This is a genomic window from Paenibacillus sp. FSL R7-0345 (assembly GCF_038595055.1).
In the GTDB taxonomy this organism is placed as follows: domain Bacteria; phylum Bacillota; class Bacilli; order Paenibacillales; family Paenibacillaceae; genus Paenibacillus_AQ.
Map to the genome: position 1 here is coordinate 4,429,113 of NZ_CP152002.1, position 57,671 is coordinate 4,486,783.

The 57,671-nt window shown below is 51.7% G+C and carries 47 protein-coding genes (2 of these 47 cut by a window edge); 5 read left to right on the forward strand and 42 right to left on the reverse strand.

The annotated features are described in order from the left end of the window. From NST84_RS19075 to leuC, 22 genes are all read right to left on the reverse strand, one after another. Positions 1-1,818, reverse strand: partial view of an ATP-binding cassette domain-containing protein gene (locus tag NST84_RS19075; protein WP_342561744.1) — the 5' portion only. 1,752 nt of this gene lie to the left of the window's left edge; 1,818 of the gene's 3,570 nt are visible here — the first part of the coding sequence; its start codon is at positions 1,816-1,818; its stop codon lies off the left edge, out of view. Positions 1,819-1,906: 88 nt separating this feature from the next. After that, positions 1,907-3,349 carry a radical SAM protein gene (locus NST84_RS19080; protein ID WP_342561745.1) on the reverse strand — a complete coding sequence of 481 codons (1,443 nt, stop codon included), beginning with the start codon at positions 3,347-3,349 and terminating at the stop codon, positions 1,907-1,909. Positions 3,350-4,204: 855 nt separating this feature from the next. Then, positions 4,205-5,212: a galactose/methyl galactoside ABC transporter permease MglC gene (mglC, locus tag NST84_RS19085; RefSeq protein ID WP_042178067.1), complete on the reverse strand. Its 1,008-nt coding sequence runs from the start codon at positions 5,210-5,212 to the stop codon at positions 4,205-4,207. A 107-nt stretch (positions 5,213-5,319) separates the two neighbouring features. Further along, positions 5,320-6,831: a sugar ABC transporter ATP-binding protein gene (locus NST84_RS19090; protein WP_342561746.1), complete on the reverse strand. Its 1,512-nt coding sequence runs from the start codon at positions 6,829-6,831 to the stop codon at positions 5,320-5,322. A gap of 145 nt (positions 6,832-6,976) precedes the next feature. Further along, on the reverse strand, positions 6,977-8,062 hold the full coding sequence (locus tag NST84_RS19095; RefSeq protein WP_342561747.1) for a galactose ABC transporter substrate-binding protein: 1,086 nt from the start codon (positions 8,060-8,062) through the stop codon (positions 6,977-6,979). A 140-nt stretch (positions 8,063-8,202) separates the two neighbouring features. Then, positions 8,203-9,225, reverse strand: coding sequence for a substrate-binding domain-containing protein (locus NST84_RS19100; RefSeq protein WP_342561748.1), 1,023 nt, complete (start codon positions 9,223-9,225; stop codon positions 8,203-8,205). Continuing rightward, positions 9,222-11,048: a sensor histidine kinase gene (locus NST84_RS19105; RefSeq protein WP_342561749.1), complete on the reverse strand. Its 1,827-nt coding sequence runs from the start codon at positions 11,046-11,048 to the stop codon at positions 9,222-9,224. Before NST84_RS19105 ends, NST84_RS19100 begins: the two co-directional genes overlap by 4 nt. A 3-nt stretch (positions 11,049-11,051) precedes the next feature. Further along, positions 11,052-12,698, reverse strand: a complete 1,647-nt coding sequence (locus tag NST84_RS19110) for a response regulator (protein ID WP_342561750.1) — start codon at positions 12,696-12,698, stop codon at positions 11,052-11,054. A gap of 339 nt (positions 12,699-13,037) precedes the next feature. Then, entirely contained in the window at positions 13,038-13,502 is a 465-nt protein-coding gene (locus NST84_RS19115) for a GNAT family N-acetyltransferase (RefSeq protein ID WP_342561751.1), read from the reverse strand. After that, positions 13,492-14,682, reverse strand: coding sequence for a formate-dependent phosphoribosylglycinamide formyltransferase (purT, locus tag NST84_RS19120; protein WP_342566474.1), 1,191 nt, complete (start codon positions 14,680-14,682; stop codon positions 13,492-13,494). Before purT ends, NST84_RS19115 begins: the two co-directional genes overlap by 11 nt. A 149-nt stretch (positions 14,683-14,831) precedes the next feature. After that, positions 14,832-16,712 (reverse strand): dynamin family protein, encoded by a 1,881-nt coding sequence (locus NST84_RS19125; protein WP_342561752.1) that lies wholly within the window; start codon positions 16,710-16,712, stop codon positions 14,832-14,834. A 149-nt stretch (positions 16,713-16,861) separates the two neighbouring features. After that, positions 16,862-18,508, reverse strand: a complete 1,647-nt coding sequence (locus tag NST84_RS19130; protein WP_342561753.1) for a dynamin family protein — start codon at positions 18,506-18,508, stop codon at positions 16,862-16,864. Between the two features lie 755 nt (positions 18,509-19,263). Then, a complete protein-coding gene (locus NST84_RS19135; protein WP_342561754.1) occupies positions 19,264-19,647 on the reverse strand; it encodes a hypothetical protein in 384 nt (127 codons plus the stop codon). A 78-nt stretch (positions 19,648-19,725) separates the two neighbouring features. Next, positions 19,726-19,992, reverse strand: a complete 267-nt coding sequence (locus NST84_RS19140) for a hypothetical protein (protein WP_042178089.1) — start codon at positions 19,990-19,992, stop codon at positions 19,726-19,728. Between the two features lie 2 nt (positions 19,993-19,994). Then, the gene (gene nth / locus NST84_RS19145; RefSeq protein ID WP_342561755.1) at positions 19,995-20,705 is read right to left on the reverse strand and encodes an endonuclease III; all 711 of its coding nucleotides are present in this window, start codon (positions 20,703-20,705) and stop codon (positions 19,995-19,997) included. Positions 20,706-20,894: 189 nt separating this feature from the next. Beyond that, positions 20,895-23,651, reverse strand: a complete 2,757-nt coding sequence (locus NST84_RS19150) for an S-layer homology domain-containing protein (RefSeq protein WP_342561756.1) — start codon at positions 23,649-23,651, stop codon at positions 20,895-20,897. A gap of 80 nt (positions 23,652-23,731) precedes the next feature. Further along, complete coding sequence (locus NST84_RS19155) at positions 23,732-24,403, reverse strand: GerMN domain-containing protein (RefSeq protein ID WP_342561757.1); 672 nt, start codon at positions 24,401-24,403, stop codon at positions 23,732-23,734. A 110-nt stretch (positions 24,404-24,513) separates the two neighbouring features. Further along, entirely contained in the window at positions 24,514-25,956 is a 1,443-nt protein-coding gene (locus NST84_RS19160) for an N-acetylmuramoyl-L-alanine amidase family protein (RefSeq protein WP_342561758.1), read from the reverse strand. Between the two features lie 162 nt (positions 25,957-26,118). Then, positions 26,119-27,714: an N-acetylmuramoyl-L-alanine amidase gene (locus tag NST84_RS19165; RefSeq protein ID WP_342561759.1), complete on the reverse strand. Its 1,596-nt coding sequence runs from the start codon at positions 27,712-27,714 to the stop codon at positions 26,119-26,121. Between the two features lie 187 nt (positions 27,715-27,901). Then, positions 27,902-29,302: a group II intron reverse transcriptase/maturase gene (gene ltrA, locus NST84_RS19170; RefSeq protein ID WP_342561760.1), complete on the reverse strand. Its 1,401-nt coding sequence runs from the start codon at positions 29,300-29,302 to the stop codon at positions 27,902-27,904. A gap of 512 nt (positions 29,303-29,814) precedes the next feature. Then, positions 29,815-30,420, reverse strand: coding sequence for a 3-isopropylmalate dehydratase small subunit (leuD, locus tag NST84_RS19175; RefSeq protein WP_342561761.1), 606 nt, complete (start codon positions 30,418-30,420; stop codon positions 29,815-29,817). Between the two features lie 33 nt (positions 30,421-30,453). Beyond that, positions 30,454-31,878, reverse strand: coding sequence for a 3-isopropylmalate dehydratase large subunit (gene leuC, locus NST84_RS19180; RefSeq protein WP_342561762.1), 1,425 nt, complete (start codon positions 31,876-31,878; stop codon positions 30,454-30,456). A gap of 221 nt (positions 31,879-32,099) precedes the next feature. On the opposite strand from leuC, the gene NST84_RS19185 reads away from it, so the two are divergent. Together NST84_RS19185 and NST84_RS19190 are read left to right on the forward strand one after the other, a co-directional pair. Further along, a complete protein-coding gene (locus tag NST84_RS19185; RefSeq protein WP_342561763.1) occupies positions 32,100-32,669 on the forward strand; it encodes a hypothetical protein in 570 nt (189 codons plus the stop codon). 98 nt (positions 32,670-32,767) lie between these two features. Next, positions 32,768-33,679, forward strand: a complete 912-nt coding sequence (locus tag NST84_RS19190; RefSeq protein ID WP_342561764.1) for a LysR family transcriptional regulator — start codon at positions 32,768-32,770, stop codon at positions 33,677-33,679. A gap of 138 nt (positions 33,680-33,817) precedes the next feature. Here the strand turns inward: NST84_RS19190 and NST84_RS19195 are convergent, their stop codons facing one another. Beyond that, the gene (locus NST84_RS19195) at positions 33,818-34,015 is read right to left on the reverse strand and encodes a hypothetical protein (protein WP_342561765.1); all 198 of its coding nucleotides are present in this window, start codon (positions 34,013-34,015) and stop codon (positions 33,818-33,820) included. A 138-nt stretch (positions 34,016-34,153) separates the two neighbouring features. Continuing rightward, on the reverse strand, positions 34,154-34,372 hold the full coding sequence (locus NST84_RS19200) for a hypothetical protein (protein WP_342561766.1): 219 nt from the start codon (positions 34,370-34,372) through the stop codon (positions 34,154-34,156). 85 nt (positions 34,373-34,457) lie between these two features. Between NST84_RS19200 and proB the strand changes: the two genes are divergently transcribed. The 3 genes from proB (at position 34,458) to proC (ending at position 37,943) form a co-directional block, all read left to right on the forward strand. After that, positions 34,458-35,561, forward strand: coding sequence for a glutamate 5-kinase (gene proB / locus NST84_RS19205; protein ID WP_342561767.1), 1,104 nt, complete (start codon positions 34,458-34,460; stop codon positions 35,559-35,561). A 42-nt stretch (positions 35,562-35,603) separates the two neighbouring features. Beyond that, the gene (locus NST84_RS19210; protein WP_342561768.1) at positions 35,604-36,851 is read left to right on the forward strand and encodes a glutamate-5-semialdehyde dehydrogenase; all 1,248 of its coding nucleotides are present in this window, start codon (positions 35,604-35,606) and stop codon (positions 36,849-36,851) included. Between the two features lie 216 nt (positions 36,852-37,067). After that, positions 37,068-37,943 carry a pyrroline-5-carboxylate reductase gene (proC, locus tag NST84_RS19215; RefSeq protein ID WP_342561769.1) on the forward strand — a complete coding sequence of 292 codons (876 nt, stop codon included), beginning with the start codon at positions 37,068-37,070 and terminating at the stop codon, positions 37,941-37,943. Positions 37,944-38,411: 468 nt separating this feature from the next. On the opposite strand, the gene NST84_RS19220 is transcribed toward proC, so the two are convergent. From NST84_RS19220 to bshA, 18 genes are all read right to left on the reverse strand, one after another. Further along, positions 38,412-38,930 carry a hypothetical protein gene (locus NST84_RS19220; protein WP_342561770.1) on the reverse strand — a complete coding sequence of 173 codons (519 nt, stop codon included), beginning with the start codon at positions 38,928-38,930 and terminating at the stop codon, positions 38,412-38,414. Positions 38,931-39,147: 217 nt separating this feature from the next. Further along, complete coding sequence (locus NST84_RS19225; protein ID WP_342561771.1) at positions 39,148-39,879, reverse strand: DnaD domain-containing protein; 732 nt, start codon at positions 39,877-39,879, stop codon at positions 39,148-39,150. Positions 39,880-39,901: 22 nt separating this feature from the next. Continuing rightward, positions 39,902-41,197, reverse strand: a complete 1,296-nt coding sequence (gene asnS, locus NST84_RS19230) for an asparagine--tRNA ligase (protein ID WP_342561772.1) — start codon at positions 41,195-41,197, stop codon at positions 39,902-39,904. Positions 41,198-41,218: 21 nt separating this feature from the next. Next, positions 41,219-42,427, reverse strand: coding sequence for an acetate kinase (locus NST84_RS19235; protein WP_342561773.1), 1,209 nt, complete (start codon positions 42,425-42,427; stop codon positions 41,219-41,221). After that, positions 42,424-43,296, reverse strand: coding sequence for a 3-hydroxyacyl-CoA dehydrogenase NAD-binding domain-containing protein (locus NST84_RS19240; protein WP_342561774.1), 873 nt, complete (start codon positions 43,294-43,296; stop codon positions 42,424-42,426). Before NST84_RS19240 ends, NST84_RS19235 begins: the two co-directional genes overlap by 4 nt. A gap of 133 nt (positions 43,297-43,429) precedes the next feature. After that, complete coding sequence (locus NST84_RS19245; RefSeq protein ID WP_342561775.1) at positions 43,430-44,932, reverse strand: AAA family ATPase; 1,503 nt, start codon at positions 44,930-44,932, stop codon at positions 43,430-43,432. After that, complete coding sequence (locus NST84_RS19250; RefSeq protein WP_342561776.1) at positions 44,925-45,467, reverse strand: hypothetical protein; 543 nt, start codon at positions 45,465-45,467, stop codon at positions 44,925-44,927. The genes NST84_RS19245 and NST84_RS19250 overlap by 8 nt, the downstream gene beginning before the upstream one ends. Before the next feature lie 414 nt (positions 45,468-45,881). Continuing rightward, positions 45,882-46,400 (reverse strand): DUF5590 domain-containing protein, encoded by a 519-nt coding sequence (locus tag NST84_RS19255; protein WP_342561777.1) that lies wholly within the window; start codon positions 46,398-46,400, stop codon positions 45,882-45,884. A gap of 48 nt (positions 46,401-46,448) precedes the next feature. After that, the gene (locus NST84_RS19260) at positions 46,449-47,750 is read right to left on the reverse strand and encodes an amidohydrolase (RefSeq protein ID WP_342561778.1); all 1,302 of its coding nucleotides are present in this window, start codon (positions 47,748-47,750) and stop codon (positions 46,449-46,451) included. Then, entirely contained in the window at positions 47,737-48,390 is a 654-nt protein-coding gene (locus tag NST84_RS19265) for a redox-sensing transcriptional repressor Rex (RefSeq protein ID WP_342561779.1), read from the reverse strand. Before NST84_RS19265 ends, NST84_RS19260 begins: the two co-directional genes overlap by 14 nt. A gap of 113 nt (positions 48,391-48,503) precedes the next feature. After that, entirely contained in the window at positions 48,504-51,362 is a 2,859-nt protein-coding gene (gene dinG, locus NST84_RS19270) for an ATP-dependent DNA helicase DinG (RefSeq protein WP_342561780.1), read from the reverse strand. Between the two features lie 115 nt (positions 51,363-51,477). Next, on the reverse strand, positions 51,478-52,119 hold the full coding sequence (locus NST84_RS19275) for a tetratricopeptide repeat protein (protein WP_342561781.1): 642 nt from the start codon (positions 52,117-52,119) through the stop codon (positions 51,478-51,480). Between the two features lie 114 nt (positions 52,120-52,233). After that, complete coding sequence (panD, locus tag NST84_RS19280) at positions 52,234-52,617, reverse strand: aspartate 1-decarboxylase (protein ID WP_342561782.1); 384 nt, start codon at positions 52,615-52,617, stop codon at positions 52,234-52,236. Continuing rightward, positions 52,610-53,500 carry a pantoate--beta-alanine ligase gene (gene panC, locus NST84_RS19285; protein WP_342561783.1) on the reverse strand — a complete coding sequence of 297 codons (891 nt, stop codon included), beginning with the start codon at positions 53,498-53,500 and terminating at the stop codon, positions 52,610-52,612. Before panC ends, panD begins: the two co-directional genes overlap by 8 nt. 1 nt (position 53,501) lies before the next feature. Next, positions 53,502-54,368 (reverse strand): 3-methyl-2-oxobutanoate hydroxymethyltransferase, encoded by an 867-nt coding sequence (gene panB / locus NST84_RS19290; protein WP_342561784.1) that lies wholly within the window; start codon positions 54,366-54,368, stop codon positions 53,502-53,504. A 325-nt stretch (positions 54,369-54,693) separates the two neighbouring features. Beyond that, positions 54,694-55,494: a biotin--[acetyl-CoA-carboxylase] ligase gene (locus NST84_RS19295; protein ID WP_342561785.1), complete on the reverse strand. Its 801-nt coding sequence runs from the start codon at positions 55,492-55,494 to the stop codon at positions 54,694-54,696. Then, positions 55,484-56,965 (reverse strand): CCA tRNA nucleotidyltransferase, encoded by a 1,482-nt coding sequence (locus tag NST84_RS19300; RefSeq protein WP_342561786.1) that lies wholly within the window; start codon positions 56,963-56,965, stop codon positions 55,484-55,486. Before NST84_RS19300 ends, NST84_RS19295 begins: the two co-directional genes overlap by 11 nt. Further along, positions 56,925-57,671, reverse strand: partial view of an N-acetyl-alpha-D-glucosaminyl L-malate synthase BshA gene (bshA, locus tag NST84_RS19305; protein WP_342561787.1) — the 3' portion only. The gene runs 411 nt beyond the window's last position; the window shows 747 of its 1,158 coding nt (coding positions 412-1,158); its start codon lies off the right edge, out of view; the stop codon is at positions 56,925-56,927. The genes NST84_RS19300 and bshA overlap by 41 nt, the downstream gene beginning before the upstream one ends.

The following is a 57,671-nucleotide window of genomic DNA, read 5'->3' on the forward strand; positions in this document are numbered from 1 at the left end:
ATGATTCTTCTGGAAGGTATTCTGAATGCGCCCGCGGTTCATCACGATAACCTGATCAGCCTGCTCAAATAATTCATAATCTAAAGTCGCAGCCACCATAATTCTCGTTGAATCTTTCCAATATTCCAGAATAAGCTGTTTAAGCACATTTTTTCTGACTCTTAGATCCAGAGAATTTAAGACTTGATCAAGCAATACGACTGGCGCGTTCTGGTATGCGGCCCGGGCCAGCAAAATTCTTTTTTTCTGTCCTCCTGATAAATTGACCATATCCGTATTAATAACAGTAGAATCACCATCATCCCATTGTTCCAAATCCTTGCCCAGTTGACATAAATCTATAACTTTCTGATAATGCGCCTCTTCGTAAGGCTTACTCAATATAATATTATTCCTAACGCTCACCGGAAACAACGGGGTATCATCCAGTACCTCTTCACAATGCTGAACATGGCGCATCTCCCCTTTTATACATTCTAAATCACCTGAGATTGAACGCAGTAGAGCAGTTTTCCCGGAACCCGTTTCTCCGACTATAATAACCAATTGTCCTGGCGTAACATTTAAACTTATGTCATTAAGTAAAATCCGGCTACCCTCTGTGAAAGTACGGAATGACGCTTTCTCCATTAAGACCCTTTCAGGTTCTACGGTAACATAACCGCTTTCTTCCACCCCCAGTTCATCCAGACTTGTATACTCCTGTACTAGCGAAGCTGCTTTAAGACCTTGTCTGGCTGTATTAAGGCTAACCAGAAAATCATTTATACAACGGTCCAGCAGGCCAAATACAATAAAGGATGCCATCGTTTTCTCGATACTGAGGGGATATCCAATTAACGAGGAAAAACTGATGCAGATCATGGCAATCAGTGGTATCAAAGAATAATTCATTAGTGTTAATATAATTTGCAGCTTACTTTTTTTATGTAGAATTTCCGATTGGCGCAACCGCTCTTTCTTAATTCTGGAAATCAGGTAAGTTGTAAAATTCATTTGTTTGGCTTCTCTATACTTAATGAGAAAATCATTGATATTATAAAGCCTTTTACTATTTATTTGGCTTAACTCCGTATCCACCTGATTCAGCTTGCCGAGCAGCCGGGTAAACATCGGAGCAGCGCATAGCAGTATACATCCCATGAATCCGCCCGCTCCCAAATACCAAACCAATAGAGTGACCCCGCATAACACCCCGATTGCATTACTCAGGCCGTCTATAACCCAGACTATACCTCTAAACCAGCTAATCTGATTTCCGTACAAATCAATCAGCTGTCCTGAATGCCTGCCTGAATCCTTTTTCCGCAAGATATTATTAAAAAGAATATTCCGGTAGCCAAACTCGATTGAAGTTATTAACTTCCAGCGAAAATGCAAAAATTGAGAATTGGAGATTACCTTCAACATCTGAAGCACCACAAACAGGATAATTCCTCCCCATGCTTTTCCGTGCGCCTCCGAACTATTGTCAATAATCGAGCGAAGGATGCCGGGAAAAAAATAGGGAACAGAGAACTGTAGAGCCAGCGTAAGTAGCGCAAGCAGCCCGTAAGCCAGAAAGGAGAACTTCAGCTGTCGTATGATATGAATTATCAAGGGCTTTACACTTTTTTGTTTCCGGACAAATCCGGATTCTTCTTTAAACTTACTTGTCCCGTAGGTCGAGGGAATAACCAAGCACGCTTCACGTATAGCACTCATCGGCTGCTTTTCACTTATTGCCTTTTTTATAAAAGGACGTGTCCAATTGAAAAATATTTTTTGAATAGGATTTGATTTCTCCTCCAGGGAGCAGCTATGATCCAAATTAGTCAATCTATTCATCCCTTCAATATATAACGGAATTGGTTAGCATAATCAAGCAAAGCCCCATCCGGTAAAGATGGAGCCTGGATGTATGTTTTTAGGTTGTTATGTAATCTGTCCTGTTTTCAGCCTCAGGCAATTGCACGCTGATCTCCTCAAAATAACGTTCGAGCAGACCTCTGACAATGTGCTTTATTGTTTTACAGTATGCTTCATCGTAGTTATAGATGTCGTCAAATTCATTTTCAACAGCTCCTGTACAATTGCCTGAACAGAATCCTTCCAGCTCACAATTGATACAGCCAGTGGAATTAGAGTACGCTCTCATACCATAGTAACGATAAGCCTCACTGGAAAAAATATCCTGAAACGAATCTGTATTCCCTAACTTTTTGGAAGTCGTTTTACAGGCATATGCATTACCATCAGGCTCGATACTGATTAGCCGGCCAATGGTCGGACAGGTTTTCCAGGCTCTTCTTTCCATCCATTCATCCGGATGAACAATCCCCCAGAAAGACTGATACCAATAACCCGATAACAAGACTCCTTGAGCCTTGGCATAATCATACGCAGCCAAAATCCGTTCAGCAATCTCTATAGAACCGAATTTTCTATAAAATTCAAAATCAAAGGACATGATAATTTCAATGCTTTTAATTCCCATCTTTTTGGCGTAATCTATGAGTTCGTAATTAAAATGAGCCCAGGTTTCCTCGGACATTACCGACTGCAGCTCAATATTAATATTAAAATCCCTAAGCTTGCCGATATTTTTATCCAGAGTACTCCATTTTATTAAATTGTTGCCCTCTCCGCGAAACTCACCAGTGAGATAATCAATATAATCAATGCTGACTGCTACACGCACCTTATGCTCAGCTAACAGTCCCAAAATGCTGGAAGGCAGATATGAACCATTTGTCGTTACTCCATATTCCAAAATGACTCCTCTATTTATACCGTCACCAAAATATGTTAATACTTCTTCTATAAGTTTACTGTTCAAAAAAGGCTCCCCGCCGAAAAATTCAACAGACAGTTTGTTTTTCCCATTCTGGCGAATGGTTTCAATTGATTTTTCAATGGCCTCTTTTGCAACTTCGAAAGACATTGCCTGCTGCGGAAATCTTACCATGTCTGTGTCTGTCTGCTGACCGGAATCATTATAATCGAAAGTGCTGCAAAAACAATAGCTGCAACTCATATTACATTTGTTGGTTGTCGAAAGATGTACCCTGTCAAAGTATGTTCCTGTATGTAATTCTTGCTGTCTTTGATCCAGCTCCCACTCTAATAAAGCCCGTTCATCTTCCTCTATTTTATATAAGTAGTTCAATTGCAGCAGCTCATTAAACATTTCCTCACCGAAATAGTTTAATATTTCATTTTTCGAAACTGTTTGGCGGCTATCAAAAAAATCATTACACTCCTTTGAGACTATCCTTCCATTCCCATATAAAGCGTTATACATATAATAATAATCATCTGTTATAGAATATCGAATCAAGTTAGGTGCCTGTTTAAAAAGAGTCTCCATATTTTAGCCTCCAATGTAAATTAGAAGGGACATCCATGAACCTTATTGGTTCACAGATATCCCCGGTTTGGTATCCTTAACAAGGACGGTTGGTTGTCAATGGATCCAGGTTAGGTTTTACAGACGAAGGATGAATAATTACCGGTTTTTTCATAATTCCACCTCCCTTTCTATGCTTAACCCTGGGAATCTGAAGATGTAATAATAAATTATTTATGAGATTTTTTCCCATAAGTTATAATTAATATTAGTTTATTTATCGAGGTTATAATGTTATAAATATCATATTTTCATTTTTTTGTTTATTAAACCATTTAAAATACAAAAAAAGCCCATCGCTGGGATGGACCTCATTCATACTTGTAATTCGCCTAACGATAAACAATTAGCTCTGTGTTATAGCTAAAAACGCAAAAAACTGCATTTTCATTAAATCGGAGATTTAATCTACCGTTAATGAAATGCAATTTCTTCTACACGAAAGCTACTTACACGCTGGCACGAGCGGGCAAAGAGGAACAGAAACAATTCCGCGGAGTCACTCTACCGGAGCTTAAAGAGCAATTAAACCAAGGAGAAATCGACCATCTTTTATTTGAAGATGAATCCATGATAAGGGCCTATTTGACTTTGCAGTACAACTGGTGCATTAATTTAAATATTAATCATTATCATTAAAAATCTTTAAAAGCACTTAAATTATCCCTATGGTTTAGTGCCGCTTGTATTGTTACGGATCGCAGCAATCGAAACAGCAAAAAACGTTTGCTATGTACTGCTAGCAAACGTTTTTTGCTGCTCTCCCCACCTTGGCGGGGTGACGGGAGTGACGCCCAGACACCGAGACTCCCAAGCCTACTTCTTCGACGAGTACTTCCGCATATCAAACGATACCGCAGCGATGATAATTAAGCCTTTAATGATCAATTGATAATAAGGGCTAATGCCGATAAAGGTCAGACCGTAGTTAATGAGGGTGAAGATGATAACCCCGACGAGTACACCCGGAACAGTACCGATACCGCCTGTAGTAGATACGCCGCCGACTACGCAGGCTGCGATGGCATCAAGCTCGTACATGTTACCATAGTTGTTCGTAGCGCCGCCTGTTCTTGCTGCTTCAAGTACACCAGCCAGACCGTAGAGGGCACCAGCAATCGCGTAGATGTAGATCAGGTTCTTGGATACGTTGATACCGGATACCTTGGCAGCCTGCATGTTGCCGCCGATGGCGTACATGTTTTTGCCGAGCTTGGTTTTGTTGAACAGCACCCAGACAATGGCCGCGACGACTATCGCTATTATGACGATATAAGGTATCGAATACTGGCCGCTGCCGATGAAGCCGGAGCCGATCTTGGTGAAGTCAGGACGCAGACCGCCGATTGGCTGGGACTGGTTCGGGTCCATATCGAAGTACAGGGAGTTCAGACCGTAGACGATGAGCATCGTACCGAGAGTGGCAATGAACGGTGGCACATTGAGCTTGGAAACGATGATCCCGTTAATTAAGCCGCAGAGGAGACCTGCAATGATGGCAATTACGATTGGAAGCAATACATGCACCTGCGGCAGATCCGGGAAGAAACGACGGGAATAATCCGGGATTTGCAGCATCGATGCCGAGATAACAGCGGTGAAGCCGACTACGCGTCCTGCCGATAAGTCGGTACCTGCTGTAATCAGGATGAAGGCCACCCCGAGGGCGATAATGACACGGGTTGAAGACTGGATCAATACGTCACGCAAAGTGTTAATCGACATAAAGCTTGGTTCGTATACGATAATTCCCATTATAAGAATAACAAGTACGATATAGATCGCATTCTGGGTTATAAAGGATTGTGCTTTTTTTACATCCATGAGTAGTGTTCCTCCTTAAGTGTTACGCGAAGTTTTACGATTCTAATGTGAGCTGAACCAGCTGTACCGGAAGCACATCTGACTTCGCTGTTCTGGCTGCTCCTATCCTAATGCTGTGCGGCGAGACGCATAACTTCGGTTTCCGTAGCCTGGTCGCCTTCTAATATTCCTGTAAGCTTTCCTTCAGACATCACCATTACACGGTCAGACATCCCCAGCAGCTCCGGCATCTCGGATGAGATCATGATGATGCTCTTGCCCTGCTTCGCCAGGTCGGCAATGATGGAATAAATCTCAAATTTGGCACCGACGTCAATTCCGCGGGTCGGCTCATCGAGCAGCAGAACTTCAGGCTCGGTCAGCAGCCATCTGGCCAGCAGCACCTTTTGCTGGTTACCGCCGGAGAGGTTCATAATCTGTACCTTGGTGGTCGGTGTCTTGGTGCGGAGCTTCTCGATCATCCGGTCGACCTCAACCTTTTTCTTCTTGCCGTCAAGCAGCAGGTAGGGTTTACGGTAGCGGTCGAGGTTGGCAATCGCCCCGTTTTCATGAACAGACAGCACCGGGAAAATACCGGTCACACGGCGCTCTTCCGTCAGCAGCGCCAGCCCGTGCTTTTTGGCATCCTGCGGTGAATTGATGTTAACCTTTTTACCGTCGATGGAGATACTGCCGGACTGAATCGCCCGCAGTCCGAACAGGGCTTCAATGACCTCGGTCCGCTGTGCACCCACGAGTCCGCCTACCCCGAGAATTTCGCCCCGTCTAAGATTGAACGAGACATCCTTAAACGATCTTGGTTCCGGAGAGGTCAGGCCTTCTACCTTCAGATAGACTTCGCCGGGAACATTGCTGCGTTCCGGGAAGCGGTTCGTCAGGTCACGGCCGACCATTCGGGAGATAATCAGGTCCGTTGTCAGCTCGGCTGACGGCCAGGTGCCGATTTTTTTACCGTCACGCATAATGGTTACTTCATCAGAGATTTCCAGAATCTCTTCCATCTTGTGAGATATATAGATAATAGCTACGCCTCTTTTTTGCAGGTCCCGGATAATCCGGAACAAATGCTCAACTTCCACGCTTGTCAGGGAAGAGGTCGGCTCATCCATTACAATAACGCGGGAATGAAAAGAAACGGCCTTCGCGATTTCAATGGATTGGATTTTCGATACAGACAGCTTGCCCACCAAGGTTTCGGGACTCAGATCAATATCCAGGTCCTTGAACAGGCTTGCCGTATCCGCATACATTTTTTTGTGGTCAATGAACTGGATCGGCCCGAAGCCCTTAGTCGGAAAACGTCCCAGCCAGATGTTCTCCATCACGCTCCGGAAAGGTACCGGATGCAGCTCCTGGTGAATCATCGAAATGCCGTGCCCGAGGGCATCGTTGGAGTTGGTAATATTGGCTTTTTCGCCATCCAGAAAGATCTCACCGGCGTCCGGTGAATAAATGCCAAAGAGACATTTCATCAATGTTGATTTTCCGGCCCCGTTTTCGCCCATGAGTGCATGTACCGAACCCGGTCTAACCTTGAGGCTGACTCCATCCAGCGCCTTAACGCCGGGGAATTCTTTTGTAATATTGTTCATTTCCAGCAAAAACTCAGCATTAGCCATGTTGTTACGCCCCCTACGCTTTTTTCTTTTTCCATGAGAGGCACAGCGGTTCTATCCTGTTCCCTACCCTTAAGGAAGTCCGGAGAGCGGATGGACCCGCTCCCCGGTTATCATTTTTATCTATTAGATCTGTTACCAGAAGCTATTATTGCGCGTCAGCTACGTTGTCTTTAGTGATCTTTTTGTAGGAGATCCATACGTATTGGTTGTCAGTGATATCGAAGCCTACGTTGTCTTTCGTTGGAGTTTCGCCTTTAGCCAGCAGTGCTGCAACAGTGATTGCCGCTTTACCCTGGTTGTTCGCATCGTTCAGCACTGTTCCGAGCATGGTGCCGTCCTGCAGGGCCTGAACAGCTGGTGCAGTAGCGTCAACACCTACTACCGGCATGTATTTGTCGCCAGTGAAGTAGCCTTGCGCTTTCAGAGCTTCAATTGCGCCCAGTGCCATGTCATCATTGTTAGCCAGAACAGCTTCGATCTTGTCGCCGTGGGAACCAAGGAAGGCAGCCATTTTTTCCTGGCCTTTAACGCGGTCCCACATTGCAGTATCTTCAGCCAGCTTTTCAACCTTGATGCCGGCATCTTCGATAGCCTGGATGGAGTAAGTCGTGCGCAGCTCGGCATCCTGGTGTCCCGGTTCGCCTTTGAGCATTACGTACTGGAGCACGCCGTCACCGTTTTTGTCAGCTTCAGGGTGAGCTTTCCAGTAGTCAACAATCAGCTGGCCGGACATCGTGCCGGACTCTTCTGCTTTTGCGCCTACATAATAGACTTTATCCCATTTCTTCATATCTTCAGGCAGCGGTTCGCGGTTTAGGAATACTACCGGAATGTCAGCAGCCTTTGCTTTGTCGATGATAACGCCTGCAGCGGTACGGTCAACCGGGTTGATCAGCATGCCGTCATATTTTTTGGTAACAAACAGGTCAACCTTATCATTCTGTGTCGGCTGCGAGTTTTGGCTGTCTACAATATCTACAGTCGCGATGCCTTTGGCAGCTGCGTCAATCGCGTTACGCACGCCAGTCATGAAAGTATCATCAAATTTGTAAATCGCTACCCCAACCTTTGGCGTTTCACCGCTGCTGGTATTCGCTGTGTCCGCTGCCGCATTGCCGGCAGGAGCATTTGTTGCAGCTGTATTAGCAGAGTTGTCGTTATTGCCGCCGCAGCCTGCCAGAGCTGCACCCAGTAATGCACTAGCCAGTAATACGGAAGTGAGTTTTTTCATAATTTAATGACCTCCTGGTGATGTTTCTTTATTATTAGTGTGTCCGTGTCTCAGGCACATCCTTATTATGCCCCACATGAAAACGGTTGCGAATATAAAATCCTACTGTCTTTTATGAAAATTCTAATATAATAAAAATCTTATTTTACAAACGGAAACAGCAGCTTCTGGTTCTCGGGATACAGCATATTGTCCAGATCAATCAGCTTCGTACCTGTATCCACGCGCTCCGGCACAACCATTCCCTCTACCGCTTCCACCGCATATTTCACCGCCAGATAGCCGTTGCTGAACGGATTCTGGATAACCGTAGCCTGAACGGTGCCGTTCTGCAGCAGCTCCAGCATGGACGGAGAGCTGTCAAAGGCGACCATTTTGATAATATTGTCGAGTCCCTCACTTTGAATAACCTTGCCCGCTCCCTGTGAGGCTGTCTCGTTCAGCGTAGCGATTCCCCGCAGTGCCGGATGGTTCTTCAGCATTTGCCGGGTCAAGGCCTCGGCTTCCGTAGTGTTCGAGGAGGTGTAGGATATCTGCACCACATCAATGTTAGGGTAACGGGCAGCATAGTTCAGGAACCCCTTCTCCCGCTCATCCGCATCCCGGGCACCATAATCAATCGAGCCGATCTCCTGCTGTTCATTTAAAGATGCGCTCGTAAAATTAAGAATGCCGATCTCCCCCGTGCCGTTAAGCAGCGTAATCAGGCGTTCGGCAGATTTCTGCCCGGCCTCATAGCCGTTGGAGCCGACATACGCCCGTACCTTTGCAGAGCCGACCTCGGCATCGACCGAAATGACCGGGATTTTGGAGTAAGCCGCCTGATCGACAACCTGGGCTAACCCCATATAGCTGCTGGCCGCCAAAATAATAGCATCCGCGTGCTGGCTGACCGAATCCTGCACCATGGCCACCTGCTCATCAATCATGCTCTCGGAATCCGGAGCCTTGAAGGTAAGATTGACATTGAACTCTTTGGCAGCCGCTTCCGCTCCAAGCTTGACCGTATTCCAATAGTCACCTTTGTTCATTTTGACGATCATATGAATGTTACGTGTGTTCTTGGTGTTGATATAGACAGGCGACGTGTTGAAGCAGGAGGTAACCGTCAGCCAGACCAGTCCGCACATCAGCAGTGTCAGCAACAAACGTATTATTTTCATAACGGCTCCTCTCCTCCCGTACTCTCTTCGTCCGTCCTGCTGCTTACCGCCGGAAAAATAATCGTGACCTCAGTCCCCTCTTCCAGCTCACTTTCAAAGGTTAGCCCGAATTCACGGCCGTAATAGAGCCCGATCCGCTCGTTCACATTGCGTACTCCGACACCGGAGCCGCTGCCGCTTTTTCCGCCGCCGCTCAGAATCGTATTCAGCGTCTCCCGGGACATGCCGATCCCGTTATCGCTGATTTTAATGACAATCAGATCATCCGCCAGCTCTGCGGTAATCAGCACCATGCCTTCATCCGGCGACATTTCAATGCCATGGTAAAGCGCGTTCTCCACAATCGGCTGCAAAATCAGCTTAATCGTCTGAAGCGGCAGCACCTCATCCTGCGCTTTGATCTCGAAGCGGAATTTATTTTTGAAACGGAAGCTCTGAATCACCAGATAATGGCGGATATGATCCAGCTCCTCCTGTACGGTAATAATGTTATTTCCTTTGCTGAGACTGATCCGGAAAAATTTCGAGAGCGACTGGATCATTGTGATGACCTCATCATTTTTGCCGCGTTCGGCCAGCCTGACGACAGAGTTCAGCGTATTGTACAGAAAATGCGGGTTAATCTGCGACTGTAGCACCTCCAGCTCACCCTTGCGCTTCGTCTCCTGCTCATAGATGATCTGGTCCATCAGCTGGCGGATCCGCTGCAGCATCAGGTTAAAACGCCTGGACAGCTGCTCCACCTCATAAGCACCGCTCACATTGATCGGCGTATTAAGATCCCCGTCACCCACCTGCTTGACTGTCCGCTCCAGCTTGCGGATGGGGCTGGCAATCAGCCAGGAGAGGAAGACGGATACCGCAATTACGCAAAGGATAACCACAGCCAGAAACCAGATCAGAAACTGGTTCAGGTCACGTTTGGTTGTTACAATCTCATCGTAATAGGCGACGCCGACGATTTTCCAGCCGGTCTCTTCCACCGTACGAACGGTGATAAAACGCTTCTCCCCGGTCGATTCATCGAGATAGCTCCGGTAAGCATACTCAAGAACCGGCTCTACATTCTCATACTTCAGGCCGGCATAGATCAGCTGCTGCTGCGGATGATAAACGATGTTGCCGAGCGGATCGAGAATATAGGCGTATCCCCGCTTGCCGAGCTTAACCTGGCGGCTGAGCTGGTCAATCGTCCGGAAGTTAAAATCTATCAGCAGAATGCCTGACTTCAGTTCCCCGTCCTGCTTGTACTCAATCCTTTTGCTGATCGACACGACCCAGGTATATTTTCCCTTGAACAGGTTCTGGATATGCGGTGCGGAATAGGAAATGTCCGGCGTTTTCTGGGCGCTGGTGAACCAGCTCTGACTCTGCAGCTGCGTGTTCAGCCGCATACTCTGGCCCGGTGTGCCGAGAACATACTGCCCCTGAGGGGTAAAAACAGCCACCGAAACCAGATCCTCGCGGCTGCTCATCAGCGTATCCATCCGTTCATAGAGCAGCGGCGAATCGATGGCAGCGCTCGTCGTAATCTGCTTCTCCGCCGTATCAAAAATGTTGCTCATCCCCTTCACGTACAGCTCCAGGTTGTAGTTTACCTGTTCGATGATCTGCTGCATGTTCAGGTTGGCGTTCTCCTCCGCAGTCTTGGCAAATTTGTTGTACAGCATAAAAGCGACAATGACCGCTACCAGCACAGCCACTGCCGTAAAAGAGAGGGTTATGATCAGCTGGATGCTCCGCAGCTTGGCAGAGAGCCGCATCCGGCCGCGCTGGCCGGACTGCGGACGCAGCGGGAAGAGATCCGCCTTGCTTTTGTTCATGAATTATCCTCCCCGGGAGCTGTTCTTGTACTCTTTGGGCGACTGCCCGTATTTTTTGCGGAAGCAGAAGCTGAAATAATTCGGGTCCGAGAAGCCGATCTTTTCCGCGATTTCAAATGCCTTCAGCTCAGTAGAACGGAGAAGCTCCTTGGCAGCCTCCAGACGGATCTGCAGCAGATAGCTGACAAAGGTCATTTTCATTTCTTTTTTAAAAATACTGCTGAAATATCCGGTGCTGATATGCAGGTGCTGGCAGACCCGGCCGATAGAGATGTCAGATTCCTCATAATGACTGCGGATAAAATCCTTGGCCTGATCGATCAGCTGCTTGTAGCTGGACTGCCGTTCAGAGGCGATAGAGTCCATCAGCCGGGTGCAGGTATTGATAATCCACTGCTTCGCTTCGCCCATATTATTGAACTTATTGATTTCGGACAGCGTAGAAATGCCTGCACCGATGAAGTCTGCTGCTTCTGTTCCCGACTCTTTGGCTACACGCAGGATGGACGTGATAATCTCCAGCAGAAAAATCTGATAATCCTGTGTAGAAACCTGCGCGGTATCCAGGCCGCCGAACAGCTCGTCCACAACCTCTTTCAGCTCCTGCACTGTGCCCAGCTTAATCGTACGGATCAGGGATTGCTGGGTCAGCTCGTCAAAAGCCAGCAGCTGATTGGATCTCGACTCGACATCCTCAATCCAGATCACTCTGTTGTTGCCGAGAATCAGCCGGTAATCCAGCGCCTGCATCGCATCAGCAAAAGAATTGAACAGCATGCCGGCCGACTGGCAGACCGTACCTGCCCCTGCTGTCACCGTCAGCTTGAGAAAGCGCTGCACGTTCTGGCGGATCTCTTCTAGAACCGTTAGCGTGCTGCCGGTAATCTCCGCTTCATCCGCCGCTTGACTGGCTGACAGCAGCACGACATCATCCCGGTGAATGAACACCCTGCCGAAGCCGTGCTTCTGGCATATTTCCTCGGCAATATTCAGGATGGCAAACAGCTGCAGATTGTGATCTCCGGTATCGCGTAAGGATACATGCCGGCTGCCTGCCCCCTGATTCTCTCCGGTATGGATATAATCAATGCTAATAACGGAAGCCTGGAATTGCCTGCCGTTAAGGTCAATGCTGTATTCTGAGCTTTTGTCGCTGATTTCCTTCAGCGGCAGCCGCCGGGACACCAGTGAGGAGAGGAACTGCTCCCGGAGCACGGGGAGGCTTTTGCGGTAATGCTCACTCAGCACATATACATTCTCCTTCTCGGCGATTTCCGCTTCAATGACTGCCCTTACCTTCAGAAGCACATCAATCAGCTCCTGCGATGAGAACGGTTTCAAAATATACTCATCAATCTGCAGCTTGATTGCCTTCTGGGCATATTCAAACTCATCAAAGCCGGTAAGAATAATAATCTTCGTATTGGGATGACGGCTGCGAATCCACTCGGCCAGCTGCAGGCCATTCATGAACGGCATCTGGATATCCGTGACCACTACGTCCGGCAGCAGACGGTCCACCACTTCGGCTGCTTCCCGGCCGTTCTCTGCCTGTTCAACCAGTTCAAAGCCGTATTTCTCCCAATCGATCTGGGCAATTATCCCTTCCCGTACATCCTCTTCATCTTCGGCAAGAATCAGTTTATACATGCATCATCCCTCTTTGAATTAAAAATGTTGTTCTAATAAAAAAAAGCATAAAGAGTGAGGGCTTAGACGGATCTCTCTTACGGTAAAAGAACGCCGGCTGATTCACTCCCTGCTGTTTCTGTTTAAAACAAATAAGTCTGCGAATATAGCAGGCATTTCACTATAATATTAGTCTGCCGGTTTGGCAAGGGTCAACATGAAGAATTTTCGCAGAAACGGGGATACGTGAAGAAACTGCTGGGAGAACGGGTGAATTACATCTATACATAACTTAGTAAGTCTGTGCAAAAAAAAACCATCCCGATAGCTCCGGGATGGGGATGATTGCATGTATAAGATTTACAGCAGGGCTTTGCTGAAACGGTAGCCTGCGCTTTTCTCGAATCCGATATGACGGTAAAAAGCATGCGCCGGCGCGCGCTCTACGCGGTTGCCGCTTCTGAGAAACAGCTGGCAGCAGCCTTTTTGGCGGGCCCAGTCTTCTGCGGCAGCAACCAGTCTTTTGCCAAGGCCGTGTCCTCTGAGCTCCTCTGATACGATCAGCGCGGTAATTTCCGTAATGCAGTCTGCCTGCTTGTAATAGGATTTCACCTGATGAAGATCAATCATTCCCACAACTTCATTATCCAGCTCAGCAACCATTGTGCAATGGAACGGATCATGCTCCATGCCTTCCATTCTCTCTTTCATCACGCTAAGCGTTGTCGGATAGCCGAATTCACGCAAAAGGGCTGTAACTCTCTCCAGGTCACTTGTACCCCATTTGCGAATTTGCAGTACTTGCTCCTGAGTACTACTGTTCATCCTCATATACCTCCACTTTTAGCATAGACGCTGCCTTTTTGGCTGCTGTCCGCGCGATATTCACATCTTCCGCCGCACTTAAGGCTACTGCCATCCGCCGTCCAGGGCGGATTTCAGGCTTGCCGAATACCCTTACCTGTGTGCGCGGCAGTGCCAGCGCCTCACCGATACCGGAGATGGTGAAGGCTTGTCCTTCAGTCTCCGCCTTCAGGGTAGCCGATGCCCCCGGTGTAACTAACGTTACCGGGTCCAGCGGAAATCCAAGAATGGCTCTGACATGCAGAGCAAATTCCGATAAATCCTGTGTAATCATTGTAACCATGCCGGTATCATGAGGTCTCGGCGATACTTCGCTGAACAACACACCCTGATCCGTAAGAAACAGCTCCACTCCAAAAATACCAAGTCCGCCAAGCTGATCGGTAACGGCTCTGGCAATGGACTGTGATTCGGCCAGCTGCTCAGCGCTCATCTGATGCGGCTGCCACGATTCAACATAATCCCCATCCTTCTGGATGTGGCCGATAGGCGGACAGAATACCGTGCCGCTTACCGTCCGGACAGTGAGCAGCGTAATCTCACTCTCAAAGGTAACAAACCCTTCGACAATAACGCGTGTCCCTTTGGCGCGCGCGCCTTCAAGTGCGATGTTCCAGCTGGCTTCAGCATCTTCAGGCTGTCTGCAGATGCTCTGGCCTTTGCCGGAAGAGCTCATAATCGGCTTAATGACGCAAGGGGTACCCAGCTCTTCCAGTGCTGCACGCAGCTCTTCCAGGCTGTCGGCGAACCGGTACGGCGCAGTCGGCAGGCCAAGCTCTTCGGCTGCCAGCCGGCGGATACCTTCACGGTCCATTGTCAGCCGGGCTGCACGGGCGGTAGGAATGACATTATAGCCTTCCTCCTCCAGCTCCAGCAGCGCATGTGTCGCAATGGCTTCAATCTCAGGCACAATAAGATCTGGCTTCTCTGCACGGATCAATGCTTTGAGTGCCTCTGCGTCGAGCATGTCAATGACATAGGATCGGTGAGCAACGCCCATCGCAGGGGCATTCGGATAACGGTCTACTGCTACGGTCTCTACGCCAAGGCGCTGAGCTTCGATAATGACTTCCTTACCCAATTCTCCGCTGCCCAGGAGCAGCAGCTTACGGTTTTGGGCTGAAAAAGGAGCTCCCCACATTGTCGATTCCAACCTCTTTCGCAAATTTAACTGCTGATTTTCAAGGTTTCTGTAAACGGACAGCAGTTTCATTGTAAATTTCCAGGCTCCTTTATTTTCTTCCATCAGCGGTTAATTTGCAAGTGTTCTTCGACATTTTCCTACAAACTTCACAGATCATTTTTCAAAAGCTCCCCGAAGGACTGTTCCAGGAGGTGCAGCTGTGACGCAATTTCATTCCAGTGCTCCGCTGAATCACCCCCTTTCAGCAGCTCTGACATCGCTTCCTCCCGTTCCTGCATCGCTTCATGCAGCCTGCCTGCAGCCATTGCTAATGCTGTGTTCAGGGCGACAGTATAAAAATCTAGCAGCAGCTCCTGCTCCGCTTCCGCCGCCCTGGTGAGAGCTTCCTTAAGCAGCGGCTCTGCTTCAGCGCGCAGCTCTGAACGGCCCGGCCCTTCAAAGAAATGGCGCGGCGATTTGAACCGGCTCCAGTAGGCAGGCCAGTCAAGCGGATTCAGGTGTGCCTCCAGCTTCTCCGGCGCAGTCCAGCGCTCCTGCCCGTTCTCCAGCAGCTCAAGCTCCCCGCCGGATAAAGACAGCTCTTCCGCCGCTGCCAGGGCCGCCTGACCGGCAAGCCGCTTCCCGGCCGCCTCCAGCCGTAGCGTTGTGGCCCATAGTTCCTGTTCCAGCTCCCGCTGCAGTGTACGTTCCAGCTCCCGGCCGCAGGCGGTAAAGATCTCCTTCAAATTGCGGGCATCCTCACGCAGCAGGGAAGGATGAAAGGATTCCTGAAAAAAACGGCCAAGCGCGAAGCTAATCCGCTGTCCGACATGGTAAATCAGCTCCGCGCCTTCACGCTGCAGATCACGGGCCGGCCGTTCTTCGGCCGCCAGCAGGGCAAGCCGCCTGGCAGCTGCTTCTTTACGGGCCTGCAGCTCCTGCAGCCCCGTTTCCCTCCTGCCTGCCTCAGCAGCCGCCAGCTCCCGCCACTCCTCTGCCCGCAGCCGGACCGAGGCGATGCTGCCCCGGGCCGCATTCAGCGACAGCTGCGGCAGCTCCCCGCCGGCGAACCGGGCCAGCGCGTCTTCAAAGGTGCGGAAGCGGGACGCTTCGTACCGTTCCCGGTCCATCCCTGTCTTGCCTTCCAGGGCCAGCAGGCTGGATAAAGCATAAATCCGCGGTGAGGTCAGGCCGCCTGTGCGCAGGTTGCCGGCTACATGTGCTTTTACCTCCTCCAGCTCTTCTTCGCTGCTTGCCAGATCGGAGGCATTGATGATAAAGAACATTTTATCCAGGGCAAAGCTGTCTTTAATTCTGCCGAGCTGGGCCAGCAAGCCGCGGTCTGCCTTGGAGAAGGCATGATTGTAATAGGTCACGAAGCAGATGGCATCGGCATCCTTCATATACCCGAAGGTTACGCCGGTATGACGGGCATGCAGGGAATCCGCTCCCGGCGTATCCACCAGTATGATACCGCTGGCGGTAAGCGGGCAGTCGTAATACAGGTCCGTCCCCTGGATAAAGCAGGCCTGTGTCTCATCTGCAACCAGACTGCGGTATTCCTGCAGATCCACCGTCCGGACCGTGCCGAGCCGTCCTTCCGCCTTCGGCCAGCCAGCCGCTGCAGCCCGCAGGAATCCGATATGCGGCAGCGCCGACGGATGCAGGCCGCCGGCCTGCAGATTAGCTGCAACCGATATCCAGGTCTGCTGCTGCGGCGCCGGCAGCTGAAGCACACTAAAGGAATGGACAATATCGTCCCAGAATTCCTGCTGGGACTTCATTGTTATGAGTGCATCCCCGTGCAGGTACGCTCCCTCCGGCGCCAGAATGCGCCCGACGGCGGCTGTGGCGGGATGCGGAGACACCGGCAGCACGTCCTCGCCCAGCAATGCGTTGGCGAAGGAGGACTTGCCGGCGCTGAACGCCCCGAACAGCGCCAGTGTAAAGCGGCCGGCGGCCAGGGTCTGGGCCCGTGCCGCCAGGCTGCGCGCCGCCGAGGCCATCGCCGGCTCGCAGCGCAGCAGCTCCGCCGCAGCGTCCAGCACCGCTGCGGCCTTGCCCAGCCGGCGGCGCCCGCCCGCCGGCGACCCCGCCGCCGCCCAGTCCGGGGCGGCGGAAGGGCCAGCCGCGGCGCTGTGCCGCGGCTGGGCTGCACGCGGCGCAGCCTCTGGCGCGGCCGCGTGCGTGCTTGCCCTTACCCCCGGCAGGGCACCGGGGGTGAGGGCGCGGCGCTGCGGCAGCAGCGCCGCAAGGCTTGCGCGCGGGCGTCCGCCGCGCGGTCAAGTGCCGCAAGCGCAGCGGCGGCATCCGCCTTGCGCAGCAGGGCGGCTTCGCGGCGCGCGAGGGCGGTGCGCCGCTCCCCGATGAGCGGCGGCAGCTGCGCCAGCAGCTCATCGCCGCCGGAGAGCGCAGCGCGGCGGTACTGCGCTTTGACTTCTGCCGCCAGCGTGCGGCAGAAGTTAAGCAGCGCCTCGCCGCTGCCGGACGTTCCCGGCTTCACCTGACCCGCGAGCCACTCGCGGCTCACCGCCGGGAAGCTCTCCTTCAGCCGGGCCTCCGCCCCGTCCTCCCACACTCCCAGGCCTTCGGCCCATTCACGCACCGCCTGCAGAAGGTGCCAGTCCAGCTGGCCGGAAATTTCCCGGCTCTGCAGGCTATGCCAGGCGGCAAGCCGTTTCTCCTGCTCCTTTTCCCGCTTGGCAGCAGTGAACAAAAGCCCGCGCCGGAATCCGGGCGACAGACTCTCCACGTAAGCACCAGCCGCCTCCCTGACATCCGCAGGCATCAGATTGCTGTTTCCCAGCAGCGTATCAAGCGTGCTGCGCAGAGTATGCCGCGCTTCCTCCTCCAGTCTCTCCAGCTTATCTGCTTCCCCGGCGCTTGCCGCTAATTCCTGCTGAATTGCCGCAACGCTCGCTCCTTCCGTTTCCTCCTTCAGCTGTTCCCGCTGCTCACTCTGTTCTTCCGCATATGCAGTTACCAGGGTATCAGCAATATGATGGGCTGACCGGGACAGGCTGTATTGCAGCAGCTCCTCACGCCGGTCCAGCAGAGCAGCAATCAGCTGCAGCAGTTCATTCCATTGATTCAGCGGGTGCTCCTCCACCTTCAAAGAGGTGAATAAAAGCCCGGCCGCCTGAATGCCCCAGGACTCGAAAGCGCTTTCCAATTGCTGCCGGTACTCGGTAATCGGAATTTCGCGCTGGCGGTGCTTGTCGATCTGGTTGACAATAAGATACAGCGGTTTTCCCCAGTCACTGAGATTTTTGGCAAAAGCCAGGTTATTTTCGGACTGCACATGATTGTAATCCATCACATAGAACACCACATCAGCCAGATGCAGCGCCGAGCGGGTCGCCGCCTGATGGCCGTCATCAGTGGAATCAACTCCAGGCGTATCCATCAGCACACCATGCCCGCCGAGGAGCGGTACCTGTTCCCACACCTCAATAGCCGTATATTCACCGCCGTTGCGGCAATATTCCTGCAGCTGGTCCGGCGTAGTTTCCCAAGGGATTACTGGTACATTCTTCTGCGCCGGCACCGGATACAGCGTTACACGCGGCTCCCCGCAGCGGATCGACACAACGTTTGCACTGGTCGGCACCGGGCCTGAGGGCAGCACATTGCTGCCGCAGAGCTTATTGATCATGCTTGACTTCCCTGCAGAGAAATGTCCGCAAAAAGCCAGCGTCAGTTCATCCTTCTGCTCTTTACTCTGCAAATCCGTAATAACTCTGGCCGTTTCAGCTTCATCCCACTGATCCATCAGCCCTTTAAAAGAGGATAACGCTGAATCCTTTACCTGCTGCTGTTCCAGCTTCGTCTGTTCTGCCTGCACAATGGCCCACCTCCGCGTTTCCTTAAAAATTCTCAACTATATAACTATGTACTTCAATATTCATATGTCCATTAACTGTAAATAACCGCTTTCAATTACCTGTAATCGTGTCGGATATTTCAAAACATTTTATTTCAAATTTAACAGTCCGCAGATTACCTACATTTTATCACCTGTTTGTCACAAATCAAATCATTACGTTTTACAAAAACAGCTATAATCCCCTACAAAACTACAGGTAAACAAACGGGATCTGTACTTGCAAAAGGTTTGGCATTGGCCGTAGAGGCGGAATTGAGGAAGTTACACAGAATGTTAGTGCGAGTCTGATTCTGGGGGATCTTATTCACATTTAGGATGTATGTATCATCGATACACTCTGTTGTATTCTGTAGGTGCTCTAACCTCATCTAATGCACAAAGTACAATCACTTCAGGTGGTATTTATTGCTATTACCCAATGGGTTTGCGGTTTGCAGTTTTCGGTTTGCGGTTTGCGGTTTGCGGTTTACGGTTTGCAGTTCAATCCATATAACTGCACTCTGTACAACTAAACCATCTGTTTTTGTTCAAAAATAACGAATAGCTGTATCCTGTACACTTATATGATCACGAAAAGTGTGTTTTAGCCTTTTCAGCCGATTATAGCTGCACAAAGTACACTTATATTGAAAAAGTACCTCCAGCCGCAAGCTTTAGTTGTACAAACTGCAGTTAAGTCTCCTAACCGCCTTAACGCCTTTAACTAATCCGATCTAATCAGCCAAGAGCTCCTCCATCGCTTGAACAGCCAGCTTCAGCGCCAGTAATCTTCTTTCCAGCAGCGTTCTTTGCGGACTTCCCGCTTTTGACTTTACGTAACTGTTTTCAACAGATGTTGTTAATCCGATAAGAACGGTACGGGCTTCTGTTAAATCTTCAGGAGTATAGGGGTGAAAATTTCCCTTCTGCCCCCAGACGTGTTCCAGCACAGCCAAGCCGGTGCAGACTGCATGGAGCCGTTTCTTAACCAGAGTAGTATTTGCTCCGCTTTGAGTCATCTGGGATAAGGCGCTTTCCAGCTTTCGAATCGTGGATTGCAGCGACTTCAAAGATTCCACTTGATCTGTATTTAATGATCTCACTGATTCATCTTCCATATATACAGCCTCACTTTCTGGTTAGCAGATATATAAAAAAACCGGCCCCTGCGGGCCGGCTCTTCCTGTACATTAATATTAAGCTGTTTCCAGAACCGGAAGCAGAATTTCGAATACTTTACCGTGCTGAAGAATAGTCAGGCCGCGGGACTTGTCCTTCATAACGACAACCTCTGGCTTCTGGGACATACGCTCCAGATAGTGTTCAGGCACATCGCCGGAGTGGCTGATCGTGATGCCTTCCACTTCCTGCTCTTCATTTTCTTCAAGCGGACTTTCTACTACACGGTCGAAAATATCGGAAAATGTCTCAAAATTATCAGTATACACGGAAATGCACTTCATCTCTATCCCATCCTCTTCTTCATCTCTAACTTCTTTGTTGCTCCCGCTTCAGTCTTAGTTTTCCTGATTGCTGCGGTTTTCATACGTTTTTTGCCCTCCCGGCATACGTCGAGCAGTGGACACACCTGACATGCCGGGTTCTGTGCTTTGCAGTGATAGCGTCCGAAAAAAATCAGCCGGTGATGCGTGAGCGTCCACTCCTCACGGGGCACCGCCTTCATCAGCTTCTTCTCCACTTCCAGCACGGAATCATCCCAGCCCGCAAGCGCCAGCCGCTTGGCTACACGCTCCACATGGGTATCTACCGCGATAGCCGGTACTCCAAAAGCATTGGAAACTACAACATTGGCTGTCTTCCGTCCGACACCGGGTAAGGTAACCAGCTGGTCATGAGCCTGGGGCACTTCTCCGCCGTACTGCTCGATCAGAATCGAGCAGAGGTTCTGAATATGCTTGGCTTTGTTACGGAACAATCCGATGCGCCGGATGTCATTCTCCAGCTCCTCCAAAGGAACGGAAACGTAGTCCAGCGGGGATTGATACTTCTGAAACAGGTCCACTGTCACTTTATTTACTGTTGCGTCCGTACATTGGGCCGACAGCAATACCGCAATCGTTAGCTCGAAGGCGTTCTTGTGATTCAGTTCGCAATGCGCATCAGGAAACAAGTCTCCAATAGTATCCAGAATGTGGCGGACCTCTGCAGCTTTCATAGCGTCCCCTCCACGGAGTATTTACACTCGGGGTTGTTCATACGAGCGTACCTTCTCATAATCTGCAGAAATATAAGGATCCATTCAGTGAGGAGCTTACCTATTCTTATATTTCAAAAAAAACGTCTTGACGCAGTTAGTGTTTACGCTGCGTCAAGACGGTGTTTCACACGGAAATCCACCATAACATTATTGTTTCACAATTTCAACTACAACGTCATTATTAAAATACATTATAATATTATCATTTTCTTTGAGAGATTGCACGGATAAAGTCGTGTCACCTTGATGAATATATACATTTGCCGCCAGTTTATAGCGGTATGCATCATTCAGATTAGTACGTTTAACCTGCAGCTCATTGGTTGCGGTATCCACCCGTGAGAATACTTTGCTGATCTGACTCAGCACACGGATCAGAACTACACCATCCGCATCCTTGCGTACTTCCACGCGGTCTGCTGTTGTCACATTACTTAGTGATGTTGTCGTAACACCGTCACGGACTACTCTTACTCCGCTACCGGCTGTAAAGGCCTGTGATGCCCCTGTGTAATCCTTAACAGTCAGCGTTCCTGCAGCAGCATCCACCGCAGCCACCTGGCCGCTGCTTAGCTTCACCGCCTGGATGGAAACCGGTGTGCTTCCGTCAAACTTCACATTGATGAAGCCGCCGACCTTCAGGTCACTGATGGTAATAGTCTGGCCGGCCTCATTGGTCATAGGAACGGTCAGCGTATAAATCTCACTTGTGCCGCCCGACCATTTTACACCCAGCTTATTGGTATTACTGTTCAGCGAGCTAATCTCAAGCTGCAGGTCAGACTGGACACGCAGTACGGAGATGATATCCTGGGTTCCGGACAGCACTGCCGTTACAGGGCTGTTGACTGCTACATCAGCAATGCTCGCTGATGCTCTGCCGAAATAATCAACGCTCACCGGATAAGGCAATGTCAGCGACTGGCCGTTAGCCAGCTTAAGTACAAGCATACGGGTTGTAGCGTTCAGTGATGTCAGGGTCCCGGTATACTTGGTTGTACTTTCGACAGACAAGGCACGGTCACCGACAGCATTTACATCAATCTTGCGGCCTTCGGTAAGTCTGGCTGCAATACCGGCCAGCGTTGGTGTAGCCACTCCGTCATAGGCAAGCTTGGTGCTTGCATTCAGCAGAACTACATGCGCTTTGTTGCTGCTGTCTGTAAAGGTAAGCAGCTGTGTTTTGGCATTATATGCAACTACAGTTGCGCCGCTGTACTGCTCAATCTGACGGCTGGTCACTTCAATTTTCGTAACCTGGTCACTGCTGTTCAGCGTCAGCTGTACATTATCTCCGCCCGTAGCATCAGCAATAAGGTCTGCTGCGGCCGGATTGGCTACAGTCGGAATCACGATAGCCGGCGATGCAGCCAGCAGCTTAACTTCGCGCGTACCGTCGGATTTTTTATAGACGATAGTTGAACCGGTAAGCTCAACAATATAACCCGATACCGTCCGTTCTGCAGCCGAAGTTACTTCAACTGAGGTAAGCACGTTATTTTTAACCGTGTATTTAACTGCAGCATTGGTTTTAAGGTCAGCTGGCTGCAATACGGCGTTCTGCGAGCTGAACAAGGTGCTGCCATCCTCCCAGTTAAAGGTTTCAACTGTACCGGATGCGTTTTTGAAGGTGATCTTTTTGCCAGATGTGTCGATGCTCTGAATGGTTCCGGAGGCCGTCTTGTTAACGATACCTGAAGTCACCTGAAGCTTAACCACTTTGCGGGAGCCGCTGAAAGTTTCGCGTGTGAGCTTAATTTTGCTGCCTGCCGTAACCGCCGAAGCGTCAATCACAGCATCATTCACATCCACAAAGGTTGTACTCGCATCATAGCTGTACTGATCATAGCCGGTCGGGGAATCTACCCAGATGACGCCCTGTGTAATTTTAGCAAAGGTCCCTTCAACACTCTCAATCTGCTGCACAGGATCAGTTACCTCTACATAGGCCGCATTGTAGGTTGCTCCGATTACTGTAACCTTAGTATAGGGCTGAATATCATTCAGACTGATTCTGGCTTCAGACGTGCTTGTAAAAAAGGCGGTTGATGAGGTCAGGTTATAAGTTGAATTAGTGGCATTGCTGAATAACGTCAGTTTGCCGTCCTTCAGCGAACTGATCGTACCCGATACCGTGTTGTCATACTGCAGCGAATTATGTGCTTCTGCCCGGCTGAAAAAAGTCGCCAGCTGCGCACGCGTTACTGCCCCTTGCGGATCAAATCGGTTTCCGTCCAGCCCGTTTGCAAGCCCCAGATCAACAGCAGCATTAATATAACCGCGCTTATTGGCAGAAACCTTTGCATCATCAGCGAAACCTGTTGGTTCACTTGCTACAGCTGCTGCCTCCGTGCTTTTGCCCAGTGCCCGGATCAGCAGCTCGGCCACCCATTCACGGGAAGCCTTGCGTTCACCCCAGGAAGTCTTGAGGTTGTCAGCAGCCATTTCTGCCGACTTGTCCAGCAGTCCTGACTGGAATGCAAGCACAACGTATGGTTTATAGTAATTATTTACCTGAAAGTTGGTTGGAAATACAACATCTGATGTGCTGTCCACGTTGTTCTGCAGTTTCATGAAGCGCAGCGCCATCAGAACCGCTTCCTGCTGCGTAACAGAATCTCCCGGACGGAACAGCCCGTTATTGCCGACAACGATGCCTTGTGAAGCCAGTTTATAAATATGCTTTTCCGCCCAGAAGCCTGTCTTGACATCACTGAAAATGCTGCCTGCCGCTACTGAGGATTGAGTTGTTGCCGCCTGAGCAGAAGTAGTGGACGGAGTAGCCGCAGTATCCGCAAACGCTGCACCTGCCCCGCCAAACGCGATAGCGCCGGCCAGAACAGCGGAAGCCGCCTGGGTAGAATAAGCTCTAAGAGTATGTTTTGATCTTTTTTGACCGGACAATGCGTTATTCCCCTCTCTGTATCCCGAATATTGTTCAGTTAGTGATTCGCCGGCCTGAGCCGTAATTCCTGCACCTGGTGCTACAAGCCGCTGTTCTCTCTAGTCATTGGATGCTCGAGATCCACATGTCCCATCAGGCTTTCCACCTGCTCGCCATCAACCAGAAGCTCAACTGCCTTTACATCGGCGAACTGGAAGAATGTCTTGGCGAGGGCACTGATTGCCATCGATTCGCCGCCGGCTCCAAGCTGTGCTTCATCCGGCTTATGGATGTCCAGCGTAACCTGCCCGTCTTTGAACTCAAGCGATTTCAGCTCGATGGCGCCCCAGAGCGAAATCTGCTCTGCGTTGCTGCTGGTCTGTAGCGCCTTAAAGCTTTCGGTGTATTTCTCTGTGTCATTGGCGAAGCTGATTGTTGCTGCCACACTGATCAGATCCAGCTGCTGAGGGTCGGTGAAATAGACCTCGATGCTCTGGCTCTGCTTCTGCGGCTGCGCCGGTTCAGCTGTCGCCGCCGGAGTTGGGCTTGGTTCTGCCGAAGGTGCAGTTGCAGCAGAAGGTTCAATGATCTCTCCGGCGCTGTCCGCTCCATTATCCGGAGTTGCTTCCGCATTTCCTCCAGCCCCGGTTACAGCTTCAGTGTTGTTCTGCGCGGCGTCAACGGTTGGAGCCGCAGTCGGTTTATCCCCGCAGCCGGCAATAAGCATCAGAAGTACAGCAGAAACTGCTGCATACGTTAATTTTTTGTTCATCAACATTACCCCCTATAGATGAATATGGGCAGACAGGAAGGCAAAGTCTGGTCAGACCGCCACTAAAGAGGCCAGACAAGACTTTGCGGCCCTTATCTGCCGCGTGGCTGCTATTTCAATCCCAGATATTCTTTGATTCCGCTAACCATGCCCGCTGCTACCTTATTCTGCAAGCTTTCTGTGAACAGCAGCGATTCATCGCCTTTGTTGCTTAGATAGCCAACCTCCAGGAGGACTGCAGGCATCTTGGTTTCACGGATGACGTGGAAATTCCCGTAGCGTACTCCCCGGTTACTGAGACCGGTAGCCTGCACAAGATACTTATGCATCACGTTAGCCAGCGCCTTACTGGATTCCCGCTGATAATACGTTTCCGTCCCGCTTGCGGCTGAGGAGCCGCTGCTGTTCGCATGAACGGAAATAAACAGATCCGCGTTAAGGTTATTGGCCATCGCCGCCCGGTCCTTCAGCTCAAGGAAGGTGTCATCACTGCGGGTCAGCACGACGTCAATATTATTTTCTTTTTTGAGCAGCTCCGCTGCTTTAAGTACGATAGCCAGATTAAAGTTCTTTTCGTATTTCCCTGTTACGCCAACAGCCCCTGAATCCTTGGCTCCGTGCCCGGCATCCAGCACTACCAGCTTCCGGCCGTTGTTGCCCGGCTGGGTTGACGGATTATCTGTGCTGACTGCATTCAGATCAACAACAATCAGCTTGGAGGTATCGCCTGAAACCTCGACAGAATAATTCTTGGCGCTGGTCGTATCAATTACAAAACGCACAGTATAAGGACTTGTGCTGTACAGGGAGTAACGGATAGCGGTCACATCCGGATAACCGGTTATTGCAAGACTGCCGCTGAGATCGGGATTCAGCACCTGCCCGGTTCCGAACAGATCAGAGAATGTCGCGTTCTCCAGATCAATTACGACCCGGTCCGGTCCGGTTACCTTGGATACCTTAGGTACCGCGTTACCATCCATGGCAATGGTCAGACGGTTCTCATTGAAGCTGATGCCGTTTACCATTGTCAGGTTCTTCGCCGGCTCTGCCGGAGGAACGACTACGGTTGACCCGCCGTCAACGGCTCCGCCCTCTGAGCCCGTGTTATTACCGCCGCTTTCCGGGGTAATAAGAGTTACGATCTTCTGATCGTTGTCCCAGCTGACAGTCAGCCCGAACTGTTCGCTGACAAACCGGATAGGTACCAGTGTTGTCCCGTTACGGTTCAGAGGGGCATTAGTGAGTATCACGGTCTTGTCATTAACCGAAGCAGCAGTCTGATCTACAACCAGCTTCATTGTAGTTCCTGTCTGCCCGATCGTTACCGTCTTGCTGGCCTGATCCCAGTCGACCTTGTAGCCGAGGTTTTCGGAGATCATTCTAAGCGGCACCATCACGGAGCCGCCTACATTCTCGACCGGAGCGCTCTGACCTGCAGTCAGTTCCTTTCCGTCGAGAAAAATCTTGTTGTTCGCGGCAGCAGCCTGTCCATGCTCCGGCAACACCAGTACAAAGAGCATCAGCAACAGTGTAAAAGCAAATTTCTTCATCCTTCACCTCTATGAATCTAGTATTCCGCCAGCTTATGGCGTTCGTGATGACCTGGCCACTGACAACCTTCGACAATGGTTAGACGCCTCTGCAGCTTAAAAGTTGCGAATTAATTCCAGAAAACATCCGCTTTCCTCACATTTCATCAGCCCTTAAAGTTCTTACAGTCCGAGATATTCATAGATTCCGGCAACAAGCTCCCTTGCCAGATTGTTTTGCAGTGTTTCAGTGAACATAGCCGTTTCATTTCCGGGATTGGTCAGATATCCGACCTCCAGCAGCACGGCCGGCATACTGGTCTCACGTGTAACATGGAGGCTCTTGCTCCGGACACCGTTATCCTTAAATCCGGTACCCGTTACCAGATGCTTATGCAGGATCTGGGCAAGCGGCAGACTCTCGGTTCTTGAATAATAGGTTTCGCTGCCGTTAATCTTCTCCCGGTTAGGGTAGGTAGCATCTAGCGAATTACCGTGGAACGAGATGAACAGGCTGGCCTTGGCGGCCTCGGCAATATTAACCCGGTCCTGCAGCCCGAGGGTCATATCCGTCGTGCGGGTATATACAACTTCAACTTTGCCGTCCTGGGCAAGCAGTGCGCCGACTTTATTGGCAATTGCAAAATTCATTTCCTTCTCCAGTTTGCCGTTAGGGCTCACTGCCCCCGGCTGCTTGCCGCCGTGTCCCGCGTCAAGTACTACAACCGGCTTGCCTGAGCTTCCGTTACCGGCCACAGGACTGCCGCCTGCTTTGTTGAGATCAATCGTTACAAGCCCTGTGCTGTCGTCTGAGCTCAGCTGGTACGGCTGGCTGCCGACTGTCTGAATAACAAACCGGACAGTAGAGGGGCTTGTACTGAACAGCGCATATCTTACCTCCGTAATCAGCGGATACCCTGAAACGTCAAGCTTGCCTTGCGGTGTACCGTTCGGGGCGACGCTTGGCAGGCTGCCGACAAAATCAGAAGCAAAGGCTGCACCTGCGAAATCGACGATAATTCTGTCAGGATTGCTAAGTCTGGACACAGCAGGCTTGGCACCTCCTGCCGCCGCCACAATCAGCCGGTTCTCACTGAATACGGCCCCCAGTACCTGCGGTGTAGTAGCAACTGTTCCTGCACTGCCGGGAACCGGAGTAGATACCGGACCGTTAACCCCGCCCGTAATGTCATCATCCTGACCTGTTACAGCTGTCGGAGACGGCGCAGCCGTTGGTGCTGCTGTAGGCTGAGGCGTGGCCGTTGCAGCAGGCTGCGGAGATGCAGTAACCGCCGGAAGCGGATCTGTGGTAGGCGCAGTACTGCCTGTCTGCCCTCCGCTCAAATAGACGGTCTTGTCGCTGTTATCCCAGCCGACCTTGAGCCCGAACTGCTCACTGACAAACCGGATCGGAACAAGCACGGTTCCCCCGTTCTGCTTGGGTGCCGCATTAAGGGCCAGCGTTACTCCGTCAGCCTCTGCGGTCTTGCTGCCAACCGCCAGCTGAACCGTTTTCCCATCCTGCTGAACCGTCACTTTCTTTGTCTTTTGTTCCCACAGCACCTCAAAGCCGAGGTTCTCAACTACGACCCGGATAGGAATCATAACGCTTCCATTTACGTTCTCGAGGCTGATTCCCTGGGGCAGCGCAAGCTCCCGGTTGTCCATCACGATTCTGCCGGTACCGCTTCCGGCAGCAGCGGCATCCCGGCCGCCGAGTGACAACAGCAGCAGCGGCAGCAGCAATAGCAGTAACACCCGTTGTCCGGCTCTTCTCATTCCTGTACTCTCCTTTTGGCAAATAATAGATACTTCAAAAAAGACACAGATAAGCTTTAGACGACAGAAATCTCCAAAAGTTGCCTGTGCAGGCAATGAATATATCGATTAATCGAGTAGGAGGCTGCTCATTAACTGAGCAGCCGACCTCTCACACCACCGTACGTACCGTTCGGTATACGGCGGTTCAACCGCTTAAGTGCAATTTTCGTAAATGCTCGTACTGTGCCGGGAAGTCATAATACCCGGCCTGTGCGAGCTTTTCATTTGTTATCGTACGGGACAGTACCGGGCTTCCGGCTACTCGCCAGTAACCCAGGCGGGAGTTCCCCCATTGGTAGGCCTGCCACTCCGGTATTCCCAGTTTCCGTAGGTTTTGTACCTTTGTTTTGGGCTTTTTCCACTGCTTCCAGATATACATCCGCAGTCTTCTACGCAGCCATTGACTCCAGCTTTGCAAAATTCGCTTTATATCGGCTACATAAAAGTAGCCAATCCAGCCGCGAATGTAGACTTTCACCTTCTCCATCACTTCCCTGACCTTCCTGCCCTGACTGCGACTCGTCAGTTCTTTCAATTTTTTCTTTGCTTTGGCGAGAGATTGACTATGGGCCCGGATATATGCCCCATCCCTGTTCTTCCCCAAGGCAAAGCCAAGAAACTTGAAATGCTTCCGCGCCACTACGCTCACGACCTTACTCTTCTCCGTGTTCATCTGGAGTTTTAGTTTGTTCTCCAGGTACTTCCGGCAGGATTCCAGAAGCCGCGTCGCTGCCCGTTTGCTTTTCGCTAGTACCACGATGTCATCTGCATACCGAATCACGTTCACTCCACGGCTGTTCATTTCCTGGTCGAATTCATTCAGGTAAATATTCGCAAGCAGTGGAGATAAGGGGCCTCCTTGCGGAGAACCTTCCTCTGTTTTGCTATGCACCCCGTTCTCCATAACTCCACTTTTCAGATACTTCTTAATCAGCTCGGTTACACGGTGATCCGGGATTTGCTTACGTAGCAGATTCATTAGCAGTTCATGGTTCAGGGTGTCAAAATATTTAGAGAGGTCGATTTCGACTGCGTGGCTATAGCCTTGCTGTGCGTAATCTTTCACCTTGCGGATGGCTTGCTGCGCACTCCGCCCGGGGCGGTAGCCGTAACTTCCGTCTGCGAAGAGCGGCTCAAACAAGGGCTGTAGCTGCTGGGCAATCGCCTGTTGAATCACGCGGTCTATCACCGTAGGGATGCCAAGCTTCCGCACTCCACTTCCATCTGGTTTGGGGATTTCTTTGCGCCGTACCGGGCTAGGCTTGTACCGGCCCTCCCGGATGCTTTGCAAAAGCTCGTCCTTGTGTTCCTGCAGCCAGGGCAGCGCCTCTTCGACGGTCATTCCGTCGATTCCTGGCGCGCCATGGTTGCGTCTGACCTGCTTGTAGGCTCTGTTCAGATTATCTCTGTCCAGAATCTGCTCGAGCAGGTCCATTGCACCGCCTCTTTCTCTACGTTCCCGAATGCCGGCACTCCGCACTCCCGCATACTCTTCGCGTTCCACGCTATCCCTTTGCGGGCAGCCCTTTCGGTATTCTGCTTTCATCGCGCCAGCTCTCCTTCCGGTCTGTACTCGAGACTTACGATTGTTCGGCCCTTCCCGCGAGAAAAAAAAAAAAAGTTTCCCGGTACTATGGCTTCTGCTGACTTCTCACAGCAAGCTTTACTCCGTCGTTCGGATTTTTTTTTTCCTACCGGACGTCTGTGAGACCTCCCCGGGTAAGAGCGATAACCTTCCCCTCATCTATCTGCCACATTTACATGCTGGGATTCGGGCAGTATTGGACTTCGCTTTATGTAGCAAGCTCGTCCGTCCCAGTATGCCTTCTATGTGATTTCTGTTCGTCAGACCGAGGGTTTGCCTCCGGCTTCCTTCAGATTCCGCCTCGCGGCGGACACCCTTGCCTTTGGCTAACAGTTCCTACTGCCAAGCCTGTAGCGGACTTTCACCGCCTAGTTATCGCCCATGCCGGGCGCACTAGCAAAAAAACTTCTATCTCCGGTACCCGGAAATAGAAGTTTTGTGTAAAATTTGTAAAGTTTAAAGACCTGCTGTCTTTATCTGGCGAAGAGCTTGGCAGCGTGACGTTCTTCATAAGCAGCGATATCGTCGGCATGCTTAAGCGTCAGTCCGATGTCATCCAGGCCCTGCAGCAGGAACTGGCGGCGGTGCTCATCCAGCTCAAAGCTGATGCTCAGCCCGTAATCATCGCTCAGCGTTTTATTCTCCAGATCCACGTTGAGCTTATAGCCAACATGCTCAGCTGTGCGGTTAAAGAGATCATCCACCTGGGCTTCGGACAGCTTGATCGGCAGAATACCGTTTTTGAAGCAGTTATTATAGAAAATGTCGGCGTAGGAAGGCGCGATTACCACTCTGAAGCCATAGTCCATAATAGCCCATGGAGCGTGCTCCCGGGAGGAGCCGCAGCCAAAGTTGGCCCGCGAGATCAGCACGGATGCTCCCTCATAACGCGGCTTATTCATTTCGAAGGCAGGGTTGTCATTGCCCTCTTCGTCAAAACGCCATTCATAAAAGAGGAACTGGCCGAATCCGGTCCGTTCGATCCGTTTCAGGAACTGCTTAGGGATAATAGCATCTGTATCTACATTTACCCGGTCAACCGGGGCAACGATTCCGTTTAATTGTTTAAAAGCTTCCATAGTGTTATTTCCTCCCGCTCTCTCTCAAAGTTTCTATGCGTTGACGGCTTCCGTCTTGTAATTCCAGTCACGGACATCAGTAAACCGGCCTTTAATTGCAGCAGCTGCCGCCATTGCAGGAGATACCAGATGCGTGCGTCCGCCGCGTCCCTGGCGTCCTTCAAAGTTACGGTTCGAGGTTGAGGCACAGCGCTGTCCAGGCTGCAGAACGTCAGGGTTCATTGCCAGGCACATACTGCAGCCTGCTTCACGCCACTCAAAACCAGCTTCGGTAAATACTTTGTCGAGACCTTCCTTCTCCGCCTGCATTTTAACGCGTCCGGAGCCGGGAACTACAATTGCAGTAACTTTGTCGGATACCTTGTGGCCTTTGGCTACCTGGGCGGCAGCGCGCAGATCTTCGATCCGGCCGTTGGTGCAGGAGCCGATAAAGACATAATCAATGCCGATTTCAGACATCGGGGTGCCTGGTGCCAGATCCATATATTCAAGCGCCTTTTCAGCAGCTTTACGTTCATTTTCAGTTGTGAAATCTGCCGGATTCGGTACACTGGAGCTGATATCTGTACCCATACCCGGGCTTGTGCCCCAGGTTACCTGCGGAATCAGTGTTTCCACATCGAATTCAACTACAGTATCATACTGTGCGCCTTCATCGCTCACCAGATTTCTCCAGGTAGCAACAGCAGCATCAAAAGCCTCACCCTGCGGTACGTATTCACGGCCGCGCAGATATTCAAAGGTAGTATCATCAGGAGCAATCAGACCTGCTCTCGCCCCGCCTTCAATCGACATGTTGCAGACCGTCATACGCTCTTCCATCGACAGCTCGCGGATCGCTTCGCCGGTGTACTCGATAACATATCCGGTTGCAAAGTCCGTTCCGTATTTAGCGATAACGCCGAGAATCATATCCTTGGCGGTTACGCCGGGATTACGGCTGCCGGTAAACCGGACTTCCATCGTTTTAGCTTTGGACTGCTGCAGACACTGGGTTGCAAGTACATGCTCAACTTCACTAGTACCGATACCGAAGGCCAGTGCGCCGAAAGCGCCGTGTGTGGAGGTATGGCTGTCGCCGCAGACAATGGTTTTGCCCGGGTGGGTCAGACCGATTTCCGGCCCCATAACGTGTACGACCCCTTGGTCGATGTCATTCAGGTCAAACAGTCTTACGCCAAAATCGCGGCAGTTCTGCGACAGCGTATCAATTTGCTGCTTGGAGATAGGGTCCTTAATATTGAAACGGTCCTTAGTCGGAACGTTGTGGTCCATCGTTGCAAAAGTAAGCTCCGGACGGCGAACCGGGCGGCCGCTCAGGCGCAGTCCTTCAAAAGCCTGCGGGGAAGTAACCTCGTGCACCAGATGCAGATCGATATAAATGATACTTGGCTTGCCTTCCTCAGAATGAATAACGTGATTGTCCCAGATTTTCTCAAACATTGTCTTGTTGCTCATGATTTCACCTCATTAGTAGAATCGTTCATTGGAAGAGAGTGTGGAGTCTCTCTTGAATGCTCTAAATATAACATCGCCGTGTTTATAATTCCAAGATATGATTTCTATAAAACTAATAGTCAGCGCTTATAAGCAGCTTAAATGGGGTATGTATTTTTGAATCCGCTCTGAAATCTGATAAAATCTTTTTCAAAAATACTAGACTTGGGGGAGAAAGAATAATGAAAAAACCATTTTACAAGAGCTGGATTTTCTGGGTATTGGTAGTTGTCCTGGGCAGTATCATCGGGCAGATTGCAGCAAGAAATGAAAAGGCGGACCAGGCAGCTCCGGCTGCTACACAAGAAGTGCAGGCAACGGCTGCGCCCGCTACTGATACGCCTGCTGCTGATCCGGCCGCCGGCAATCCGTCCGTAAGCTGGGAGTCGGCAATCACACAGATTGCCCAGTCAGACACAGAGCCTACTCAAAAGGCAGATGCAGTGGAGGTTTTGGCCAAGGCCTACTCCCCTTCTCCTGAAGAACTTATGGACTTTGAATCACAAGTGGTTGAAGAGTACAATGCCGGCAATTATCTGGCCCATACCGGGGATGCCGGGTACATGCTGACCAATCTCTTCAAAGCTGTCGTAGTTGAGGGTAAGCATGCTGACGGGGAACCGATTAAGGACTTTGCTTTTGATTTTTACCAAAATACCAAGTACACCTATCGCGGCATTGAGGCTGTTGACAGTGACTCTGTCAAAGCCAACGAAGCGCAGATGGATAAAGCACTCGCCGAAATGAAATAAGAGAACCCCTTAAGGGGTCCTCTTGCTCTAAGGCTATATTAAAAAGACCCCTTATAGGCTATACTTATAAGTATTATAAGCAAACAAGGGGTACAATTATGGAATTAAGACAATTGCAGTACGCGCTGCAAATCGCAGCGGAGCGCAACTTCTCACGGGCTGCCGAGAAATTGCATGTGGCCCAGCCCTCACTCAGCCAGCAGCTGTCCAAGCTGGAAAAAGAACTCGGCGTGATGCTGTTTCAGCGCAATACCAGCTCAGTGGAGCTTACGCATGCCGGAGAACGGTTTGTCGAGCAGGCTGAAGGGATTCTCAGCGCGGTTGAGCTGCTGCGCCAGGAGATGTCGGATATTTCGCAGCTGCGCACCGGGCGGGTGGTTGTCGGCAGCATGCCGATTACCGGCGCCCACCTTCTCCCCCATGTCCTGCCGGTGTTCAAGCAGAACTATGCGGAGATTGAAATTTCGCTGCTTGAGGATTCCTCTATGAATCTGGAAAAGCTGACTGCCGGGGGCCAGACCGATTTAAGCCTGCTCTCCCTGCCGCTGGAAGTTCCGACACTTGCCTATGAGGTACTAGGTGAGGAGCGGATCGACCTGGCTGTACCGCCGGATCATCCGCTTGCTGTACGCAAGGCTGAAGGAATCCGGACATCTTTAGAAGAACTGAAGGACGAACCCTTTATTGTACTCAAAGAAGGCCAGGGCTTCCGCAAGATGACAATGGAGCTTTGCCGGGAAGCCGGCTTTGAGCCGAAGATCGTTTTTCAAAGCAACAATATGGAGACAATCCAGTCGCTTGTAGCGACAGGTATGGGAGTTACGCTGGTGCCTCACTTCATCGCCCGTGCCCCGCGGAGTGAATTTGTCCCCGTGTATCTGCCGCTGGCTGAGCCGGTACCGAGCCGGACGCTGGTTATTGCCTATCGCCGGGGCCGCTTTCTGTCCAAGGCTGCCGAGGTGTTTATTGAAACTTTCAAGGACACGGTGGCTGGTCTCGCGGAATCCTGACGCCGTTCCGGCCTTGCAGAACACATTAAAAGGCTCCCGGGCTTTCGCTGGTTAGCGGAAATCCAGGAGCCTTTCATGTATTTGTCCTATTTTCAGCTCATAAGTGATGGGTTATCGTCTGTGCCTGCAGCAGCATCCTTACATCTGGCGGTTATGCTGAGTGATCATCCGGTTCTGGTTATCCGGCATACGGGCTGTGCTCTCATCAACCGGTCCTTTGGTCCTGGAGTCATTGGCACGCTCTTCAACAAAATCCCGGATCGCCTGGTTCTGAAATTCCGCTGCCTCTTTGGCATTTTCAGTCTGTTCCTGCGTGATTTGCTTGTCTTTACTCAAGTGAATGCACCTCCTGGTAACAGATTACTAGTACTTTACCCGTTCCCCCCGGGGATAAACATCTTATTTCACTGCTGCTGCAGCGCATAAAAATATTCCTGGCAACTCCCTTTGCAAACCGCACACCGCCATGGTATTCTAATTGTCAAATAGTGAAACGTGCAGACGGGACCAGTAAGAAATGTCTCTATCCGCGAGCAGAGAGTGAATTCCGGAAGGCTGAGAGAATTTACCGCGGTTGTTATTTCTGAATCCTACCCCCGAGCGGCCTGCTTCCTGCAGGACGGATACTCCCGTTACGAGAATGAAGTCGGATGTTCCCTCATCAATGAAGGTGGTACCGCGGAAGTTAACCATGCTTTCGTCCTTTGCTTAGTCTTAGGATGGGGGCTTTTTGTCGTTTTTTAGAATCAGATATTGTTAAAGGGGAAGTGAAGATACAGTGGCAACACGTATTGTAGTCAAAATCGGCAGCAGCTCGCTGACCGGTCCTGAGGGCGGCTTGAACCGCGAAGCCGTGGCCTTCTTCGCTGCTGAGCTCGCCGCTCTGCGCCAGGACGGATGCGAGGTGCTGCTGGTCACCTCAGGGGCAGTCGCAGCCGGATTCCGCGGCATCGGCTATGCTTCCAGACCGAAGCTGCTGCATGAGAAGCAGGCGGCGGCGGCCGTCGGGCAGGTTATGCTGATGCAGGCTTATCAGGAGGCTTTTGCCAAGCACGGACTGCCGACAGCCCAAATTCTGCTGACCCGCACAGACTTCTGCAGCCGCCGGGCGATGAATAACGCGATGATGACGGTTGAAGAGCTGCTGAGACAGGGCGCCATTCCGGTATTTAACGAAAATGATACGGTATCAGTCGATGAGCTGAAGTTCGGGGATAATGATACCCTTTCAGCACTGGTCGCCAATCTTTTGAAGGCTTCGCGCCTGCTGGTGCTGACTGACATGGACGGGCTGTACAGCGGAGACCCGCGCAAAAATCCGGAAGCTGTCCGCTTCAGCCGCGTCGAGGAAATCACGCCGGAAATTTATGCCTTTGCAGGCGGCGCGGGCTCAAGTGTCGGAACGGGCGGGATGCGCTCCAAAATTGATGCCGCCAAAATTGCTACCCGCGGCGGAGTGCCGGTCTTTATCGGCCGGGCCTCGGAGCCCGGAGATTTGCGCTTGGCTGCAGCCGGAACCGGGAAAGGGACTTATTTTGACACCACCCTCTCCTCCCTGCCGGTCAAAAAACAGTGGCTTGGCTTTATGTCCACGCCGCTCGGCTCCCTTTATGTCGATGACGGTGCGGTAGAAGCACTGCTCCACGGAGGGCACAGCCTGCTGCCGGTCGGCGTCAAACGGATTGAGGGCAGCTTCCACTCCGGTGATGTCGTGGAGGTGCTTGGACCGGATGCCACTCTACTGGGCCGCGGGATCGTCAACTATGATGATATCCAGCTCCGCAGCATTCAGGGTCTGCCCAGCCGTGAGATCCTACCAAAGCTTGGTGAGGTCCACCGGCTTGAAGTCATCCACCGGGATGAATGGATTACGCTGCGTTAACAGATTCAGCAATGAACACACTATCTTTCAGGGGGGAACAATATGAGTGAAGTCATTAATAAAGCTACATTAGCTAAAGAGACTACGGGGATTCTGGCAAGCCTGACTACCGGCCAGAAAAATGAAGCCCTGCTTGTCATGGCTGATGCCCTGCGCCAGGAGGCCCAGTCCATTATTGCCGCCAACGCCGAGGATTTGGAGCGCGGCCGTAAGGCTGGGACTCCTGAATCGATGCTCGACCGTCTCGCACTGGATGTCGGCCGGATCGGCGCAATCGCCGAAGGCTTGCAGCAAATTGCCGTTCTGCCTGATCCGGTCGGCGATACGCTCGAAGCCTTTGAGCGCCCTAACGGACTTTCTATTGAAAAAATCCGCGTCCCGCTCGGAGTCATTGGCATTATATACGAAGCCCGTCCGAACGTAACGGTAGATGCTGCCGGTCTTTGCCTGAAGACAGGCAATGCTGTAGTCCTACGCGGCGGCTCCTCTGCTCTTTCTTCAAACCGTAAAATCGTTGAAGTGCTGCATACCGCGCTGGCAAAAACAGCCCTACCTGCTGCGGCTCTCCAGCTGATTGAAGATCCGAACCGTTCATCCGTTGATGAAATGCTCAAGCTGAACGGCCTGCTGGATGTCATTATCCCGCGGGGAGGCAGCTCGCTAATCCAAAATGTTGTAATGAACGCCACCGTACCTGTAATTGAAACAGGGGCAGGCATATGCCATACTTATCTGGACGCAGGCTGCGACCCTGTAATGGCCGAGCGCATCAGCCTTAATGCCAAAGCCCAGCGCCCGTCTGTCTGCAACTCCATGGAAACCTTGCTGATCCACCGTGACTTTGCCGCTGAACATCTGCCTGCGCTTGCTGAAGCCTTCCGCAAAGTAAATGTTGAGCTGCGCGGCTGTCCGGAAACAGTGGCTCTTATCCCTTGGGCAGTACCGGCAACAGCAGAAGATTTTGCAACCGAATATAATGACTACATTCTCAATGTCCGCATTGTCGGCGGACTGGATGAAGCGCTGCGCCATATCGCCGAGTACAGTACCAAGCATTCCGAATGTATTGTTACTGAGGATGACGGTCACGCCGCACGTTTCCTTCAGGAGGTAGATGCTGCAGCGGTATACCATAATGCATCAACCCGGTTCACCGACGGCTTCGAATTCGGCTTTGGCGCCGAAATCGGCATCAGCACCCAGAAGCTGCACGCACGCGGACCTATGGGTCTGCCTGCACTGACCTCCAGCAAATATAAAATCCGCGGCAACGGGCAAATCAGGGGATAATACTTAAGCCTATGCTTCCGAAGCAAGTTTTGTACGTAGAGGATTCAGTGGGCTAACGCTCACAAAACTTATGCCTATGCTTCCGAAGCGAGTTTTGTACGTAGAGATTCAAGTGGGGTAACGCTCACAAAACTTAAGCCTATGCTTCCGAAGCAAGTTTTGTACGTAGAGATTCAAGTGGGGTAACGCTCACAAAACTTTTAGGGGGACTCATACATGTGTCAGCAACCATCCATACCGCTAATTAAGGATCATATCGCGTTCTATGGGGCAGGCTCGATGGCGGAAGCCATTGTGCGGGGCATGATTTCCCGCAATGTTATTGCCTCCGACAGCATTACCATGCTCAACCGCAGCAGCAGCGAACGGCTTGCTGAGCTGCGCAGCCGTTATGGCGTGCAGGGCAGCAATGACCCTCAGCAAAAAGCGGGAATCCTGAAGAATGCCCAGGTCATTGTCCTGGCAATGAAGCCCAAGGATGCTGCTGAAGCACTGCGCGGGCTGGCTCCGCTGCTTCAGCCGAACCAGCTGATTGTATCCGTCATTGCCGGCTTAACCATCCGTACGATTCAGGGCCTGCTTGGCACACCTCAGCCCGTAATCCGCACAATGCCGAACACCTCAAGCACGATCGGACTTGGCGCAACAGGCATCGCCTTCTCCAAGGAAGTTGACGAGGCCGGCCGTCGTCTCGCACTGAATATATTCGAATCGGTAGGCATCACTTCCGTTATCGAGGAAGAACGGATGGAAATTTTGACCGGGATCTCCGGCAGCGGACCGGCTTACATCTATTACATGATGGAAGCAATGACCGCTGCAGGCATCCGCGGCGGCTTAACCCCTGAGCAAAGCTCAGAGCTGACCGTACAGAGCGTATTGGGAGCTGCCCGCATGGTACAGCAGACCGGCGAAACCCCGGCTTCCCTGCGCAAAAAGGTCACTTCGCCGAACGGCTCCACCCAGGCCGCAATCGAAACACTGGAAAAGGGCGACTTCTTCGAAACTGTCATCGCTGCAGTAAACCGCTGTGCTGAACGCTCCCGTGAAATGGGAGCAGCCGTGGAGAAAGAGCTGTTCAAAAACCAGTAACCATCCGGATGATCCGGAAAAGCTGACGCAGTAACGTACAATAACGTTGGCACAAACCGTTCACCAGGCAGCTTACAGCGCTTTTTAGCGTACAGTCCCAGTTCTAGCCCGATAAGTGTATTCTGTACAACTATAAACAACAGATTTTTACCTTATGTTCATATAACTGCACTCTGTGCAACTAAAGTTGCCCAAATCAGCTCAAATGACCCTTTTTCGGAATTATAGTTGTATAAACTACACTTAAAGGATGTCTGATCTACTAAAACAGGTGTTTTAAGTGTACAGACTACAACTAAACGCCAGAGTAGCGATGGAAGCAGCACACCAGCTAACCCTGGTCCGGCCCAACGCACTTATAGCAACTCCCCCGTCAACGTCCATTACAGACGACTGGCGGGGGAGTTATTTTTTGCTGGTCTTCCACTTTCCGTTTTTCACTTTCCGTTTTTCTTAAATGGACAAAAGTCATACTAGCGGACCTGTGAGCGGCTTATCCAGGATCAAGCGGAACTTAGCCTCGTTTGATGAGTGATTTTTGATGTACATCCGATATTCCCCGTCTGCAGGTACTATAATCTTAATTTCCCCCGTCCCGTCCGGAATTACCTCACTGTACACTTGATCGCTGGAGACGGACATAATGCCGATTTCGAGCTTATTTTCCTGCTCCGATTCGACTCTCATCGTTAAAATATCACCTTGTTTTTCGTTCATAACGGCAAAGTTGGTATCATTCCCTGCTGCCAGCGTGACTGATAAATCTTTCCCGTCACTCGTGCTCAATAATTCTGCGACAACATTCACATTTTCTTCAGCCGGCGGCATTGCAGCGGGTTGCTTCTCAGTGCTTACCCCTGCTGAATTACCTGCCGCAGCCTGATCTTGCCCGGCTTCCGAGTTCCCCGCAATTGTAACAGCAACTGCTGCGATGCTGAATGCAACAGCTGCAGCCGCCAAAGTAATGGCTATACCTTTTATCCGCATAATTCCCCTCCACACCATAACAAATTATTCTGCTAATGACAGCAAATAAAAACATCCGCTCCATACCACAACAGTTAAATTTTACCTGTAACTTCTTATCGATGCAAGCTCTTGCTGTTGTTTAATCCCCCGTCCTGCTTCGCAAAATTGCTATCACTAAAATAAAAAAAGCCTGCCACCCTGGTTACCCAAGGCAGCAGACTTACAATATTCACCGTCATCTTCCGCCGCCCCGGAATTTCTGGTTATAGTTCTTGACGTCCTGTGCGTTCTTCACCCGGTTGCGGGACCATTCCAGCAGGATGCGGTCAATGTAACGGAAATGAAGCTTGCCGGCAAACACAGACTCTTTGAGCGCCAGCAGGATAAGCTCCTCCGGATACCTGTCATGATCCACCCAGCCGGAGATGGTCTCACACTCCATTGGTGACAGCGGCCGGCCAAACTCCTTCTCAAAAATACTGAACAGATTACGGCTCTCCGCCTCTACAGCCGGAGCTGGGGCCGGATAGCCGGCAATCCGCGTTACAGCATGCGCCGAATGATTAGTACCGGCAGGCTTGCCGTCAGCAGCCTCTTGTGCGGCTTCAGCCAGGACAGCGCCAAGTTTACTGAATAACCCGGCAAATGTGTATTGCTCGTAATGAAAATCCCTTAACTCGTCATTTGTTCCGTCGATGCTGATAAAGCCTTCCTTCATCAGCTTCTGCAGCTCTCCGGCAATAACGGATATACTCCGGCCGGTCACACTTTGCAGATCCTCCAGCGACGGGAACTCAATGCCCTCCACCTGCCGGAAAGACAGCAGATGGATAAGCAGCAGGGCTTCGTCGCCGCTAAGATTCAGCTTCCGGTAATATTTTAAGAGTGCATAAGGAATGACGGCCATCCCGTGCTGAAGGCCAAACGCAGCGCCCTCACCCCAGGTATTCCATCCTTTGCCGTCCATGCTTCTGCCCCTTTCACTTTATTTACGGGTATAGACGGTACAATGTACGCGGGAACGGAATCGTTTCACGCACATGATCCAGACCGCAAATCCAGGCTACTGTGCGCTCAAGTCCCAGACCGAAGCCGGAGTGAGGCACGGAGCCGTAGGTGCGCAGATCCATGTACCATTTGTACGTATCCATTGAAAGATTGTGCTCTTTGAAACGCTGCTCCAAAAGGGCCGGATCGTCGATACGCTGCGAACCGCCGATAATCTCACCATAACCTTCTGGTGCGATCATATCCGCGCAGAGTACAACCTCAGGGCGCTCAGGATGCGGCTTCATATAGAATGCCTTGAATGACGCCGGATAATGCGTAATAAACACAGGCTTATCGTTGGCTTCAGCAATCGCAGTTTCATGCGGTGCACCGAAGTCGTCGCCCCATGCAATCTCATGCCCGTTATCATTCAGGAACTTGATCGCATCATCATACGTAATCCGCGGGAACGGTGCTTTGATGTTCTCCAGCTTGGAGACATCGCGGCCCACCGCTTCAAGCTCGGCGCGGCAGTTCGTCAGGACGGATTGCACGATAAAGCTGATGAAGTTCTCCTGTACTACAAGGCTCTCTTCATGATCAGTGAAGGCCATTTCCGGCTCAATCATCCAGAATTCAATCAGATGGCGGCGGGTCTTGGATTTCTCCGCACGGAAGGTTGGCCCGAAAGAATACACCTTGCCAAGTGCCATAGCTGCAGCTTCCATATACAGCTGGCCGCTCTGTGTCAGGTAGGCATCCTCATCGAAATACTTCGTATGGAACAGGTTGGTGGTTCCTTCAGCCGAGGTTGGTGTCAGGATCGGCGGGTCCACCTTGGTAAAGTCGTTTTCGTTAAAGAACTGCTGGATCGCACGGATAATTTCCGCACGGATCACGAGTACCGCGCGCTGCTTCGAGGAGCGCAGCCAGAGATGACGATGATCCATCAGGAAGTCAACGCCATGCTCCTTAGGGGTAATCGGATAGTTCTCAGTGAGATGCAGCACTTCAATACCGGTAACAGTCATTTCATATCCGGACTGGCTGCGCGGCTCTTCACGGATAATGCCGGTTACATACAGCGAGCTTTCCTGGGTGAGGCTCTTGGCATCTTCCCAGACCTGCTCAGGCACTTCCGATTTCACTACAACGCCCTGGATATAGCCTGTACCATCCCGAAGCTGCAGGAATTGAATTTTACCGCTGGAGCGTTTGTTGTTCACCCAACAGCCGATGACAACACTCTCTCCGACATGCTCATTCACATTCTTGATCACACTTTTGTTAGCCATGCCTAAGATCTCTCCTCTAATTTAACCGTTAATTCCTTGCACCAGGCGATAAGTATCGCGGGCAATGACAAGCTCTTCGTTTGTCGGAACCACCAGCACCTGCACTTTGGAATCAACTGTGGAGATGCGGCGCGGATCACCGGAACGTACCTTGTTAGCCTCAGCATCAAGCTCGATGCCCAGGAAGGTCAGATTGTTCAGTACCCGTTCACGCAGCAGCGAAGCATTTTCGCCGACACCAGCTGTGAAGACGATAATATCCACACCGTTCATAGCTGCTGCATAAGAACCGATGTATTTGCGCAGACGGTATTCATACATTTCAAAAGCAAGCGTGGAATTGGCTTCGCCCTTTTCCGCTCCGTCAATGATGTCGCGCATGTCGCTGCTCACGCCGGAAATAGCCAGCAGACCGCTGTGCTTGTTCAACATGGAGTTCACTTCGCCGACGGACAGCTCTTCCTTGTTCATTACATAAGGAACGATTGCCGGATCGAGGTCACCGCTGCGTGTACCCATCATCAGACCTTCCAGCGGGGTCATCCCCATGGAAGTGTCCACGGATACTCCGCCCTGTACTGCAGTTACGCTGGCACCGTTACCGATGTGACAGGTAATGATCTTCAGGTCTTCCAGCGGACGGTCCAGATACTCGGCAGCAGCTTTGCTTACGAAATCATGGGAAGTACCGTGCGCGCCGTAACGGCGGACTTTGTATTTGTTGTACAGCACTCTTGGAATGGCGTACATATAAGCTTTTTCAGGCATAGTCTGATGGAACGCAGTGTCAAAAATAACAGCCTGCGGAACACCCGGCATATTAATTTCTGTAGCCGTAATCCCCATTACTGCAGCAGGGTTGTGCAGCGGAGCAAGGTCGAACAATTGACGGATCTTCGATTTAGCATCGCCGCTAACCAAAGAAGATTCTTTGAAGAATTCTCCCCCGTGCACTACACGGTGGCCTACAGCATTGATTTCTTCAATGGAGCTGATTACACCATGCTCGCTGTCAGTCAGGCAGGCAAGCACTTTGCGGATTGCGGTGTTGTGCTCCAGAATTTCACTGACTTCAGTTACTTCCTGTTTGCCGGTCGGCTTGTGGGTCAGAATGGAGGAATCCATCCCGATACGCTCTACCAGACCTTTAGCCAGAACAGATTCATCAGTCATATTGTACAGCTGATATTTCAAAGAAGAACTACCGGAGTTAATTACTAAAACGTTCATACACGGTCACCATCCTTGTCATACTTGAAGAAGCCTTCGCCCGATTTTGCACCCAGTTGTCCGGCACGCACCATTTTCTTAAGGATTGTGGACGGGCGGTATTTCAGCTCGCCATATTCACGGAACATGTTCTCAAGTGCGGCAAGTACGGAGTCCAGACCGAAACGGTCAGCCATTTCAAGCGGCCCGTGCTGGAACTGGTAACCGATACGCATTGCATCGTCGATATCCTCAGGGGAAGCAACGCCCTCCTGCAGGACATGCATAGCCTCGTTAATGAACAGGCAAATTAGGCGTGAAGTTACAAATCCCGGGGATTCATAAATCATAACGCCCTTCTTCTCAACGATTTCATCAACAAAAGCTTTGGTATCTTCAAAAGTGCTGTCAGAGGTTTTCAGACCGCGCACGATTTCGACAAGATCCACCTTGCCGACAGGATGTATGAAATGCATGCCGATTACGCGCTCAGGATACATGGTAGAGCTGGCAAGCTCAGTCAAGCTGAGAGTAGAAGTGTTGCTGGCCAGAATAATGTGGCTTGGACATACCTGGTCAAGCTGGTTAAACACTTTCTGTTTATCTTCCAGATCTTCAGTAATGGTTTCAATGACCATGTCGCAGGAGCTGAGCTCAGCAAAATGTGTCACTTTCTGGATACGGCTCAGAATCAGTTTCTTCTCAGCCTGGGTAATTGCCCATTTCTCCAATTGCTTGTCGAGATTTGTCTCGATCATTTCATAGGAGTAATCCAGTCTTTCGTTGGTTTTCTCCACCAGTAAAACATCCAGACCTTTGGCTGCCAGCATTTCGGCAATCCCTTGTCCCATTGTGCCACCGCCGATGACACCGATCTTTTTAAACTTCATGTAAAAGTCTCCATCCTTTCAGGTATCTATACTTTTGTATTGTACCTTGTCTGTCGAAAAAAAATATATGGCCCGACATATAATAATATCTTAGCATGTCTGAAAAGTAAAAAAAAATAACCGGCATAAATATTTATGCCGGTAATTTTACACTGTCACGAAATTGACAACGAAATTGCTCTCCGGAGAGGACTTCTTCCTTCATCAGGATGTCGAGGGAGTAATCGAAAATGTTACGCTGATTTTCAAGCAGCTCACGGGTACGGATCATCAGCTCATCCAGAATCTTACTGTTTTCCTTCATAAGCTCTTCAGTGGTAACCATTTGCAGATTGGCAATCCCGAGCGAGGTAAGGCCCGACTTCATCATTGTCTCTACAATATTCAGCGCCTGGTCAAAGTCGCCGCGCGAGCCGGTGCTGCGTCCGCCGTAATACATTTCTTCAGAAGCCGCGCCTCCGAGCGCAATCATAATCTGGTCTTCCAGATAGTCTTTGGTATACAGATACTGCTCTGTCTGCGGATTGTGCCGTACATAACCGAGTGCCTGGCCGCGCGGAGTCAGTGTTACCTGGCTTACGCTTCCCGGACGCAGCAGCTCAGCCATAATCGCATGGCCCAGCTCATGGATGGCCACCCGCTGTTTTTCCTCCTGATTGGTTTCACGGTCCGTCTTCTCACCCATCATGACCTTGTCGATCGCGGAGGATAAATGGCGCTGCTCCACCTCAGTAAGATTTTCACGCATCATATAAATTGCCGCTTCGTTCATGACACTTTCCAGCTGTGCGCCGGAGAAACCGTAGGCTTCCTCAGCGATTTTGTCCAGATCCACGCCGGCATGCAGCGGCTTGTTCTTGGCATGGAGGTCGAGAATCGACTTGCGGCCTTTTTTGTCGGGCATATCCACCTGAATATGACGGTCAAACCGGCCCGGACGCAGCAGTGCGGAGTCCAGCATTTCCTTACGGTTCGTTGCGGCAATCAGCAGAATTCGCGGTGCATCGTTGTTATAAATCCCGTCCATCTCAGTCAGCAGCTGGTTCAGCGTCTGGTCATACTCGCGTTGCTGTCCGCCTTCACGCTTGCCGCCGATTACATCAATCTCATCGATAAAAATAATAGCGCTCTGCTTATTTTCTTTAACGGCACGGGTACGGGCATCCTTGAACAAATCACGGATACGTCCGGCCCCGACCCCTACGTACATTTCCACAAACTCACTGCCCGATGCCGCAACGAACACGGAATTGGTATAATGTGCCGCTGCTTTAGCCATCAGCGTCTTTCCTGTTCCCGGAGGGCCTGTCAGCAGGATACCCTTAAGCGGGCGGATCCCGAACTTGCTGATTTCCTCATGACGGATCAGAAAATCAAGGGCTTCGCGCAGCTCCTGCTTGGCATTGTCCTGGCCGCCGATCTCTTCAAAGGTCAGCTTCGACGGGCCGTTTTTCTTGCGCTTCTTGTCAGCACCGGCATTGACTGTAAGACCGCCACGCAGATGGGCAATCAGCAGAAGGGCGCCGACCATACCGGCAGCGATAATGATTGGAAAAATGTTAATGCCGACAAAAGCCATAAAAACAAGCAGCACCGGAACAAAACCGGTGAGGACTTCCTTCCAATACTTAGGCATTATTCCACACTCCCATCGTTCCGGGAACCCGCGGTAAAATAATAAATTTGCTCTGTTTACCGTCACTCAGGCTCACATAGACGTTATTGTCATCAATTTCTGTCGTAGCCGTTACATTTTTAAACTCTTCACTTTGTGTTCTAAGTCCGTCTAGCTTGGCCGGAATCAGTGTATATTTACGGCTCTCCATCGCTTCTGCGACGGAAAACATCGCCTTGTCCCAATAATCATCAAGGAGCTCACTGGAGTTCTGATCAACATCAAGTCTCAATGTACGGCTGCCGATTGCTGACTTTCCTTCGGTATTAACAAACTGCACAAGCTCACGCAATTTTGTTCCCGGCTCAAGATTAAGTTTCAAAGTTACTTCATTGCGTTTAATACTAATATGTGATTCATTGACTCCTTCATAAGACGATACAATCTTCTGGAGCGGCTCCTGCACAGCAAACTGGCGGTAACCATACCAGCCTCCAAACAGCAGCGCCGCGGACAACAGAGACGTTAACAGCACAGGCACAAGACGTATTTTCAAGCAACGTCCTCCTCTCAGATGTAGGCCAATATAATATATTAAATAATAAGATAGCGTGTCTAGCGGTAGTTTATTATCCGGCATGCTCTTTGGCATGTCTCAATTACAAGCATTAGTATATCATAAGTGTATATACGATTTCGCATAAAATTGTGAATATATTTAAAATTTTCGGTACTAATTTTTGGGTTATTGCTTCGCTTCTTTTTCATATCGACAAAAAAGACATGAATGGTGAGATCATTCATGTCTTTTCTCTATTATTAGTTGGCATAAGAATCAATCAACATCATTGATATACTATTTGTATATCAAATATCACATGCCACATCGTATTCCCAAGAATACTTCGGTATAACAAAAACAGCAGGCAGACCGTTACGTCCACCCGCTGCCTATGCTGTTCTCGCTGTCCTATTGGCTTGGCAGGCTGTAACCGTCCCCGATCGAGGTACCGTCAGAGAACCGGTAGAACCGGTAATAATAACGTCCTTCCTGTTTGTAAAAGACCTGCCACGCATATTCTCCGTTAAATACGCCCGGCAGCAGCCGTTTGATGTCCGCACCAGGCAGCTCGGAGGCCAGCTTCTCACTGATCTGCTGCTCAGAGATCCCCTGCGCCAGCTCTGCAGCGTAAATATCATTCTCCCCGCCTGCCGGCTTGCCGTCAAGCGTAAAGCGTACCCAGACCATCAGCTCGGTGCCCGCCTCATTCTTGCCTGTAAGCACCCAGTAGGCTGAATTTTCGTCCCAGACAGATTTCTGCGCTTTGGTCACCTCAGTCAGTCCCGCACGGGTTCTGGCCACTTCCTTGGCTGCGCTGCGCTCAGTCCACTGGTCCTTCATAATATAGGCATAGAACTGTCCGAGTCCGAACAAAAGGAGCAGTACCGCACTGATCGCCAGCGGAAGCCATTTTTTCCTTTTCTTCAAAGTGCAGCTCCCTTTCCTCTAAATAACTGACTTACATACTTGCGTAATTTACCGTTTAAGCAGGCTTTCAAAGGTCTCCTGCGCTTTGCGGCGAATTTCTTCTTCATCCAGTGTAAGGCACTGGCCATGCTTCACAACCTGCTTGCCGTTAACCCAGACATGCTCAACATCCTTGGCACTGGCGGAGTACACAGCGTGCGAGAGCAGATCGGAATGCGGCAAAAGATGGGGCTGGTCGATATCAATCGCGATGAAGTCCGCTTTCATGCCTGCAGCCAGACGGCCGATGTTATTCAGGTAGATTGAAGCAGCCCCGTATTCTGTTGCCATCAGCAGCGCTTCCGGCGCAGGTACGGCAGTAGGGTCGCCGCTGACCCCTTTGTGAATCAGCGCAGCAAGCCGCATCTCCTCGAACATGTCAAGGTTATTGTTGCTGGCCGCCCCATCCGTGCCGAGTGAAACTTTAACGCCTGCTTTTAACAGCTCAGGCACACGGGCAACCCCGCTCGCCAGCTTCAGGTTACTGCCCGGATTATGAGATACTCCGACATTGTATTTAGCCAGAATTTCAATTTCTTCATCATTCAGATGAACGCCATGGGCAATCAGGGAAGGGCGGGTGAACATGCCCAGCTTCTCAAGATGCGCCACCGGACGCAGACCGTAATCCGCAACATTCTGCTCCACTTCATGCCTTGTCTCGGACATATGCGTATGCATTGGCAGGTCCAGATCATGGGCTGCCTGTACAAACTTCATAAAGAAGTCCGGCGGACAGGTGTATGGTGCGTGCGGCGATAGCATAGCTGTAATTCTGCCGTCAGCCTTGCCGTGCCAGTTGCGGGCAAATTCCACGGCTTCGGCAAGCTTCTGGTTCTGCACATCTTCAGGACACAGGCCGATAGCGCCGCGCATCAGTACCCCGCGGATACCGGACTGCTCCGTAACCTCTGCCACCCGGTCCATATGATCATACATATCCAGGAAAGTCGTTGTTCCGCCCTTTAGCATTTCCAGAACAGACAGAGCTGTCCCCCAGTACACATCATCGCCGGTAAATTTTGCTTCCATTGGCCACATTTTTTCCTGCAGCCAGCTCTGCAGCACCATATCATCACCATACCCGCGCAGCAGCGACATCGCCGCATGGCCGTGAGTATTGACCAGCCCCGGCATAAACAGCAGACGGCTGCCGTCAACCGTAAGAACGCCTTCTTCGGCAGCAGGCTCGTCTTTCCCTATGTATGTGATCAGATCGTCTTCTATCGTCATGTAACCGCGCAGGACAGGCTGAAGCAAGCCCGGTACAAGAAACCGGCCGTTCGCGATTATCGTTTTATTGCTGCTCATTCTTTATTTCTTCCTTTCCGTCATGCAAATAGTAAGCAAGGCTCTGCAGATCCGTTGTAAAGTCAGCCGCATGAATACGGATGGTTGGCGGAGTCTTTAAAATAACCGGTGCAAAGTTAAGAATCGCCTCAATGCCCGATTCCACCAGGATATCGGCAACATTCTGGGCTTCACTGTCCGGTACGGTGATAATGCCGATCCGGATTCCCTGCTCACGGATCGTCCGGCCCAGCTCCTCCATCGGCTGAACCGTCAGGGAGTTGATCTTCTGCCCCACCTTGGGTGCGTAGGAATCGAATACGGCCGTGATTTTCATCGTATCCTTGAGGTAAGCATTGTAATTCGAAAGGGCATGGCCCAGATTACCGGCTCCGACCAGAGCCACGTTAATCTGCTGGTCCAGCTTAAGGATATGGCGGATTTTTTCGATCAGATAAGATACATCATAACCGATGCCCTTCCGGCCGAAATCCCCGAAATAAGCGAGATCCTTGCGGATCTGTGCAGGATTCAAATCAAGCTTCTGTCCCAGCTCCTGGGAAGAAACGGTTGCAATTTCGCGCTTCTGGAGATCATTCAGGAAACGCAGGTACACTGGGAGCCTGCGGACGACAGCCTCCGATATTTTGTCCGATTTCATGTCTTCTCCTCCTAAATATAGTATAACTCAGATGTGTATGAAATCCGCACCGCCTCCCGTTTGGACTCAATGGAAGACGATGCGGTATTAGATAAAGAAAAAAATGAATGCGTTTAAGAAATACCGCCCTCAAGCCATTCCTCGATTCTCGGAACCATCTGGTCAGTCAGCATATGCTCCATCTTGGGTCCGGGCAGCGAATACAGGAAATACTTGCCGTAATAAGACTCAATTACCCTGGTATCATATACAATGACAATTCCCCGATCCTGGGCCGTGCGAACCAGCCGGCCGAATCCCTGCTTAAAACGGATGACCGCCTGCGGTACCGACAGCTTCATGAACGGGTTCTTCTTCTGGGCCTGGAGCAGTTCGGACTTGGCCTCTGCAAGCGGGTGGTTCGGAGGCTGGAACGGCAGTCTGACAATGGCCAGACAGGTCAGCGCATCTCCGGGAATATCGACACCCTCCCAGAAGCTGCTGGTGCCGAGCAGCACTGCTGCCGGACTATCCTGAAAACGCCGGATCAGCTTGCTGCGGCTGCCACCCTCCACACCTTGACCTAACACAGAGATGTCCGCTGCAGCCAGCGCTTCCTTGAGCGGATCGTAGACCTGCCTCAGCATTTTATACGATGTAAAGAGCACCAGCATGCGTCCTTTGGTTGCTGCAGCAGCTTCTGCCAGCGAGTGCACAAGCTTATCAACAAATTTGGCATCGCCTATACTGCCCTTTACGCTCGGAAAATCACGCGGGATAACCAGCAACGCCTGCTCACGGTAATTAAACGGTGATGGCAGCAGCGCGGTCATCAGCCTGTCCTGCTGTGCAGCCTCGCCCAACCCGAGATTATCCACCATGAACTGGAAGGATTTGTCTACAGTCAGCGTTGCCGAGGTCAGCGTGATACTCTTTTTCTTGTCGAAGAACAGCTCTCTGAGCTGGGTGCTGACATCCACCGGGACAGCATAGAGCTGCAGGGATTTCCCCCGGTAATTGGTGCTGCCCTCCATCCAGTACACAACATTCTCATCATTAAGCCCCATAAAGAAGCGGATCTGCTCACGGATGGAGGCAAGGTCTTTAAACAGTCCGCCAATGTCGGTCACCAGACTGTCCGAGGAGGACTGGCTGTCCGTATCGCGCATTTCGCTGAGCATTTTGTCGCCTCTGCGGATAATATCACTGAGGCTGAGGTTCAGCATGTTCTCCAGTGTGGCCAGCTCTTCCCAGTCCTTCGGCTTCTTGCCGGGATGCAGGCGTGACACAAGCTGTCCGGCCTCACCAGCCGCCGCATCACTGCGGTCAGGCAGCAGGCCGAACAGCTTATCGCTGAGTACATCCCATGTCTCCTTGACGGTCAGCAGATCCGGATAAATCCGGTCAATGACACTGCTCCATTCAGAAGCCTGTTCACTGCCTGAGGACTGTAAAGTCTGGCGCAGCGCCGGAAGCTGGCCGTTACGGCTATCCTTATACAGCCGTGTCAGCGTATGGGCGACAGTGAAATATTTCATCTGCATGCCCAGATGCTTGCCGGCCACATCCTCCAGATGATGAGCCTCATCTATGACAAGATGCTCATAGGCAGGCAGCAGCTGATGCCCGGCCTTAACATCTGCGAACAGCTTCGAATGATTCGTTATAACCACATCGGCAATGCCGGCTTCGTGCTTCGCCCGGTGATAATAGCATTTCCGGAACCAAGGACAGGCGCGTCCGAGGCACGAATCAGTGTCACTGGCAACGCTCTCCCAGAAGTCGCCGCCCCGGCCGCTGAGATTAAGCTCCTCATCGTCGCCGGACTGCGTCTGGGTAAGCCAGACCAGCATTTGTGCTGCTGTAAGCGTTTCTTCCCTGGTGCTTACGTAGTCTTTATTGTTTATTTTATGTTCAAACTTACGCAGACACAAATAGTGCCCTCTTCCCTTAAAGACGGCAGCTTTGAACGGAAACGGGACCACGGTAGTCAGCAGGGGGATGTCACGCTCGCGCAGCTGATCCTGCAGATTGATGGTATGCGTGCTGACCATTACCTTCTGGTCTGTCCGCACACTATGATAAATAGCCGGCAGCAGATAACCCAGCGATTTGCCTGTACCGGTGCCTGCTTCAATCAGCAGATGCTTCTCCTCCTGAAGGGCAGTCTTCACTTCGCCAATCATAATTTCCTGCGCTTCCCGCGCCTCATACTGGGGTAAGGTATCTTTTAGCCTGGTTGTTACCTCGGCCATATAATCCTCAAAGGATACATTCTCCAAAGGATTGCCGGAACCCTCCCCGCGCGGCGGAGCAAGCTCAGTCCAGTCGCCGACTGCCAGCGCCAGCTGCCGGTGAAAGGTCAGCTCGCCCTCCGGCTGAAAGGTCTCCATCTCCCTTTCACGCAGCAGGCCGTCGAAATACCAGGCCAGATCGCTGTCCTCACCGGCAAACAGCTCATTCAGCCGCTGAATCGTCAGCAGCGGCAGGCTGTACAGCTCGTCAAGGCATTTAAGCAATACAAGCGCCGTAGCCAGCGCATCGCTGTCTGCCTGATGCGGACGCTCATGCGTAAGCCCGAAATGTGCGCTGACTGCACCGAGCTGGTACGTGGACAGCGAGGGAAAGCATATTTTGAGAAAATCAATCGTATCGAGAATTCTTCCCTGAAAAGGCAGATAACCGCAGCGGTCCAAGGCATTCTGTAAAAAGTGGAAATCAAAAGCGACATTATGCCCTACGAGCACAACATCGTCCAGCAGCGGAACCAGCTCCATCATCATTTCGTCCAGCTCCGGAGCATCCGCAACATCGTCATCGGTAATGCCGGTCAAGCCTGTAATAAAAGGAGGAATCGGTGTTCCGGGCTTGACGTAGGACCCATATACCCGGGAAACAGACCGGTCTTCTTCTATAATGGCAAGGCCAACCTGGATGATCTCACCCACAGATTGGGTTCCCGTAGTTTCAAAATCAAGCACGGCAAATTTCATTATAAGTTCTATTCCCTTTCACTTGAGACTCCTTATCAGCATAACAGAAGTTACGAAAAAAGGCGATGCAAGCCGCTTGTTCAAGTGGACGCATCGCCTAAATAATGGACTATGATTACAAAAGCGAAACAAGCTGCTCCCCGAGCTGGAGCTTTCCGCCCTTTTTGCGGCAGACCTCCAGATTGAGATTAGGCTCCGGCAGAGCCGGGTCGTGCTGCAAGGACAAACCAAACAGTTCACTCGCCTCCAGGAAACGCTCCTGTGAGGCCCGGATGCAGCCGAGGGCATTATAAATCATGGCTTTGAGCTTCCTCTCCCGGATCAGGGTAAGCATATGGTTCAGATGGCTCCAGGCCGTTTCCCCGTCGCCTTCCTGCAAATACGCCATGGCCAGGTACAGCCGGGCAGCCAGACTATCAGGATACCTGCTGATCACTTCCTGAAACTGCCGGATGCATTTGTCATACATCAACAGCTTGTAATATCCCTGTCCCCGGACAAAGGAATCCATGGCAAGCTCGGGAGCCTCCTGCTGCGGAGCCTCTTCCTCCGGTTCAAGCTGTAAATCAGTCTGCTCCCGGAATTCACTCAGCTTCTCGGCAAAGGCCAGCCATTCATCCATCACCCTGTCACTAAGCCTGTGAAGCATGTTGTACTTGCGGATCAGATCATTCCGGTACTCCCCGTCCGCAGAAGGGTAGTCGCGGGCAATCTCCTGGAGCATCTTGTTCATCTCAGCAAATAAATGTTGAAACATCGGGCCATCCCCCTTTACTGAACATGAAATCAGCCTAAGCTTGCCTGTCTTCATTTTTCGCAAAGTGGGGGCCGTTCATCCCTGCCATTGATTACATGGGCTTCAGCAGCAGCCTCAGGCGATGGTCGCGTGGACCTCATGGTCAGCCAGCTTGACCGGCTTATTGTCACTATCTACAAATACAACTGTCGGCTTGTGGCCGGCCAGTTCTTCGGAGGACAGCACGGCATAGGAGATAATAATTACCGTATCCCCAGGCTGCACCAGCCGGGCCGCTGCTCCGTTCAGACAAATCACGCCGCTGCCGCGCGGTCCAGGGATAACATACGTTTCCAGACGGGAGCCGTTATTGTTGTCCACAATCTGCACCTTTTCGTTCTCCAGCAGATCAGCTGCTTCCATCAGATCTTCATCGATCGTAATGCTGCCAACATAATTCAGATTGGCTTCGGTTACCGTCGCGCGGTGGATTTTGGACTTCATCATATGTCTAAACAAGGGCGGGAGCCTCCTTCGGAATAAATACGTTATTGTCAATCAGCCGGGTTCTGCCGAACTTGACCGCCAGCGCAATAATAATCTCGCCTTGGGCAGCCGCCAGAGGGGAGTCATCCTCCAGCATCTCCAGATCAGGAAAAGATAAAATCTCCGTATAATCAATCACAGCAAGCGGAGCAGACGAAATTTCGGATATAAGCAGCTTCCGCGCTTCATCTACAGTGCGCACCGTTCCTTCTTCCATAGCCTGGCGCACAGACTTCAGTGAACGGGACAAGACAAGCGCCTGGCTGCGTTCCTCAGCTGAGAGATAGACGTTGCGCGAGCTAAGTGCCAGCCCGTCATTCTCGCGGACGATCGGACAGGCAATGATTTCTACATTCATATTGAGGTCGGATACCATGCGGCGCAATACCGCAACCTGCTGTGCATCCTTAAGCCCGAAGAAGGCATAATCAGGCTGCACCATATTAAACAGCTTGCTGACAACCGTGGTGACCCCGTCGAAATGCCCCGGGCGGGAAGCGCCGCAGAGCCGGGTGGTCAGTGAGGATACCGAGATTTTGGTAAGAGTCGGATGAGGATACATCTCTTCTACACTTGGAATGAAGACAATATCCGCTCCCTCACGCTCGGCAAGCTCCAGATCACGTGCCTCATCCCGCGGATAAGAGGCGTAATCCTCATTCGGCCCGAATTGCAGCGGATTGACAAAAATACTCATGACCACCGTATTGCTCTTCTCACCGGCCTTGCGCAGCAGACTGGCATGTCCTTCGTGCAGATATCCCATAGTCGGCACAAACCCGACCGGAGTATGCCCTCCCTGACGCATATATTCAAGCGCTTCGCGCAATTGTGCTACTGTTCTGACCACTCTCATCTTACTTCACTCCTTTTTTGGCAGCGCCGTATAAAGATTCCAGTACGTGCTCATCCGCATTGAAAACATGGTTCTCCGCAGGGAAGGAACGCTCCTTCACTTCCTTGACATAGCTGCTGATCCCCTCGCGGATGATGCTGCCGACGTCGGCATAGGTTTTGACAAAACGTTTCTCCCGGTACGGCGAGGCATAGCGTACAAGATCGTGGAACACCAGTACCTGGCCGTCACAGTGCCGTCCTGCCCCAATGCCGATTGTCGGAATGCTGAGCGCCTTCGTAATGGCTTCCGCCACTTCTTCAGTCACCAGCTCCAGTACGATTCCGAAGGCGCCGGCCGCTTCAAGCGCCTTAGCCTCGTTCATCAGCCGCTGTGCATCCTCAGGGTCTTTACCCTGAATCCGGTATCCGCCGATCATATTGACCGACTGCGGGGTCAGGCCGATATGTCCAAGAACCGGCACACCAGCCTTCGTAACCGCAGATACAGCGTCACAGATCTCCAGCCCGCCCTCCATTTTAACGGCATGGGCACGGCCCTCCTGCATCAGTCTGCGCACCCCGCGCAGCGTCTCATCCACACTGCCGTGATAGGTCATAAACGGCATATCGGCCACGATAAAAGTGTTCTGCGCGCCCCGCACGACAGAGCGGGTATGATAGACCATATCGTCGATGGTCACCGGCAGCGTTGTATCATAACCAAGCACTACATTTCCAAGCGAGTCACCGACGAGGATCAGATCAATCCCTGCCTCTTCAGCGAGCAGCGCGGAGGGATAATCATAAGCGGTCAGCATGCTCAAAGGCACACCCTCCGCTTTCATTTTTTTCATTTTTACAATGTTCAGTGCATGTTTGTCAGCCACTCTCTCCATTCCCCTTTTCGCAGATAAAATACGCGTAAACGCGCAAACAAAAAAACCCTTTAGCATAATCGGCTAAATAGGTCCGAAGGGCAAAAAAGAGTCACTCGCGATCGTCCCTTCTGTCTCGGTCCTTACGGCTCAGAGCAGAATCCAACGTAACCGTGTTGTACAGTTATGAAGGTACATCCAAAAGCAATTACTCAATTAATAAAGCCTAGCCGGAGTACAGTTCGCGCCTTGGCGATACCGTCTCTGTCCATAGTATACCAAACCCCGCGGCCAATTACACGAAAAAAATATGACAAGGGATGGAACCCTTGTCATATCAGATCATTTCTATCTCGCCTGACAGGATGCTGATGATGTTCCCAGCTTCATCCTGCAGCAGTAAACCCCCGCTATCATCCAGCCCTACAGCCCTGCCTTCACAGCGTCCCTGAGGCGTATTAAAGGAAATCTGCCGGCCAAGCGTCACCGACATCGACTCCCAGCGCTCCTTCACCGGTCGAAAACCCTGCTCTACGTACAGGCGGTACAGATACTCCAGTTCAGTCAATACAGCCCGGGTCAGCTGATCCCGGTCGACCGGTATGCCGCCGCCTTCAATCAGCAGCGAGGTGCCAACCCCATGGAGGTAATCCGGATAATCCTCCGGAGCCAGATTAGCGGAAATGCCGATTCCGGCGATGGCATAATGCAGGCCGCCTTCCCTGAGGCAGGATTCCACCAGGATGCCGCAGATTTTGCGTCCGCCGGCCAACAGATCATTCGGCCACTTAATTCCGGCCGGCACACCGGTCATCTCACGGATGGCTGTACAGACTGCAACCCCCGCCAGAAGCGTGAGCTGTGGCGTCAAGGACAGCGGCAGGTCAGGACGAAGCACAATGCTCATCCAGATGCCCTTGCCCTTTGGCGAATGCCACTTCCGGCCCATCCGGCCCCGGCCGCCGGTCTGTTCCTCAGCCCGGACGGTTGTGCCTTCCGGGGCACCTGCCTCGGCGAGCTTCTTCGCTTCCTCCTGGGTCGAAATCAACGAGTCGAGCAGCTGCAGACGGTCCTGCCAGCCGGACACGAAGCTCTCCCGTGCCGGAAGGCCGGACACAGGCTTATGGTTATGATTCATCTATATCCATCCTTCTTGCTTCCTGAAGCAGTACTTGTTTGTCGTTGGGGGAATCCCCTGCTGCCACTGCCAGCAGCAGCTGCTGCAGCAGCACACCAAGCCACGGGCCGGGAGGCTTCTCCAGCAGACCGGCCAGCTCCTTGCCCGACACCGCCAGCTCACCAAGCGAGCGGACAGGCATCTCTGCGGTCCATGAGCGCAGCTTGGCGGGCGGGATGTGCTGGCGGACCGGCGCCGCGCTATCAGCAGCCTGAGAGACGGCTTGGCCGGCTGGCGCTGCACTGCCGTCAGCACGCGAGACAGACTCGCCGGCTGGCACAGCCATGCCGGCCTCCTGCACAGGCGGCTCCGCGCCGCCAGCACAGCCTGCGGCGGCCTGCGTCAGCACCGCCAGCAGCGTCACCCAGCCCTCGGCGGCCTCCGCGCCGATGGACAGCACGGCGGCGGTCCAGCGCCGCCGCAACTGCTCTGCAGCGCCGGGAGCATCCGGCGCTGCAGAGGCCAGCGCCGCGTCCCACGCCTCGCGGACGCGGAGCACGGCGACGATGCTGCTGCGCGCCGCCCCCGGGAACGTCCATGCCCGCAGGAGCTTGTCGGCCGCTTCGGCCGGCTGCCCCAGGGCATGGAGGAGCAGCGCCCACCGCAGGCGGGCGCTCTCCAGTTCCCCGATCCCGGCCAGATTGGCGGCGGCAGCCGCCAGGTCTTCGCCGGTCCAGGGGAACGGGGCTTTGCCGCGCGCCAGCAGCCCGCTGCGCGCCAGCAGGCCGAGGCCGCGCACAGGGTGCGGCCCCAGGACGATGCGCTCCGTCTCGGCGCGCACGCGCTCGACGGCGATATGCGCCAGCTTATCCCGCTGGCGCAGCAGCCCCCGCCACGTATTCTTGGCGATGGCGAAATCCAGCACCGACGCGAACCGCACACAGCGCAGCATGCGCAGTGCGTCCTCGTCGAAGCGCTCCTCTGCGCTTCCTACGCAGCGGACCAGCCGGGCGCTTAAATCCTGCGCGCCCAGAAACGGATCAACCAGTTCCCCTTCCAGCCCGCAGCAGATAGCGTTGATCGTGAAATCGCGCCGCCGCAGATCCTCCCTAACATCGCTTACAAAAGAGACGTGCTCGGGGCGGCGGTGATCCGCATACCCGCTTTCTGTACGGTAAGTGGTCACCTCAAAGCTGAAGCCGTCCTGAAGCACCGTAACCGTTCCGTGCGCCAGTCCGGTCGGGACACAGCGCGGAAAAACGGCCATTACCTCCTCCGGCAGCGCCGAAGTGGTCAGGTCAATATCATGCACGGGCCGGCCCAGCAGCTCATCACGGATACAGCCACCTACAAAATAGGCTTCCCGGCCGCTCTCCTGCAGGCCGGTAATCACCTTCCCGGCGGCCTCCGCCATGCCCTCCGGCGCCATTGTCCATTTCATACTGCTCTCCTTACCCCCGGATGGTATCCATTCCGAGTACCTTGCGCCCAAGCACACGGTAATAAATATCCTCATATTGATTCGTAATGCTGTCTCTGCTGAAATCATTGCAGGACCGCTTCAGACAAGCCTCGCGGAACTGCTCAGCCATAACCTCATCCGACAGCAGCTTCACGGCGTACTTGGCCATAGCCGTTGTATCACCGATTGGCGCAAGGAAGCCGGTCTTGCCATGCTGGACCAGCTCCGGAATACCGCCGGCCTGGGAACCGATCGTCGGAACCCCGCAGGCCATCGCCTCCAGTGCTACTAAACCGAAGCTTTCCTTCTCCGAAGGCAGCAGCAGCAGGTCAGCGAGTGAGATCACCTGGGCAATCTCATCCTGCTTACCGAGGAAGCGTACCTTGTGCTCAAGACCCATTTCATTAATTTTGGCCTGAATCTTGGGCAGATCGGGACCCTCGCCTACAAGCAGAAGCTTTGCTTTGATCTCCCGGCTCACCTTGGCAAAAACATCAACCACATCGCCCACCCGTTTTACCGGACGGAAATTGCTGATATGCATCAGGATTTTCTCATCAGGCTCGGCATAATCGCCGCGGAGATCCGTTACATCCCGCGGATAATAGACCCGCTTGTCAACAAAGTTATAAGTCAGATCGATATCGCGCGTGATATCCAGCACCCGCCGGGTTTCTTTGATCAAATCCTGCGAAACGGCGGTAACCGCATCGCTCTCATTAATGCCCAAGCGGAT

Excerpts from the sequence above, each read along its gene's own strand:
- NST84_RS19080 (WP_342561745.1), bottom strand. The coding sequence starts at position 3,349 with ATGGAGACTCTTTTTAAACAGGCACCTAACTTGATTCGATATTCTATA.
- mglC (WP_042178067.1), bottom strand. The coding sequence starts at position 5,212 with ATGGATGTAAAAAAAGCACAATCCTTTATAACCCAGAATGCGATCTAT.
- NST84_RS19090 (WP_342561746.1), bottom strand. The coding sequence starts at position 6,831 with ATGGCTAATGCTGAGTTTTTGCTGGAAATGAACAATATTACAAAAGAA.
- NST84_RS19095 (WP_342561747.1), bottom strand. The coding sequence starts at position 8,062 with ATGAAAAAACTCACTTCCGTATTACTGGCTAGTGCATTACTGGGTGCA.
- NST84_RS19100 (WP_342561748.1), bottom strand. The coding sequence starts at position 9,225 with ATGAAAATAATACGTTTGTTGCTGACACTGCTGATGTGCGGACTGGTC.
- NST84_RS19105 (WP_342561749.1), bottom strand. The coding sequence starts at position 11,048 with ATGAACAAAAGCAAGGCGGATCTCTTCCCGCTGCGTCCGCAGTCCGGC.
- NST84_RS19110 (WP_342561750.1), bottom strand. The coding sequence starts at position 12,698 with ATGTATAAACTGATTCTTGCCGAAGATGAAGAGGATGTACGGGAAGGG.
- NST84_RS19115 (WP_342561751.1), bottom strand. The coding sequence starts at position 13,502 with ATGAACAGTAGTACTCAGGAGCAAGTACTGCAAATTCGCAAATGGGGT.
- purT (WP_342566474.1), bottom strand. The coding sequence starts at position 14,682 with ATGTGGGGAGCTCCTTTTTCAGCCCAAAACCGTAAGCTGCTGCTCCTG.
- NST84_RS19135 (WP_342561754.1), bottom strand. The coding sequence starts at position 19,647 with ATGGAAGATGAATCAGTGAGATCATTAAATACAGATCAAGTGGAATCT.
- NST84_RS19140 (WP_042178089.1), bottom strand. The coding sequence starts at position 19,992 with ATGAAGTGCATTTCCGTGTATACTGATAATTTTGAGACATTTTCCGAT.
- nth (WP_342561755.1), bottom strand. The coding sequence starts at position 20,705 with ATGAAAGCTGCAGAGGTCCGCCACATTCTGGATACTATTGGAGACTTG.
- NST84_RS19155 (WP_342561757.1), bottom strand. The coding sequence starts at position 24,403 with ATGAACAAAAAATTAACGTATGCAGCAGTTTCTGCTGTACTTCTGATG.
- NST84_RS19160 (WP_342561758.1), bottom strand. The coding sequence starts at position 25,956 with ATGAAGAAATTTGCTTTTACACTGTTGCTGATGCTCTTTGTACTGGTG.
- NST84_RS19165 (WP_342561759.1), bottom strand. The coding sequence starts at position 27,714 with ATGAGAAGAGCCGGACAACGGGTGTTACTGCTATTGCTGCTGCCGCTG.
- ltrA (WP_342561760.1), bottom strand. The coding sequence starts at position 29,302 with ATGAAAGCAGAATACCGAAAGGGCTGCCCGCAAAGGGATAGCGTGGAA.
- leuD (WP_342561761.1), bottom strand. The coding sequence starts at position 30,420 with ATGGAAGCTTTTAAACAATTAAACGGAATCGTTGCCCCGGTTGACCGG.
- leuC (WP_342561762.1), bottom strand. The coding sequence starts at position 31,878 with ATGAGCAACAAGACAATGTTTGAGAAAATCTGGGACAATCACGTTATT.
- NST84_RS19185 (WP_342561763.1), top strand. The coding sequence starts at position 32,100 with ATGAAAAAACCATTTTACAAGAGCTGGATTTTCTGGGTATTGGTAGTT.
- NST84_RS19190 (WP_342561764.1), top strand. The coding sequence starts at position 32,768 with ATGGAATTAAGACAATTGCAGTACGCGCTGCAAATCGCAGCGGAGCGC.
- NST84_RS19200 (WP_342561766.1), bottom strand. The coding sequence starts at position 34,372 with ATGGTTAACTTCCGCGGTACCACCTTCATTGATGAGGGAACATCCGAC.
- NST84_RS19210 (WP_342561768.1), top strand. The coding sequence starts at position 35,604 with ATGAGTGAAGTCATTAATAAAGCTACATTAGCTAAAGAGACTACGGGG.
- proC (WP_342561769.1), top strand. The coding sequence starts at position 37,068 with ATGTGTCAGCAACCATCCATACCGCTAATTAAGGATCATATCGCGTTC.
- NST84_RS19220 (WP_342561770.1), bottom strand. The coding sequence starts at position 38,930 with ATGCGGATAAAAGGTATAGCCATTACTTTGGCGGCTGCAGCTGTTGCA.
- NST84_RS19225 (WP_342561771.1), bottom strand. The coding sequence starts at position 39,879 with ATGGACGGCAAAGGATGGAATACCTGGGGTGAGGGCGCTGCGTTTGGC.
- asnS (WP_342561772.1), bottom strand. The coding sequence starts at position 41,197 with ATGGCTAACAAAAGTGTGATCAAGAATGTGAATGAGCATGTCGGAGAG.
- NST84_RS19235 (WP_342561773.1), bottom strand. The coding sequence starts at position 42,427 with ATGAACGTTTTAGTAATTAACTCCGGTAGTTCTTCTTTGAAATATCAG.
- NST84_RS19240 (WP_342561774.1), bottom strand. The coding sequence starts at position 43,296 with ATGAAGTTTAAAAAGATCGGTGTCATCGGCGGTGGCACAATGGGACAA.
- NST84_RS19245 (WP_342561775.1), bottom strand. The coding sequence starts at position 44,932 with ATGCCTAAGTATTGGAAGGAAGTCCTCACCGGTTTTGTTCCGGTGCTG.
- NST84_RS19260 (WP_342561778.1), bottom strand. The coding sequence starts at position 47,750 with ATGAGCAGCAATAAAACGATAATCGCGAACGGCCGGTTTCTTGTACCG.
- NST84_RS19265 (WP_342561779.1), bottom strand. The coding sequence starts at position 48,390 with ATGAAATCGGACAAAATATCGGAGGCTGTCGTCCGCAGGCTCCCAGTG.
- dinG (WP_342561780.1), bottom strand. The coding sequence starts at position 51,362 with ATGAAATTTGCCGTGCTTGATTTTGAAACTACGGGAACCCAATCTGTG.
- NST84_RS19275 (WP_342561781.1), bottom strand. The coding sequence starts at position 52,119 with ATGTTTCAACATTTATTTGCTGAGATGAACAAGATGCTCCAGGAGATT.
- panC (WP_342561783.1), bottom strand. The coding sequence starts at position 53,500 with ATGAGAGTGGTCAGAACAGTAGCACAATTGCGCGAAGCGCTTGAATAT.
- NST84_RS19295 (WP_342561785.1), bottom strand. The coding sequence starts at position 55,494 with ATGAATCATAACCATAAGCCTGTGTCCGGCCTTCCGGCACGGGAGAGC.